The 57,437-nt window shown below is 68.2% G+C and carries 53 protein-coding genes (2 of these 53 only partly in view); 31 read left to right on the top strand and 22 right to left on the bottom strand.

Annotated elements, in window-relative coordinates:
- Together GC106_RS24735 and GC106_RS24740 are read left to right on the top strand one after the other, a co-directional pair.
- Nucleotides 1-458, top strand: partial view of a flotillin family protein gene (locus GC106_RS24735; protein WP_173135248.1) — the final stretch only. Its footprint begins 1,612 nt before the window's first position; only the last 458 of its 2,070 coding nucleotides appear in the window; its start codon lies off the left edge, out of view; it ends in the stop codon at nt 456-458.
- On the top strand, nt 455-5,305 hold the full coding sequence (locus GC106_RS24740) for a DNA repair ATPase (RefSeq protein ID WP_173135251.1): 4,851 nt from the start codon (nt 455-457) through the stop codon (nt 5,303-5,305). Before GC106_RS24735 ends, GC106_RS24740 begins: the two co-directional genes overlap by 4 nt.
- On the opposite strand, the gene GC106_RS24745 is transcribed toward GC106_RS24740, so the two are convergent.
- A complete protein-coding gene (locus GC106_RS24745) occupies nt 5,283-5,861 on the bottom strand; it encodes an HD domain-containing protein (protein WP_173135254.1) in 579 nt (192 codons plus the stop codon). The genes GC106_RS24740 and GC106_RS24745 overlap by 23 nt on opposite strands.
- Nucleotides 5,862-5,868: 7 nt before the next feature.
- Nucleotides 5,869-6,561, bottom strand: a complete 693-nt coding sequence (locus tag GC106_RS24750; RefSeq protein ID WP_173135257.1) for a TetR/AcrR family transcriptional regulator — start codon at nt 6,559-6,561, stop codon at nt 5,869-5,871.
- A 76-nt stretch (nt 6,562-6,637) separates the two neighbouring features.
- Between GC106_RS24750 and GC106_RS24755 the strand changes: the two genes are divergently transcribed.
- Entirely contained in the window at nt 6,638-7,612 is a 975-nt protein-coding gene (locus GC106_RS24755) for a zinc-binding dehydrogenase (protein WP_173135260.1), read from the top strand.
- 218 nt (nt 7,613-7,830) lie between these two features.
- On the opposite strand, the gene GC106_RS24760 is transcribed toward GC106_RS24755, so the two are convergent.
- Entirely contained in the window at nt 7,831-8,349 is a 519-nt protein-coding gene (locus GC106_RS24760; protein ID WP_217280906.1) for a hypothetical protein, read from the bottom strand.
- A 285-nt stretch (nt 8,350-8,634) separates the two neighbouring features.
- On the opposite strand from GC106_RS24760, the gene GC106_RS24765 reads away from it, so the two are divergent.
- Genes GC106_RS24765 through GC106_RS24775 form a run of 3 tightly spaced genes read left to right on the top strand, consistent with a single transcriptional unit; the run spans nt 8,635 to nt 11,688 of the window.
- A complete protein-coding gene (locus GC106_RS24765; protein ID WP_173135266.1) occupies nt 8,635-9,165 on the top strand; it encodes a PadR family transcriptional regulator in 531 nt (176 codons plus the stop codon).
- A complete protein-coding gene (locus tag GC106_RS24770) occupies nt 9,162-9,890 on the top strand; it encodes an ABC transporter ATP-binding protein (protein WP_173135269.1) in 729 nt (242 codons plus the stop codon). Before GC106_RS24765 ends, GC106_RS24770 begins: the two co-directional genes overlap by 4 nt.
- A gap of 1 nt (nt 9,891) precedes the next feature.
- Nucleotides 9,892-11,688 carry an ABC transporter permease gene (locus tag GC106_RS24775; RefSeq protein WP_173135272.1) on the top strand — a complete coding sequence of 599 codons (1,797 nt, stop codon included), beginning with the start codon at nt 9,892-9,894 and terminating at the stop codon, nt 11,686-11,688.
- Between the two features lie 723 nt (nt 11,689-12,411).
- Here the strand turns inward: GC106_RS24775 and GC106_RS24780 are convergent.
- The 5 genes from GC106_RS24780 to GC106_RS24800 form a co-directional block, all read right to left on the bottom strand.
- A complete protein-coding gene (locus tag GC106_RS24780; RefSeq protein WP_312872820.1) occupies nt 12,412-12,795 on the bottom strand; it encodes a DUF3037 domain-containing protein in 384 nt (127 codons plus the stop codon).
- Complete coding sequence (locus GC106_RS24785; protein WP_312872821.1) at nt 12,779-13,540, bottom strand: HipA family kinase; 762 nt, start codon at nt 13,538-13,540, stop codon at nt 12,779-12,781. The genes GC106_RS24780 and GC106_RS24785 overlap by 17 nt, the downstream gene beginning before the upstream one ends.
- 118 nt (nt 13,541-13,658) lie before the next feature.
- Complete coding sequence (locus GC106_RS24790; protein WP_173135281.1) at nt 13,659-15,191, bottom strand: carboxylesterase/lipase family protein; 1,533 nt, start codon at nt 15,189-15,191, stop codon at nt 13,659-13,661.
- A gap of 81 nt (nt 15,192-15,272) precedes the next feature.
- A complete protein-coding gene (locus tag GC106_RS24795; protein WP_312872822.1) occupies nt 15,273-16,199 on the bottom strand; it encodes an RNA polymerase subunit sigma-70 in 927 nt (308 codons plus the stop codon).
- A complete protein-coding gene (locus GC106_RS24800) occupies nt 16,196-16,603 on the bottom strand; it encodes a VOC family protein (RefSeq protein WP_173135283.1) in 408 nt (135 codons plus the stop codon). The genes GC106_RS24795 and GC106_RS24800 overlap by 4 nt, the downstream gene beginning before the upstream one ends.
- Before the next feature lie 102 nt (nt 16,604-16,705).
- Between GC106_RS24800 and dinB the strand changes: the two genes are divergently transcribed.
- The 3 genes from dinB (at nt 16,706) to GC106_RS24815 (ending at nt 20,549) form a co-directional block, all read left to right on the top strand.
- Complete coding sequence (dinB, locus tag GC106_RS24805) at nt 16,706-17,896, top strand: DNA polymerase IV (RefSeq protein WP_173135286.1); 1,191 nt, start codon at nt 16,706-16,708, stop codon at nt 17,894-17,896.
- Nucleotides 17,897-17,947: 51 nt separating this feature from the next.
- A complete protein-coding gene (locus GC106_RS24810) occupies nt 17,948-18,886 on the top strand; it encodes a sigma-70 family RNA polymerase sigma factor (protein ID WP_173135289.1) in 939 nt (312 codons plus the stop codon).
- A 91-nt stretch (nt 18,887-18,977) separates the two neighbouring features.
- Nucleotides 18,978-20,549 carry an alpha/beta fold hydrolase gene (locus tag GC106_RS24815; RefSeq protein ID WP_173135291.1) on the top strand — a complete coding sequence of 524 codons (1,572 nt, stop codon included), beginning with the start codon at nt 18,978-18,980 and terminating at the stop codon, nt 20,547-20,549.
- A 221-nt stretch (nt 20,550-20,770) separates the two neighbouring features.
- Here GC106_RS24815 and GC106_RS24820 read toward each other — a convergent pair whose 3' ends face one another.
- Nucleotides 20,771-21,166 carry a hypothetical protein gene (locus GC106_RS24820; RefSeq protein ID WP_173135294.1) on the bottom strand — a complete coding sequence of 132 codons (396 nt, stop codon included), beginning with the start codon at nt 21,164-21,166 and terminating at the stop codon, nt 20,771-20,773.
- Between the two features lie 60 nt (nt 21,167-21,226).
- The gene (locus GC106_RS24825; RefSeq protein ID WP_173135295.1) at nt 21,227-21,685 is read right to left on the bottom strand and encodes a nuclear transport factor 2 family protein; all 459 of its coding nucleotides are present in this window, start codon (nt 21,683-21,685) and stop codon (nt 21,227-21,229) included.
- A 95-nt stretch (nt 21,686-21,780) separates the two neighbouring features.
- Here GC106_RS24825 and GC106_RS24830 point away from each other — a divergent pair, with 95 nt between their 5' ends.
- The 8 genes from GC106_RS24830 (at nt 21,781) to GC106_RS24865 (ending at nt 28,758) form a co-directional block, all read left to right on the top strand.
- The gene (locus tag GC106_RS24830; RefSeq protein ID WP_173135298.1) at nt 21,781-22,296 is read left to right on the top strand and encodes a TetR/AcrR family transcriptional regulator; all 516 of its coding nucleotides are present in this window, start codon (nt 21,781-21,783) and stop codon (nt 22,294-22,296) included.
- Between the two features lie 9 nt (nt 22,297-22,305).
- Entirely contained in the window at nt 22,306-23,235 is a 930-nt protein-coding gene (gene ligD, locus GC106_RS24835; RefSeq protein WP_173135301.1) for a non-homologous end-joining DNA ligase, read from the top strand.
- A gap of 188 nt (nt 23,236-23,423) precedes the next feature.
- Nucleotides 23,424-24,443, top strand: coding sequence for a Gfo/Idh/MocA family protein (locus GC106_RS24840; RefSeq protein ID WP_173135304.1), 1,020 nt, complete (start codon nt 23,424-23,426; stop codon nt 24,441-24,443).
- Nucleotides 24,443-25,405 (top strand): NAD-dependent epimerase/dehydratase family protein, encoded by a 963-nt coding sequence (locus tag GC106_RS24845; RefSeq protein ID WP_173135307.1) that lies wholly within the window; start codon nt 24,443-24,445, stop codon nt 25,403-25,405. The genes GC106_RS24840 and GC106_RS24845 overlap by 1 nt, the downstream gene beginning before the upstream one ends.
- Nucleotides 25,402-26,520, top strand: coding sequence for a DegT/DnrJ/EryC1/StrS family aminotransferase (locus GC106_RS24850; protein WP_173135309.1), 1,119 nt, complete (start codon nt 25,402-25,404; stop codon nt 26,518-26,520). Before GC106_RS24845 ends, GC106_RS24850 begins: the two co-directional genes overlap by 4 nt.
- On the top strand, nt 26,517-27,140 hold the full coding sequence (locus GC106_RS24855) for an acetyltransferase (protein ID WP_173135311.1): 624 nt from the start codon (nt 26,517-26,519) through the stop codon (nt 27,138-27,140). The genes GC106_RS24850 and GC106_RS24855 overlap by 4 nt, the downstream gene beginning before the upstream one ends.
- Entirely contained in the window at nt 27,137-28,207 is a 1,071-nt protein-coding gene (locus GC106_RS24860; protein WP_173135314.1) for a DegT/DnrJ/EryC1/StrS family aminotransferase, read from the top strand. The genes GC106_RS24855 and GC106_RS24860 overlap by 4 nt, the downstream gene beginning before the upstream one ends.
- The gene (locus tag GC106_RS24865; RefSeq protein WP_173135317.1) at nt 28,204-28,758 is read left to right on the top strand and encodes an acyltransferase; all 555 of its coding nucleotides are present in this window, start codon (nt 28,204-28,206) and stop codon (nt 28,756-28,758) included. Before GC106_RS24860 ends, GC106_RS24865 begins: the two co-directional genes overlap by 4 nt.
- On the opposite strand, the gene GC106_RS24870 is transcribed toward GC106_RS24865, so the two are convergent.
- The gene (locus tag GC106_RS24870; protein WP_173135320.1) at nt 28,749-29,336 is read right to left on the bottom strand and encodes a hypothetical protein; all 588 of its coding nucleotides are present in this window, start codon (nt 29,334-29,336) and stop codon (nt 28,749-28,751) included. The genes GC106_RS24865 and GC106_RS24870 overlap by 10 nt on opposite strands.
- 64 nt (nt 29,337-29,400) lie before the next feature.
- On the bottom strand, nt 29,401-31,122 hold the full coding sequence (locus tag GC106_RS24875; RefSeq protein ID WP_173135323.1) for a discoidin domain-containing protein: 1,722 nt from the start codon (nt 31,120-31,122) through the stop codon (nt 29,401-29,403).
- Between the two features lie 609 nt (nt 31,123-31,731).
- Here GC106_RS24875 and GC106_RS24880 point away from each other — a divergent pair.
- From GC106_RS24880 to GC106_RS24890, 3 genes are read left to right on the top strand one after another with little or no spacing between them, the layout of a single operon-like run.
- A complete protein-coding gene (locus tag GC106_RS24880) occupies nt 31,732-32,601 on the top strand; it encodes a DUF1996 domain-containing protein (protein ID WP_173135325.1) in 870 nt (289 codons plus the stop codon).
- On the top strand, nt 32,598-33,155 hold the full coding sequence (locus GC106_RS24885) for a DUF305 domain-containing protein (protein WP_173135328.1): 558 nt from the start codon (nt 32,598-32,600) through the stop codon (nt 33,153-33,155). The genes GC106_RS24880 and GC106_RS24885 overlap by 4 nt, the downstream gene beginning before the upstream one ends.
- 7 nt (nt 33,156-33,162) lie before the next feature.
- Complete coding sequence (locus GC106_RS24890) at nt 33,163-34,170, top strand: LacI family DNA-binding transcriptional regulator (RefSeq protein WP_312872823.1); 1,008 nt, start codon at nt 33,163-33,165, stop codon at nt 34,168-34,170.
- Nucleotides 34,171-34,317: 147 nt separating this feature from the next.
- Here the strand turns inward: GC106_RS24890 and GC106_RS24895 are convergent, their stop codons facing one another.
- A complete protein-coding gene (locus GC106_RS24895) occupies nt 34,318-34,683 on the bottom strand; it encodes a hypothetical protein (RefSeq protein WP_173135334.1) in 366 nt (121 codons plus the stop codon).
- A 138-nt stretch (nt 34,684-34,821) separates the two neighbouring features.
- On the opposite strand from GC106_RS24895, the gene GC106_RS24900 reads away from it, so the two are divergent.
- From GC106_RS24900 to GC106_RS24910, 3 genes are all read left to right on the top strand, one after another.
- Nucleotides 34,822-35,301, top strand: a complete 480-nt coding sequence (locus GC106_RS24900; protein WP_173135337.1) for a cupin domain-containing protein — start codon at nt 34,822-34,824, stop codon at nt 35,299-35,301.
- A gap of 70 nt (nt 35,302-35,371) precedes the next feature.
- Nucleotides 35,372-36,022, top strand: coding sequence for a Crp/Fnr family transcriptional regulator (locus tag GC106_RS24905; protein ID WP_173135340.1), 651 nt, complete (start codon nt 35,372-35,374; stop codon nt 36,020-36,022).
- A 356-nt stretch (nt 36,023-36,378) separates the two neighbouring features.
- Entirely contained in the window at nt 36,379-37,065 is a 687-nt protein-coding gene (locus tag GC106_RS24910) for an RNA polymerase sigma factor (protein ID WP_173135343.1), read from the top strand.
- Here GC106_RS24910 and GC106_RS24915 read toward each other — a convergent pair.
- Complete coding sequence (locus GC106_RS24915) at nt 37,004-37,993, bottom strand: hypothetical protein (protein WP_246366663.1); 990 nt, start codon at nt 37,991-37,993, stop codon at nt 37,004-37,006. The genes GC106_RS24910 and GC106_RS24915 overlap by 62 nt on opposite strands.
- Before the next feature lie 507 nt (nt 37,994-38,500).
- Nucleotides 38,501-38,962 carry a DoxX family protein gene (locus GC106_RS24920; protein WP_173135346.1) on the bottom strand — a complete coding sequence of 154 codons (462 nt, stop codon included), beginning with the start codon at nt 38,960-38,962 and terminating at the stop codon, nt 38,501-38,503.
- Nucleotides 38,963-39,146: 184 nt separating this feature from the next.
- Here GC106_RS24920 and GC106_RS24925 point away from each other — a divergent pair, with 184 nt between their 5' ends.
- Together GC106_RS24925 and GC106_RS24930 are read left to right on the top strand one after the other, a co-directional pair.
- Nucleotides 39,147-40,157, top strand: coding sequence for a hypothetical protein (locus tag GC106_RS24925; RefSeq protein ID WP_173135349.1), 1,011 nt, complete (start codon nt 39,147-39,149; stop codon nt 40,155-40,157).
- 79 nt (nt 40,158-40,236) lie between these two features.
- On the top strand, nt 40,237-41,193 hold the full coding sequence (locus tag GC106_RS24930; RefSeq protein WP_173135352.1) for a sigma-70 family RNA polymerase sigma factor: 957 nt from the start codon (nt 40,237-40,239) through the stop codon (nt 41,191-41,193).
- Nucleotides 41,194-41,221: 28 nt separating this feature from the next.
- Here the strand turns inward: GC106_RS24930 and GC106_RS24935 are convergent, their stop codons facing one another.
- Both GC106_RS24935 and GC106_RS24940 read right to left on the bottom strand, forming a co-directional pair.
- A complete protein-coding gene (locus GC106_RS24935) occupies nt 41,222-44,143 on the bottom strand; it encodes a helix-turn-helix transcriptional regulator (protein ID WP_173135355.1) in 2,922 nt (973 codons plus the stop codon).
- Nucleotides 44,144-44,535: 392 nt separating this feature from the next.
- The gene (locus GC106_RS24940) at nt 44,536-45,642 is read right to left on the bottom strand and encodes a glycosyltransferase (protein ID WP_173135358.1); all 1,107 of its coding nucleotides are present in this window, start codon (nt 45,640-45,642) and stop codon (nt 44,536-44,538) included.
- Between the two features lie 138 nt (nt 45,643-45,780).
- Between GC106_RS24940 and GC106_RS24945 the strand changes: the two genes are divergently transcribed.
- Complete coding sequence (locus GC106_RS24945) at nt 45,781-48,024, top strand: PQQ-dependent sugar dehydrogenase (protein ID WP_246366664.1); 2,244 nt, start codon at nt 45,781-45,783, stop codon at nt 48,022-48,024.
- A 32-nt stretch (nt 48,025-48,056) separates the two neighbouring features.
- Here GC106_RS24945 and GC106_RS24950 read toward each other — a convergent pair whose 3' ends face one another.
- On the bottom strand, nt 48,057-48,941 hold the full coding sequence (locus GC106_RS24950) for a TIGR03854 family LLM class F420-dependent oxidoreductase (protein ID WP_173135364.1): 885 nt from the start codon (nt 48,939-48,941) through the stop codon (nt 48,057-48,059).
- Nucleotides 48,942-48,984: 43 nt separating this feature from the next.
- Here GC106_RS24950 and GC106_RS24955 point away from each other — a divergent pair, with 43 nt between their 5' ends.
- Nucleotides 48,985-49,479, top strand: a complete 495-nt coding sequence (locus GC106_RS24955) for a hypothetical protein (protein ID WP_173135366.1) — start codon at nt 48,985-48,987, stop codon at nt 49,477-49,479.
- A gap of 51 nt (nt 49,480-49,530) precedes the next feature.
- Entirely contained in the window at nt 49,531-50,706 is a 1,176-nt protein-coding gene (locus GC106_RS24960) for an MAB_1171c family putative transporter (RefSeq protein ID WP_312872824.1), read from the top strand.
- Here the strand turns inward: GC106_RS24960 and GC106_RS24965 are convergent.
- Nucleotides 50,663-51,079 carry a helix-turn-helix domain-containing protein gene (locus tag GC106_RS24965; RefSeq protein ID WP_173135371.1) on the bottom strand — a complete coding sequence of 139 codons (417 nt, stop codon included), beginning with the start codon at nt 51,077-51,079 and terminating at the stop codon, nt 50,663-50,665. The two genes, GC106_RS24960 and GC106_RS24965, sit on opposite strands and share 44 nt — an antisense overlap.
- A gap of 950 nt (nt 51,080-52,029) precedes the next feature.
- Here GC106_RS24965 and GC106_RS24970 point away from each other — a divergent pair.
- Together GC106_RS24970 and GC106_RS24975 are read left to right on the top strand one after the other, a co-directional pair.
- Complete coding sequence (locus GC106_RS24970) at nt 52,030-52,956, top strand: helix-turn-helix transcriptional regulator (protein WP_173135374.1); 927 nt, start codon at nt 52,030-52,032, stop codon at nt 52,954-52,956.
- Nucleotides 52,957-53,097: 141 nt separating this feature from the next.
- The gene (locus tag GC106_RS24975; RefSeq protein WP_173135377.1) at nt 53,098-53,865 is read left to right on the top strand and encodes an SGNH/GDSL hydrolase family protein; all 768 of its coding nucleotides are present in this window, start codon (nt 53,098-53,100) and stop codon (nt 53,863-53,865) included.
- Here the strand turns inward: GC106_RS24975 and GC106_RS24980 are convergent.
- The 3 genes from GC106_RS24980 to GC106_RS24990 all read right to left on the bottom strand — a co-directional run bounded on the left by GC106_RS24980 (nt 53,819) and on the right by GC106_RS24990 (nt 57,039).
- Nucleotides 53,819-54,994 carry an MAB_1171c family putative transporter gene (locus tag GC106_RS24980; RefSeq protein ID WP_173135380.1) on the bottom strand — a complete coding sequence of 392 codons (1,176 nt, stop codon included), beginning with the start codon at nt 54,992-54,994 and terminating at the stop codon, nt 53,819-53,821. The two genes, GC106_RS24975 and GC106_RS24980, sit on opposite strands and share 47 nt — an antisense overlap.
- Nucleotides 54,987-55,508 (bottom strand): hypothetical protein, encoded by a 522-nt coding sequence (locus tag GC106_RS24985; RefSeq protein WP_173135383.1) that lies wholly within the window; start codon nt 55,506-55,508, stop codon nt 54,987-54,989. The genes GC106_RS24980 and GC106_RS24985 overlap by 8 nt, the downstream gene beginning before the upstream one ends.
- A gap of 61 nt (nt 55,509-55,569) precedes the next feature.
- Nucleotides 55,570-57,039, bottom strand: a complete 1,470-nt coding sequence (locus GC106_RS24990) for an MFS transporter (RefSeq protein WP_312872825.1) — start codon at nt 57,037-57,039, stop codon at nt 55,570-55,572.
- A gap of 88 nt (nt 57,040-57,127) precedes the next feature.
- Between GC106_RS24990 and GC106_RS24995 the strand changes: the two genes are divergently transcribed.
- Nucleotides 57,128-57,437, top strand: the 5' portion of a protein-coding gene (locus tag GC106_RS24995; protein WP_173135386.1) for a MarR family winged helix-turn-helix transcriptional regulator. It continues 95 nt past the right edge of the window; the window shows 310 of its 405 coding nt (coding positions 1-310); it begins with the start codon at nt 57,128-57,130; its stop codon lies beyond the right edge, outside the window.

A 57,437-nucleotide genomic window follows, 5' to 3' on the forward strand; every position in this document is an offset into this window, starting at 1 on the left:
AGCACGAGGAGTACCGGTTGCGGCTGGAGATGGAGAAGGACATCCGGCTGGCCGGCCTGGACGCGCAGCGCAAGGTGGCCGAGTCGCAGGCGTCGGTCATCGCGGCGGGCCTGGAGAAGGCCGACATCGACATCGTCGGCGGCGAGTCGATGTTCTTCGACCGCCTGGTCGGCGCGGTGTCGATGGGCAAGAGCATCGACGGGTTCGTCGAGCACTCGGCGACCGCGCGGACGCTGGCCAGGCCGTGGCTCAACGGCGAGCAGAGCTTCACCGAGGACATCGGCCGGATCCTCGGCGGCATCAGCACCGCCGACGTGCAGAACCTGACCGTGTCGGCGTTACTGCTCAAGCTGATCGGTTCCGGCGGCAAGGAAGCGGCCAAGCTGCAGGAGCTGCTGGACACCGCGAACCGGCTCGGTATCGGTGAGCACTCGGTGGCGGGCCTGCTGCCCCGATGACCACGACCGCCGCTCCTGTCTCGCTGGACGAGGGCACGTACGAGCTGTTGCGAGCGCGGCTGGCGGGCCACGCCGCCGCGCTCACGGCCCGTGCCGAAGAGCTGAACACCAAGCGCCTCGAGGTGTTCGGCAGCACCGAGTTGCGGCTGATCGGCACCGAACGGATCCGGACCGAGAACAACTGCGTGCCGCGGGACGTCGTACCCGTCAACGGCTCGATGTTGTTCGGGTACAACGTGTTCATCGGGCTGCGACCGGAGACCGAGGTCGACGACGTCTTCTCGCTGCACTCGTTCGTCCGGGACGGCGACGCGTTCCGGTTCGACGACGCCGCCGTGCCGGGCCTGATCGACGACCCGCGGTTCGTGCACGACTTCGCCGAGTTGTACCGGTACTACAAGGAAACCCGGCTGCTGCAGCTGCGCCGCGTGGAAGGCAGGCTGCTCGCGGTCTTCCAGACGGGCGCGTCGGCGTCCGACATCAGGGTGATGCGCTGGAAGATCACCACGGACGGCACTGTGTCCTATGAGGACAACCGTGGTGAACGTGACCACGTCTTCCCGCCGTCGCACGACTTCGAGTGGGTCGAGACGACCCGGGAGGACCACGTCCTCGGCAGGCACCCGCACATCTCGATCCAGAACGAGGTGTTCATCGAGTCGGTCGGCGGCGACCTGACCATCAAGCTGGAGAACAACACCGAGACCGGCGAGGGCGTCTACGCCGAGCCGGTGACCGAACCGCTGCAGAGCCTGGCCGACGCCGACGTGCACTACGCCCGCGTCGGCGCGTTGATCCTGCTGAAAATCCGGCCGTACAAGGAAACCGACTGGCGTCACCTGGTCTTCAACACCCAGACCAAGGGCGTCGCGCGGCTGGACGGCATCGGGCAGGCGTGCCAGCGGTTGCCCGAGGACCAGGGCGTCATCTTCCCCGGTGGCTACTACCTGGCCACAGGTGCCGCGAAGACGTTCGACACGGACGTGGCGGGCCTGGAGTTCGAGCGGACGATCCGGTCGACCAACGGCGAGGACGTGCTCTACGTCTTCCACGCCCGCGCAGCCGGCCGGTACCTGTTGTTGCCGTACAACGTGATCCGCAAGGAAGTCGGGACGCCGATCCCGTGCCACGGGTGGTCGTTGTTCGACGACGGCACGCTCGTGGTGTTCCGTGCCGTTTCCGACGAACCGACCCGCGTGCATCCCATGCAGGTGTGGCAGACGCCGTACCTGTCCGACACGTACGCGGCCGCGCAGGAAACCGGCGAAGGCCCGCTGGGCCGAGTCGGCAACGCCGAACTGGTCAGGGGAATCTCGGACTGCCTGTCCGTTTCCCGGATGGTGGGCGAGATGGCACCGTCCACTGAGGTCTTCGAGGCGTTGATCGCGGCCTGTGACCGGGCGTTCGACCACTATCACTGGCTCGGCGAGCAGGACCTGTGCGACCTGCGCACACCGCTCGCCGACGTGCGCGCCACCGCCGAGCAGGTGCTCGACGAGTTCGAAGGCGTGCAGGCACTGACCAACCAGGCCGCGACCGCGCTGGCGGAGTCCGATCGGGACATCGCCTCGCTCGTGCGCAAGGTTCGTGGTGAGGCGCCGAAGACCGCGGACGCCTGGGTGTCGCAGCTGGCCGACCTGCGCAAGGCGCAAGGCCACCTGATCACGTTGAAAGAGATGCGGTACATCGACCTCGCCCGCATCGGCTCGTTGAACGACCTGCTGACAACCGAGCTCGACACCGCGGCGCAGCGCGCGGTCGCGTTCCTCAGCGGGGAGAACGCGTTCGCCGGGTACCACGAGCAGGTCGAGCGCCTGGTCGCGGAGGGCGCGGCGATCAAGACCGTGGCCGAGGCCGCGCCGGTCCAGCGACGTCTCACCGACCAGGCCGAAGGGCTCGAACTGCTCACCCAGGTGGTCAGCTCGCTCGACATCGCCGATGCCACGGTCCGTACCGGAATCCTGTCGCGCGTCGGTGAGGTCCTCGGCGGGATCAACCGCGCACGCGCCACTGTGGACGGACGGCGCCGGGAACTCGCGGCCAGCGAGGGCCGTGCCGAGTTCGCGGCCGAATTCGCGTTGGTGGGGCAGGCGATCACCGGTGCGCTGGCGGTCGCGGACACGCCACAGAAGTGCGACGAGGGACTCGGCCGGCTGATGCTCCAGCTGGAGAACCTGGAGTCGCGGTTCGGCGAGTTCGACGACTTCATGGCCGAGTTAGGCGCCAAACGCACCGACGTCTACGAGGCGTTTTCCGCGCGCAAGCAGGCTTTGCTGGACGAACGGGCCCGGCGCGCGGACCGTCTGGTGGAGTCCGCGAGCCGGATTCTGGGCAGTGTGCGGCGCCGGGCAGGTCAGCTGGAGACGCTGGACGACGTCAACACGTACTTCGCGGGCGACCCGATGGTGGCCAAGCTCCGCGCGGTCGCCGACGACCTGCGAGCCCTGGGCGACCAGGTCCGTGCGGAGGAACTGGACGGCCGGATCAAGGCCGCGCGCCAGGAAGCGGGCCGGTCGCTGCGGGACCGGCTGGACCTCTACGCCGACGGCGGCGAGACGATCAAGCTGGGCAGGCACGTGTTCGCGGTGAACACGCAGGCCATGGACCTGACTCTGGTGCCGAGCGACGACCGCCTGGCGATCGGGATCACCGGAACGGACTTCCGTGACCCGGTCGTCGACCCCGAGTTCGAGACCACCAGGCCGTTCTGGAACCAGCTGCTGGTGTCCGAGACGCCCGAGGTCTACCGCGGCGAATACCTCGCCACCGTCGCGCTTCCGTCCGCACCTCTGGACGAAAGCGCTGTGCTGGAGCATGTGCGCGAGGTCGCCGAGACCCGTTACGACGAAGGCTACGAGCGCGGCGTGCACGACCACGACGCCGCCAAGATCCTTGAAGCGATCCTGCGGCTGCGTGCCGGCGCGGGAGTGCTGCGGTACACGCCGCAGGCACGTGCGGCCGCGACGATCTTCTGGGCGTTCGGGCCGGACGAGGCCGCGAAGACGGTGTGGTCCCGCCGGGCCGGGTCGCTGGCTCGCGCCCGGACCGCGTTCGGCCACACGTCCGCGATCGACGAGCTCACCGCCGAACTGACCGGGGAGATCACCGCCTTCCTTGCCGCGCAGGGGCTCGAAGGTGACCCGTTGGCGGGGGAGTACCTGTTCGAAGAGCTGGCCAGGGCGCCCTTCGGCTTCGCCACCAGCGCGGGCGCACGCTCGTTGGCCGACAGGTTCCGCCGTGCTCTGGGCACAGCCAAGGAGTTCGACGACGACCTGCGGGCGATCGACGGCGTGGCCGAGCGGCACCAGTTGATCTCCGCCTGGCTGACGGCGTACTTGGCCAGCGTCGGGGAAACCAGTGCCGACCTGCCCGAGGCGATCGCCCTTGAGCTGTGCCGTGATGTGCCGCGGCACGACTCCTCGGCCGCGCTAGAGGCGACCGTCGAAGGCCTGCTGGGCACACATCCGAGGATCGTGGACCGGAAACTGACCTTCCGCCTGGACGAACTGCTCGCCCGGACCCGCCGGTTCCACACCGAACGGGTCCCGGCTTTCCGCGCGTACCAGAAGAAGCGTGCCGACCTTGTCACGGCTTCGCGGCAGGCGCTGCGGTTCGACGAGTTCCAGCCGAAGGTGATGAGCGCGTTCGTGCGCAACGGCCTGCTCGACGAGGTCTACCTGCCGCTGATCGGTGACAACCTGGCCAAACAACTCGGCACCGCGGGCGATTCGAAGCGCACCGACCAGATGGGACTGTTGCTGCTCATCTCCCCGCCCGGGTACGGCAAGACGACGTTGATGGAGTACGTCGCCAACCGGCTCGGCCTGGTGTTCGTGAAGGTCAACGGGCCCGCCCTCGGCCACTCCGTGACCTCCGTCGACCCGGCCGAAGCGCCGAACGCGACCGCACGCCAGGAGATCGAGAAGATTTCGTTCGCGCTGGAGATGGGCAGCAATGTGCTGCTGTACCTGGACGACATCCAGCACACGTCGCCGGAGTTGCTGCAGAAGTTCATCTCGCTCTGCGACGCCCAGCGCCGGATGGAGGGCGTCTGGAAAGGCAGGACCAAGACGTACGACCTGCGCGGCAAGCGGTTCGCGGTGTGTATGGCAGGCAACCCGTACACCGAGTCCGGTCAGCGCTTCCGGATTCCGGACATGCTAGCCAACCGGGCGGACGTGTGGAACCTCGGCGACGTGCTGTCCGGCAAGGAAGACCTGTTCGCCCTGAGTTTCATCGAGAACTCGTTGACGTCCAACGCCGTGCTGGCCCCACTGTCCACACGCGAGCGTGCCGACGTGCCGAAGCTGGTGCGGCTGGCCAAGGGCGACCCGGCGATCCGGCCGGACCAGTTGACGCACCCGTACTCGTCGGTCGAGCTCGACCAAGTGCTGTCCGTGCTGCGCAAGCTGTTGACGGTGCAGAAGGTCGTGCTCGCCAACAACCAGGCGTACATCGCGTCAGCCGCCCAGTCGGACGCTTCCCGGACCGAACCGCCGTACCAGCTCCAAGGTTCGTACCGGAACATGAACAAGCTGGCGGAGAAGATCGTCCCGGCGATGAACGACGCGGAGCTGGCGGCCCTGATCGACGATCACTACATGGCCGAGGCGCAGACGTTGACCTCAGGCGCGGAAGCCAACCTGCTCAAACTCGCCGAGCTGCGGGGAACCCTCACGGCGGCCCAGGCTTCGCGGTGGGCCGAGGTGAAGGCGGCCTACGTGCGTGACCTCGCGCTGGGCGGCGACTCGGAAGACCCGATGAGCCGCGCGGTGGGGGCGGTCGGGCTCCTGGCCGACCAGGTGGGCTCGATCGCCTCGGTGCTCAGAGATTCGCGAGGTGACTGAACTCGTTCCGCCACTTCGCGTACCACTCCTCGAACCACGGAAACCCTTGGCTGAGCGGCACGATCGTGCGCACGGTCTCCAGGTAGTACTTCTGTTGCTTCGCTGGCTTGGGATGTGTGTTCAACCGCTGTACGTTGCTGAGCCGGTCGGCGAGCTTGACCGTCAGGGCGTCCTTCGGCGCGTTCTTCAGGTTTTCCAGGTACGCCTCGCGGTCCTCACCCTTGGTCACCCAGTTGACCAGTTCCGCGACCCTGTCCCCGAACTGCGCCCGGACGGTCTCCAGGTCGCAGTCGGTGTCCTCGACGACGTCGTGCAGCACACCCGCCCTCAGCACGTCGATGTCCGTCACGCCCACACCTTCGGCGAGGACGGTCACCACTTCCAGCAGGTGCTCGACGTAGGGTTCGCCCGCGGGCCTGGTCTGATCCCCGTGCCACCGCACGGCGAACTCGACGGCCTCGTCCAGCAGGTGCAGGTCGGGCACGCGCCCGTTCAGCCGCTGCCGCAGCGCCGGCCAGCCGTCCTTGGCCTCGAACGTCTCAAGTGGATGCACCATTCGAACCTTATACCTTGTGTCTTGGGATGACCGACCTTCGACCACCCGTCCGTTTCGCCGGTCGGGCCGCGTCGGTGATCGACAGCGCGGGCACCAACCGCGGCACTGCCGGCAGGGGCGAGGCCACGGGCGAGGCTTGGAACGCCTGGATCGCGAGCGCGGCGAAGCGCCGGGAGGCCGCGACCCGGGCCGCCGGTGACGCGGCGCGGATGCCGCTGTTGGCCATGAGCATGAGGATCAGGTCGTCCAGGACGAAGTCGGGACGCAGACGGCCGGCGGCTTTGGCGCGACGGGCGAGTTCGGCGATCGCGTTCAGCGAGTAGGTCCGGATCGCGGCGAAGTCCATCGCGTGCGGAAACGTCGACGTGAAGGCCGCGGTGAAGCCCCGGTCGCGGGCGTGCAACTCACAGATCCTCTCGACCACGAGCCGGAAGCCGTGCCACGGATCAGGATCGGCCAGCCCTTCGTCGACGATCGACTGGCAGGCCAGCATCTGGTCCGTGAACGCCTCGGTGACCAGCGTCTCCTTGGTCGGGAAATGGCGGTAGAGGGTGGCGGGGCCGACTCCGGCGCGCCGGGCGATCTCCCGCAGCGGCGCGTTCAGACCTTCCGCGGCGAACACCGCGCGAGCCGCGTCGAGGATGCGTGCACGGTTGTCCCGGGCGTCGGAGCGCGGCCGGTGAGGCAAACGATCGGTCACCGCTCTCACTTTAGCCAAACGGACGGGGGCGTCCGTTAACGTCGGCCCGGTTGATCCCGGAACGAGGAGACGGACAGTGAAGGCAGTTGCGGTTCAGGCGTTCGGAAGTCCCGAGGGCCTCGCGGTCGTCGACGTCGTCGACCCGAGTCCCGCCGAGGGACAGGTGCTGATCACCACCGAGGCGATCGGCGTCGGCGGTGTCGACGCCGTGATCCGAAGCGGTGCGCTCGCCGCCTACGGCTTCTCCGAAGGGCACATTCTCGGTGGCGAGATCGCGGGCACCGTGGCCGCGGTGGGCGAGGGCGTCGACCCGTCATGGATCGGTCAGCGCGTGTGGGCGTTCACTGGCGTAGGTGGCGGTTACGCCGAGCAAGCGATCGCCTCGGCCGAGACGCTCATCCCCTTGGCGGCGACCGTGTCGGCTGTCGACGCGGTGACGCTCGGGAGTTCCGGCGCGGTGGCCCACTTCGGCCTTCGCCATGCCCGCTTCGCTCCGGGCGAGTCGGTGCTGGTGCGCGGCGCGGCCGGCGGCATCGGGATCATGGCGGTCCAGCTCGCGGTTCGCGGTGGCGCCGGTGCGGTGGCGGTCACGACCTCCTCACCCGAGCGTGGTGACCGTCTGCGCAAACTCGGCGCCACCCATGTGCTGGACCGCACCGGCGAGGGAGACAAGGACGCGCCCACCGGCTACGACGTCATCATCGACATCGTCGCCGGCACGGCCCTGCCTTCGTTTTTCGCCAAGCTCAACCCGAACGGTCGCATGGTCGCCGTCGGCGCGGTCGCGGGCGAGCCGCCGGCGGACTTCGCGACGGAGATGTTCGCGGCGTTCCAGAAGTCGCTGTCGTTCGCGACTTTCAGCGCCAACACCGTGCCCGTGTCCGACCGGCGCGCCGTGACCGCCGAACTGTTCGCTGCCGCGAGCCGCGGTGAGCTGGAAACCGTCGTGCACGAGGTGCTGCCTCTGGAGCAAGCCGCACTGGCTCACCAGAAAATGGCGGCAGGTGAGGTGTTCGGCAGAATCGTGCTCACGCCATCGGCGACCGGGTGACTCACTGGGCCGGGGCGGGCGTGTCGTCTGTGCCGGCAAGTCGGAGTTGGCCGCGTGGAGGCTGCCGGAACACCAGAAAGCGACGCTGGTCTCGGGCGGAGTGCCGTTGCTCGAAGGCGTTGTTGTTCTGGAGGGAGGCGTAGAGCCCCTGCCACGACCGTTGATCGGGCCGCTTCAGCGCCAAGGCCTGTCGCAGTGCGTCAGCACCGCCCTGGGGTTCAACCGGCACCACCGCTCACGACGCGGGGCATGGCGGAAGAGTTGCGCCGGCGCCGGTAGGCAAGCGCCAAGGCCACGACGAGTGGTCCCCAGGCCAGCCAAGGGATGTAGAGCGCCATCACGGACGGCCCGGGCGTGGGCAGGCCGTTGTCGTCGCCGATCAGTATCACACCGCGTTCGACGAAACCGAACAGCGTGTTGAGCACCCAGTACAGACAGATGACGATCACTAGCACGCCTCCGGCCAGCGCGGGGATCACCGCCGCTCGGACCGGGATGTTCCGCCCACCGACGAGCGGAACCCACCGAGGGATGCGTTCGCCCCAGCGGTGCACAAGGCCCAAGGTGAGCAGCGCGGCACCCATGGAAAGCCCAGTGAGCAGCAGGAGGTACCAACCACCGCTGACAAGACCGACCTCTTGCGTGAACGCTTCTCCGGTCCGCCACACCGCCGACAGAAGTACGCACAACGGCACGGCGTAGGCCGCCCACACCGCCCAACGCGGCACGGTCGCCACTGAGGCTCCATCAGTTGGCGAACTCATCATCCCTGTCCCCGCTTCGATCCGGTGTCCTTGCAGGACGGAAGCTATTGCACGCGACCTGACATCTCTCTCAGTAGCCGACTATCCCGGCTGTGCTGTACCCAGCGGGCAGTGCCAGACCGGCTGAGCCGCTTTCGGCGCCACCGCGCAGAAGACCACTCAGGTAGGCCGTTGGCCGCTCCGCAGCACCCGACGGCGGATTTGACAGCGCATATAGATAACGGTTATCTATATGCGTCTACGCGGAGGGTGTGACGGGTGCAGGACGTGGTGCTGGCCATGTTGGCGAAGGAGCCGGCGCATGGGTACGAGCTGCGCAGCCGGATGCGTGACGCGCTCGGCCCGCTCGGCGACGCCATGAACGCAGGGCAGATCTACGTGACGCTGACCCGGCTGGCGAAGGCGGGAATGGTGACCTCGCAACGTTCCGAGGGCCTGCCGGACCGGCCCGACCGCCGGGTCTACGCGCTGACCCCGGCCGGGCAGGAACGGGTCTCCTCCTGGCTGGCCGAGGTGAGCTGGCCGAAGCCGGACCTGACGGAGTTCCATCTCAAACTGGTGGCCGCCGCGACCGCACGGCTGGCCGACCCCGTGGCACTGGTCGACGCTCAGCGGCGCGAGGTGCTGCGCCGGCTGCGAGACGCCCAGCGGGCCGCGCTGGACAGATCGGTGGACCCGGTTGCCGGGCTGCTGCTGGAGGGCGTCGTGCTGCGGCTGCGGGCCGACCTGGAGTGGCTGGAGGCGTGCGAGCGCATGTGGACCGGCCGAAATCGGAAGGCGGGGGCATGACCGGGTCGACGCTGCTGGCGGCGCGTGGGCTGACCAGGCGGTATGGCCGGGGTAGCGGGCTGGTGCGCGCGGTCGACGAGGTCGACCTGTCGGTACCGGCCGGGCAGACGTTGGCGGTCATGGGCCCAAGTGGCTGTGGCAAGTCCACCCTGCTGCATCTGCTCGGTGGCCTGCAACGACCTACCGGTGGGAAGGTGTGGCTGGCCGGCCGCCGGATCGACATGATGAGCGAACGGGCGCTGGCCCGGCTGCGACGGGACAGCGTCGGGTTCGTCTTCCAGTCCTTCCACCTCATGGACGAGCTGACCGCGGTGGAGAACGTCGAGCTGTCCGCGCTGCTGGCCGGGCAGTCACCCCGCCGGGCCCGGCAGCGCGCCATGCACCTGCTGGACCGGGTCGGGCTCGTCGACCGCGCCGACCACCTGCCCTCGGCACTGTCCGGCGGCCAGCGCCAACGGGTCGCCATCGCCCGCGCGCTGAGCAACCAGCCGCTCGTCGTACTGGCCGACGAACCCACCGGCAACCTGGACAGCGCCGCCACCTTGGAGGTGCTGCGGCTGTTCGACGACCTGCGCACCGCGGGGCAGACCCTCGTGGTGGTCACCCACGACACCCGCATCGCCGCGGTCGCCGACCGGATGATCACCATGCGCGACGGGGTGTTCGTCGACGACAGCCGCCTCGCCAGTGCCGCCACCGGCCCTGTCCACGACGGGCGGCGCTGACGTGGCCGGCCGCCTGTTGCTCGTGTGCCGGGTCCTGGTGCGGGACCTGCGTCGGCGCCCGACCGAAACCGTGCTGTTGTTGATCGCCATCACCGCCGCGACCGGCACGCTGACCCTCGGTCTCGCCCTCAACGAGATCGCCACCCAGCCGTACCAACAGACCCGGACCGCCACCGCAGGGCCAGACGTGGTGGCGGCGCCCCGAGCCACCGGCCCGGACGCCTTGGCCGCTCTCGCACCGCTGACCACAGCGGCCGGAGTCACCGCCCACAGCGGCCCGTATCCGGTCGCCTTCCTGGTGCTGACCGCCCACGGCAAGACCGCGCACGCCGTCGTCGAGGGCCGAGACAACGCACCAGCACCTCTCGACCGGCCCGCGGTAACCGACGGCACCTGGGTACGCCCCGGCGGCGTGGTCCTCGAGCGCGCGTTCGCCGACGCCCTCGGTGTGCACACCGGCGACACCGTCAGTGTCGACGGCCGCGCGCTGCGCGTGCTCGGAACGGCGGTGACCGCCGCCAGGACCACATATCCGTACGCGGGGTGGACCTCCCCGGACAGTGCTCTGACCGAGCGCGGCGGCCTGGTCTGGGTCGACCGCGGCGACATCGCCGCGCTCGCAGGCGAGCAGCCGCTGTCGTACACCCTGAACCTCAAGCTCGCCGACCCGGAGGCCAGCACGGCGTTCGTCGACACGGCGACCACCTCGCCCCGCCGCACTGTCCACGGTGGTGAGCTCACCACCTGGCAGGACATCGCCGAGGCCGACGGCAGGCCGGTCGCACAGGCACAGGCGGTCCTGCTGGTCGGCAGCTGGCTGCTCACCGTCCTCGCGATCGCCGGCGTCACCGGCGTTGTCGCGGTGCGGGTCAGCGGCCAGCGCCGCCGAGTCGGGTTGCTCAAAGCCGTCGGCGCCGGGCCCGCCATGGTCGCCGTCGTCCACCTCGCCGAATACCTCGTGATCGGGCTTGCCGCCGCCGGCACCGGCCTAGCCGCCGGCCTGCTCGCCGCGCCCACGCTGATCCAGCCCAGCGCCGGACTCCTCGGCTCCGTCAACACCCAGCCACCCGCGTTGTACATGGTGGTCGCGGCCACGACGCTCGCCCTCACGATCGCCGTGGCGGCGACCCTGGCACCGGTGGTGCGCGCCGCCGCCACCAGCACCGTCCACGCGCTGGCCGACGCCGCTACGCCGCCGCGCCGCCGTCGGTGGCGCATCTGGTTGTCCCGTCGACTGCCCGCCGCCCTGCTGATCGGGATACGCATCAACGCACGCCGGCCGCGCCGCGCCCGGCTCGTCACGATGAACACCCTGATCACCACGACCGTGCTCGTCGCGATGCTCATGAACCACGCGCAGGACAAGCCGTTCGACCTCGGCTACTCGGAACTTGTCGACCCCCGGGCCGAGCGAACCGACCAGGCCATGCTCGTCCTCACCGTCGTGCTGTGCGTCCTCGCGCTCCTCAACGCCGCCGTCAACACCTGGACCGCCGTCCTCGACGCCCGGCGGCCGCTGGCTGTCGCGCGCACGCTCGGTGCCACGCCCGCGCAGGCCGGCGTAGGCCTGGCGGTGGCGCAACTGCTCCCCGCCGTACCCGGCGTCGCCGCCGGGATACCGGCCGGCCTCGGGCTGTACACGGTCGCCAGCCGCGGTGGCATCCAGTACCCACCCGATTCCTGGCTACTCGCCACGGCACTCGGAGTCCTGCTCGCCATCACCGCACTCACCGCCATCCCTGCGATGGCCATCGCACAGCGCCCTGTCGCGGACACACTCCGGTCCACACCGACCTGACAGCCGATCGGGTGGTTGCGGTTTGGTGGGCGGCTCCGACAGCTCGAAACACGACAAAGAGGACGGACCGCTGTGCTGCGACACCAGCGCGAAAGCCGAAAGCAAGACCGACGCGGCCCGCTGGCAGGCGACGGTGTTGCCCGTCGAACGGCGCCGGACCAGACGGCGCCCAGCGGTCAGCGCGGCTCTGGCCCGCACACCTCAATGAACGCGTTCTTCCGCCGCTGACCGGTAGGTCAGTCCGGCGAACCAGCACTGAGCCGCGTGGCATCGCGAGGCGGCCCCTGCCTCACAACGAGTTCCTGCTTTGACAAGACATCCCCCGCCCTTCCCGGGGGCCGGCCCCGCTTCCATCCTAGTCGGGATAGGGCTTGGTCAAAGGGTTGCCGCGCGGTTGTGGACAACCAGATTTGACGATGGTTCCGCCGGTGCGGCGCGCCCCGGTCAGGTGAGTTTGGTCAGTGCCGCTTCGACTGCTGGGTCGGCGATCCGGAACCGACACCGGCTGGTCCGCCTTGATGTCGAAGGGCCGGGCAGCCGAAACACCACCGCCCCAAACCAGCCGCGCGACGCAGCGGGCAACAGGGACCACGTGCGCCTCCTGGGGCTGGGTCCTCGCGATGACGGGACACAACCTGGCCGGATGAGCTTCGCGCGCTCATCGACAAACTCGGGTCGGTGAGTGCGCGCGAGCTCGTGCTGTCCGATGTGGACGGCTGGGGGTCACTCCGGTAGCAGAACCAGGGTGCGCCACAGGTGGTCCAGTTGCCGTTCGGGGTCGTCCGTGCGGCCGGTGTGCGTGGGCGAGGTCTGCAGCAGGGTGCTGCGCGGCGCGGTGAGCCAGCGGAAGCGCTGGCCGAGTGACGTCTCGCGGACCTGGGCGGTGGTCGAGCCGTCGCAGGCCCCGCACCAGAGTTTGAGGCTGTCGTGCAGCAGGTCGAGGTCGATCCGGGGGTCCAGTGCGCGCAGCCGGTCGTCGTCGACGTGGGTCTTGCAGCGCAGGAAGTCCAGCGCCGAGCAGTAGAGCAGCACGCCGACGTTCATGAACTCGCCGCGTTCCTGCCGGGGCACGGCCCGCAGCAGCGCGTACTCAAACACGTGCGACACGAGCGGCCTCCAGTTCCGGCACCCACTGGTCCGATGTGGCCAAGCGCGACTCGAAGAACGACAAGTACGCAGCCCGCGCGCCGTCCGGGTCGAACACGCCATCAGAGGTGAGCCAGTCGTCGGGCACGAGGGACAGCACCTCCTCGATCATGTCCGTCGGCACGTGCTCGCCGGTGATCGGGCCCGCGGCGGGCAGCATCACGTGGTCGTGCACGTCGAACCGGTATTGCGCGGCGGGCTGCCAGCCTTCGCGGAAACTGTGGTGGAAGTACAGCGCGGCGCCGTGGTCGATGAGCCACACGTTCTTGTGCCACAGCAGCAGGTTCGGATTACGCCAGCTGCGGTCGACGTTCAGGGTCAGCGCGTCCAGCCACACCAGCCGCGCGGCGAGCTCGGGACCGGGATCGCGGACCACCGGATTGAAGTCGAACGACCCGGGCAGGTAGTCGAAGCCGAGGTTCAGGCCGCCGCTGGTGGCCAGCAGCTCCTGCACCTCCTGGTCGGGTTCGGACCGGGAGAGGGCCGGATCGAGGGTGACGAACACCATCTCCGGAACCCGGAAGCCCAGTCTGCGCGCCAGTTCACCGACGATCATCTCGGCGGTCAGTGCCTTCAGCCCATGCCCGGCACCCCGGAACTTCAGCACGTACATGCCAAGGTCGTCGGCCTCGATCAGGCCCGGCAGCGAGCCGCCCTCACGCAGCGGGGTGACATACCGAGTCGCCTCGACGGTACGAAGTTCCACTCCGGAATCATCCACTGTCCGGAATGGTGACCAGGACGCAGCCCTGGTCCGCCACAGCCGAGCGCCGCTGCCGGGGCTGCCGTGTGCCTGGACAGGGCGGCACACGGCAGCCGGGTGATCAGAGGCCTGCCCAGAAGTCGCAGTTGTGCACCTGGTAGCCGTTGGCCTCCTTGATGTCGTTCGGGGCGAGGGACAGGACGTTGCCGTCGCGGTGCTTCCGCCACGTCGGCAGGCCGTGGGTGTTCGGGTTGCCGGTGGCCGCGAAGCGCGTCCAGTAGCGGATCATCTGGTCGGCGAGTTCGCGCTGCTCGGGGTTGAGCTCGAACGGCGGGACGTCGAACAGGTACGCCAGCTCGGACGAGTGGAACGCGCCAGCCGGGATCTCCGGTGGGAAGGCACCTGCGAAGAAGCCGAGCGGCGCGGTGCGGTCGGCGAACTCGTAGGCGTACGTCTTGGTCCACCGGGCGAGCAGGCGGTCGTCGGCCAGCTGGTTGCATGCCCAGACGTCGTCGGTCAGCACGGCGCCGTACGCCAGACCGGGCGACCCGAACTCACTGGACGGGTACTCGGCCGCGATCCGTGGGGCCTGCTCGTCGTAGGCGTCGGTCAGCAGTTCGAGATAACGGGCGTCCGTGATCGGGTGCGGTGGCGAGTACGCCGAGGTCAGTCGGCCCTCGTCGCGGGTGTTGCCCCAGATCACCGGGACGCGGTTGAACTTGCCGGTGCGTAACGCGTCGACCGGGTGCACAGGCAGCACGCGGTTGCCGATCACGATGGGCGTCGGTCCACGGTCGATGGCGGTGAGGGCCGAGGCGGGCAGCGCACGGAGGCACGCGACGTCCGAGCAGCCGAGTTGCCGGGCGAGAGCGACCGCGTCGGCCGCGGCCTTGTCCTTGGCGATGAACGGCGCACTGCCGGGGAAGCCGTGTATCACGCCGTTGTCGCCCCAGGTCGTCGAGCAGCCGCCGCTTTGCGCGATGGCCTTGTCGACCAGGCCGCGTGAGAGCGGAGAGGTGACATGGGCGCACACGTCGAAGGCACCGCCGGATTCACCGAAGACGGTGACGTTGTGCGGGTCACCGCCGAACGCCGCCGCGTTGCGCTTGACCCAGCGCAGCGCCGCCTGCTGGTCCTCGATGCCGTACGCGCCCGAGTCGGGCAGGTCGGGGTGACCGAGGAAGCCGAAGAACCCCAGCCGGAAGTTGATGGTCACCACGACCACATCGCCCTGCACGGCGAGCCGTCGCGCGCCGAAGCCCTCGCCGGAGAGGTAACTGTTGCCGCCGCCGTGCACCCACACCATGACGGGCTTGCGCCCGTGCCGGGACGGGGTGGTGACGTTCAGGTAGAGACAGTCCTCGTTGGTGCTGGGCGAACCCGCACCGGCGGCCTGGGCACAGACCGGGCCGGGTTTGGTCGCGTCACGCGGCGTGGTCCACGGCGTGACAGGCTGAGGCGAGCGCCAACGCAGATCGCCCACGGGCGGCGCCGCGTACGGAATCCCCTGGTACAGCTGGTGGTCTGCCGCTACGGTGCCGCGGACCGGGCCCGCGTCGGTCCACACCAGTCCGTTCTCGCCTGCGTCGGCGACTCCGGCCGTGCTGGCCAGCAATCCTGCCGTCAGCAGGGCCGTGAGCAGTCGTTTTCGCATGGTCGTCCCCTTCGTCGAGTGATGCACTCCCCAGTGCGTCGAACCGGCGGCCCCCAGATCGACACATCGCGAGCGAAAAGTTCAGAGCGTTTCGGGCAGGCCGAAGTGGCCGAACAAGCCCGAGCCGAACGTGGTGATCTCGGCGATCAGGCCCTGCTGCACCCACAGCACGTCGAGCTTGAACGCGCGGAAGACCGTGTCGCCGGGTCTGCGCAGGTAGCTCGCGGCCGTCGGCATCCGGTTGGCCAGCGTGGGCACCAGCTTCCAGTCACCGTCACGGTCCGGCCCGAACGCCCGCTCCAGCAGCGGAGCGATCGTGTCGATCCCGTCGAAGCGCGCGGGCACCGGCGGCATCGTGATCCGGATGTCCTTCGCCGACAACGCGACAGCGGCCTCGGCGTCGAGCCGCTCGTGCGCGTCGATGAACTGGGCGAGCAGGTCTCGCTCCTCCTCGCTCAGGTCCGCTTTGGACCATTCGGTGCGTTCCCTGGACAGGTGCTGCTGCATGGTGAGCCGGGCTCGTTGCAGCGCGCTGTTGGCCGCGGCGACACTCGTGTCGAGTAAAGCCGCGGTCTCCTTGGCCGACCAGTCCAGCACGTCGCGAGCGATGAACGCGGCGCGCTGCCGGGGCGGCAGCGCCTGCATGGCCGCGACGAACATCAGCTCGATGGTCTCCCGGTCCACCGCCACCGCGTCCGGTTCGTCCTCGGCGGGCGCCACCTGGTCGAGTAACACGTCGGGATACGGCTGCAGCCACGGCACCTCGGCGTACGACTCCATGATCGGGACCTGTCTGGAGTTGCGCCGGACGATGTCGAGGCACGTGTTGGTCGCGATCTTGTACAGCCATGCCCGGAAGTGCACGCCGCCGTCGAACTTCTCGAGGTTGCGGAACGCGCGCAGGAACGTCTCCTGCACGGCGTCCTCCGCCTCGTCGAAGGACGCCAGCATCCGGTAGCAGTGGATGTGCAGTTCGCGCCGGTGGCGCTCGAAGTCCGCGGCCGTCACTGGTTCTTCCCGACTTCCTGTACCAGCCAGTTGTTGCCGTCCGGGTCCTTGAACGCGAAGAACGTGGCGAAGTCGGCGCGCTCCGGGTGGTGCCCCGGGGTCTGCCGCCCATCCTGGTACCAGTGGATCTCACCGACGTCCACGCCCCGCTCCTTGGCCTCGGCGTGCGCGACGTCGATGTCGTTCACCACCACCTGCAGGCCCATCATGTGACCCGCCCACTCCTCGTTGCGCATCAACGTGATCGAGCACGCCGACCCCGGCGGGGTCAGCTGCACGACGCGGAAGTCCTCACCCGCGCTGAAGTCCACGTCGAGGGTGAAGCCCGCGTTCTTGACGTAGAACTCCTTGGCCCGGTCCACGTCGGTCACCGGCACCACGACTACTTCGAGCTTCCAGTCCATGTCACTGCCTCCTCAGGCGGGTGTGTCGGTCGATCTACCACATGAAACGACGGTGGCCGGGAAAACTCATCGGTGCCGCGGTGAGTTTGAATATGCGAACATATGTTCGTGACAGCCGCCACGATACTCCACGCCGATCTGGACGCGTTCTACGCCTCGGTCGAGCAGCGGGACGACCCCAGGCTGCGGGGCCGCCCGGTGATCGTCGGCGGTGGTGTCGTGCTCGCGGCCAGCTACGAGGCCAAAAGAAGGGGAGTGGTCACGGCCATGGGCGGCGCACGGGCGTTGCAGCTGTGCCCGGACGCGGTCGTGGTGCCGCCCCGGATGTCGGCGTACTCGCGGGCCAGCAAGGCGGTGTTCGAGGTCTTCCGGAACACCTCGCCGCTGGTCGAGGGCCTGTCGATCGACGAGGCGTTCCTGGACGTCGGCGGCCTGGCCAGGATCGCAGGAAGTCCGGCCGAGATCGCCAGGAAGCTGCGCGCGGACGTCCGCGATCAGGTCGGGCTGCCGATCACGGTCGGCGTGGCGCGGACGAAGTTCCTGGCCAAAGTGGCCAGTGGGGTGGCCAAACCGGACGGGCTGCTGGTCGTCCCGCCCGACCGGGAACTCGCGTTCCTGCATCCGCTGGCGGTGGAAAGACTATGGGGCGTCGGCAAAGTGACCGCCGCGAAGCTGCGCGACCACGGAATCACCACAGTGGGTGACGTCGCCGACCTGCCGCGGTCCATGCTGGTCGCGATGCTCGGCCGGGCGCTCGGCCGTCACCTGCACGCGCTCGCGCACAACTATGACCCGCGTCCAGTGCATGTCGGCCGTCGCCGCCGCTCGATGGGCGCGCAGCGCGCGTCTCGTTCGTTGACAACGCCGGAAGAGATCGACGCAACCATCGTCGCGTTGGTCGACCGCGTCACCCGACGATTACGTGCGGCCAAGCGTGTCGGCCGCACGGTCGTGCTCCGCATGCGCTTCGGCGACTTCACCAGGGCCACGCGGTCTCATACGCTGCCGCAAGCCACATCGTCGACCGAGGAGATCCTGACGGCGCTGCGAGTGCTGGTGACCAAGGCGATGCCTTTGATCGACAGCGCCGGTCTGACACTGATCGGGATCTCGGTCGGCAACCTCGACAACGACGACGCCATCCAGTTGGCGTTGCCGTTCGACGAGGGCGTCCACAGTGCGCTCGACACCGTGCTGGACACCGTGCACGACAAGTTCGGGTCGTCGGCGGTGACGCGTGCGGTGCTGCTCGGCCGTGACCCGGGCATCTCCGTGCCGCTGCTGCCCGAGTGAGACCGATTACTTTCCGGCCCGAGCCGGATCTGTACTCGTGGAGGGAGTGCGATGACGAGTACAGAGGACTTCACGCGGCTGGCCGATCCGTTCCGGCGGGAACTGCTGGTGCACTGCTACCGGATGCTCGGTTCGGTGCACGACGCCGAAGACACCGTTCAGGAGACGTTCCTGCAGGCCTGGCGGGCGTTCGACGGTTTCGAGGGGCGATCGTCGCTGCGCACGTGGCTTTACAGGATCGCCACCAGGGCGTGCCTGAAGGCGTTGGAGAAGGGCAAACGCCGCCCGTTGCCGCACGGACTGGGCACGGCGCCGGGCGATCCCGGCGAGCCGTTGGCCGGGCCACGCCGGGAGATGCTCTGGCTGGAACCGTTCCCGACGCCGGCGGAGACCGTGGACGCGCGGCAGACGACCCGGCTGGCGTTGATCGCGGCCTTGCAGCACCTGCCGCCGCGCCAGCGGGCCGTGCTGATCTTGCGGGACGTGCTGATGTGGCATGCCCACGAAGTGGCTGAACTGCTGGACATCACCGTGGCCGCGACGAACAGCCTGTTGCAGCGGGCGCGGGCACACGTCGGCGATCTGTCGCAGGACGATGTGCTGGAACCGGCGGACCCGGGCGCGATCGCCACGGTCGAGCGGTTGGTGCGGGCTTTCGAGAACGCCGACAATGCCGCGCTTATGCGATTGCTCACCGATGACGCGGTCTGGGAGATGCCGCCCATTCCGTCGTGGTTCACCGGTCGTGCGGCGATTGGGCGATTTCTGGCCAATCTCGGCTGGTGTACCGCTCCGGACAATGTCAAATTCGCTCGGATCAGGGCCAACGACCAACCTGCGCTCGCCTGGTGGCTCAGGGACTATGAAGGCGGCCTCTACCACGCACATTGCATCGAAGTGCTGACCGTGACGGCCGATGGCGTCAAGCATGCGACCTCGTTCATGAATCCGGAACTCTTCCCGTTTTTCGGTCTCCCGATGCACAAATAGGACACGTACTTTCGGTGGTTCACTTCGTTATCCCGGTGGGGCAGAATCCCGGGTCTGAACGCCGAACCGGGGGACGAGAGGGACTGCTGACGTGAAGAGAATCGTGGTGACGGCTGTCATCGCCGGTTTCGCGCTGTCCGGCGCGACGACGGTGGCGACCGCCGCGCCGGAGCCGCCGGGTTTCCAGCCCAAGCCGATCCCGTGGGGCACGTGCGCGAGTGCGGCGCTGCAGAAGGCCGGTGCCGAGTGCGGTCTGCTCGAGGTGCCGCTGGACTACGCCGAACCAGGCGGCACGAAGATCAAGATCGCCGTGTCGCGGATCAAGCACAAGGTCGCCGACGACAAGTTCCAGGGCGTCATGCTGGTCAACCCGGGTGGGCCGGGTGGATCGGGCCTCGGCCTGTCGCGCCTGGGGCAGTTCGTGCCGAACCGGGCAGGCGAGGCCTACGACTGGATCGGCTTCGACCCGCGCGGCGTCGGGTCGAGCGAGCCGCAGGTCTCCTGCGACGGCGACTACTTCGGCTACAACCGGCCGCACTACGTGCCGGACGACAACGAGCTCGAGCAGGCGTGGCTCAGGCGGGCCAAGGGTTACGCGGATGCCTGCAAGGCCAAGAACGGCAAGGTGCTCGAGCACCTCAAGACGACCGACAACGCCAACGACATGGAGAGCATCCGTAAGGCGCTCGGTCAGGAGCAGATCAACTACTACGGCTTCTCGTACGGCACCTATCTCGGCCAGGTGTACAGCTCGCTGTACCCGGAGCGGGTGCGCCGGATGGTCTTCGACGGAACGGTGAACCCGAAGCGGGTCTGGTACGACGCGAACATCGACCAGGACATCGCGTTCGACCGGAACATCAAGGTCTACTTCGACTGGGTGGCGAAGAACGACGCGACCTACCGGCTCGGCAAGACCGGTGCCGAGGTGGAGAAGCTCTACTACAGCAAGGTGAACGAGCTGCGGCGGAAGCCGGCCGACGGCATCATCGGCCCGGACGAGTGGACGGACGCGTTCCTGCAGGCGGGCTACTACGTCTTCGGCTGGGCGGACATCGCGTCGGCGTTCGCCGCGTACGTCCACAATGGAGACATCAAGCCGATCAAGGATCTGTACGACGCCTCGAACGGCCAGGGCCCGGGCACGGACAACGGCTACGCCATCTACCTGTCGACGCAGTGCACCGACGTGCAGTGGCCGACGAACTGGACGAAGTGGCGTGTCGACAACTGGATCACGCACTTCCGCGCGCCGTTCGAGACGTGGGCCAACGCCTGGTTCAACGCGCCGTGCGTGTTCTGGGGCGCCAAGGCGGGCAAGCCGGTGCGCATCGACGGCCGCAAGGTCGCCAGCCTGCTGCTGATCGGCGAGACCCTCGACGCGGCGACGCCGTACGAGGGCAGCCTGGAGGTCCGCAGCCGGTACCCGAACTCGGCACTGATCGAGGGCGTCGGCGGCACCACGCACTCGGGTTCGCTCAACGGCGTGGAGTGCACGGACAACGCCATCGCCGACTACCTGGCGACGGGCAAACTGCCTGAGCGCAAGCCAGGCCGCCGGTCGGACATGCAGTGCGACCCGGTGCCCGCACCGCAACCCGCTGCGGCAACGGCGAAGTCCGCTGGTGTGACAGGCGCGAGCCGCATGCTCGTTCGCAACTGAGTCATGTACGGAAGGAGGGGGCTCGCACACCCCCTCCTTCGCGTGTGTTGCCTGTCCGCACGACTTCTCGAGACATCTTGCTGGGAAAGACTGCGTCCTCGCCGGACGGGCGGACCACCACCTGGCAACTGCCAGAACTGTCGTACCCCAGCGGTAACGTGGAAATCAGGGGCTCCCCTGGATGGCGGGGTTTGTCGGGAAGGGGAGGGGTGTTGCCGGAGCTAGGCGCGGCGTGCCCGTCGTCCGGCGATCCACGCCACGAACCACGGTATGAGGATTCCGAGTGCCGTGATGCCGGTGGAGGCGACGAGAGTCAGTGCGGTGTTCCATGGGTCGATACGTTCGACGACCATCCATCCTGTCCACAGCGCGTAGGGGAAGTTCGTCGCCATGGCGATGATCGCCCACACTTCCGGCCGGTCCCGTCGGGATCTCGCTTGGCGGTAGGCCACGATCAGCACCGGGATGCAGACGATCAACCACACGCTGGCCACGCCGATGCGTTCACTGGAGATCCGTGCGTCGAGGACCCACGCTGTCAACAGTGCCGTCGGCAGTAGTTGAGCTGTGACGAACCACGGGTAGTACCGCCGTACCTCGATCTCCCTCTCGCCCACTGAGCCCCCTTCGGCAAAGGTTCCCCGATTATGCCGGGAATCCTTCGCCGTACGGGCCCTTTATCGCAGTGGGAACGGCACGCCGTGCTCCTCTTGGGGCCGGTTGCCGAAGATACGGCGCTCCGACTCGCTGATCCGCAGGTCGTTGATGCTGGCCTCACGTCGTCGCATCAGGCCTTCCGGGTCGAACTCCCACAGTTCGTTGCCGTACGAGCGGTACCACTGGCCGTCGGCGTCGTGGCATTCGTACTGGAAGCGCACCGCGATCCGGTTCTCGCGGAACCCCCAGAGCTCCTTGCGCAGCGCGTAGTCCAGTTCGCGTCGCCACTTCCGGGTCAGGAACCCCACGATCTCGGCTCGGCCGGTGACGAACTGGTCGCGGTTGCGCCAAACGGAGTCCTCGGTGTACGCGAGCGCGACTCGTTCGGGGTCGCGGGTGTTCCACGCGTCTTCGGCGGCCTGCACCTTGATGCGGGCGGTCTCCTCGTCGAAGGGTGGGAACGGTGGTCGGGGCGCCACGGCTGGTCCTTTCACGGAGTGGAACGAAGCGGTACGGAGAACGGGCGTTCTCTGCTAGCGTAGAGAACGCCCGTTCTCTGCGCCAGGGGGATCTTGTGCAAGAAACAGCCGTGCTGGACGCCGCCGAGGACCTCTTCTACGAGCGAGGCATCCAGGCCGTGGGCATGGACCAGATCCGTAGCACGTCCGGCGTCTCGCTGAAACGTCTCTACCAGCTGTTCCCGTCGAAGGAAGCGCTCGTCGTCGCGTACCTCAAGCGCCGGGACGAGCGGTGGCGCGCCGACCTGCGTGCCTACGTCGACGGGAAGGACGACAAGGTCGGCGCGGTGTTCGAGTGGCTGCACCAGTGGTTCTCCGAGCCGGGCTTCCGGGGGTGCGCGTTCATCAACTCGTTCGGCGAGCTGAGCGCGACGTCCCCCAAGATCACGGCCGTCGCCCGGCACCACAAGGACGAGGTGCGCGCGTACCTCCGCGGCCTGCTCCGGGACGATTCCACGGCCGACCAGGTGCTGCTGCTGGTCGAAGGTGCGATCGTCGTCGCGTCGATCCAGAACGATCCGGCGGCCGCCTGGCGCGCGAAGGCGGCGGCGGAAGTGCTCGTTTCGGGTTAGGTTCACCGCATGGCGTCCGCGATCGAACTCGAGGTCGGTGACCGCACCGTGCGGGTCTCCAACCCGGACCGGGTGTACTTCCCGGCCCGCGGTGAGACCAAACTCGACCTGGTCAACTACTACTTGTCGGTCGGCGACGGCATCGTCCGCGCGCTGCGGGAGCGGCCGTGCATGATGCACCGGTTCCCGTCGGGCGTCTCCGGGGAGAAGGTGCACCAGAAGCGTGTGCCCAACGGTGCCCCGCCATGGCTGGAGACCGTGCGGATTCACTTCCCGCGGTACAACCGGCACGCCTACGAACTGTGCGTGACCGAGCTGGCCAGTGTCATTTGGGCGGTGCAGATGTCCACAGTGGAGTTCCATCCGTGGAACTCGCGCCGCGCCGACACCGAGTCGCCGGACGAGTGGCGGATCGACCTCGACCCGATGCCGGACTGCCCGTTCACCAGGGTCCGCGAGGTCGCCCACGTCGTGCACGAGGTGCTGGACGAACTCGGCATCGCCGGCTACCCGAAGACCTCCGGTGGCAAGGGCCTGCACGTGTACGTCCGGATCGAACCCCGTTGGGGTTTCCAGGAAGTACGCCGTGCCGCGCTGGCGTTCGCCAAGGAGGTCGAACGGCGCGCACCCGACGACGTCACGACCACGTGGTGGCGCAAGGATCGCGACCCGGCCATGTTGTTCGTTGATTACAACCAGAACGCGCGAGACCACACGATCGCGAGCGCGTACTCGGTCCGCGGCAACCCTGAGGCCACAGTGTCCACTCCGATCACGTGGGACGAGATCGACGACGTGGACCCGCGTGACTTCACCATCGCCACCGTGCCCGAGCGGTTCGCCAAGCTCGGCGATCTGCACGCCACGATCGACGACCGGGCCCATTCGCTGGAGCCGCTGCTGGAGTGGGCCGATCGCGATGGCCTGAAAGAGGAGTGACGCACCGGCTACCGCCCGCACCGGTGGTCCCCGCCACGGTGAAGCACCGGTGAGTGGGAGATGAACGGTTCGGCTGCCCGAAAGTACCAACCCGGGTGATCCTGCCCGGACCCTGTAATGCCACGGGGGTCCGATCGCGATTCGGAGGGTAGCTCCCCAGCCGTGCGGGAGAACCCGGAAGGATCTCGATGGTTGGTGTGGCGGTCATCGGAGCGGGCTACTGGGGCCCGAATCTGGTGCGGAACATCCAGGCGACCCCGCAGCTGCACCTCAAAGCGCTGTGTGACCTGAACATCACGCGGGCGCGCGAGGTGCTCGGCCGGTACAGCACGGTGCACGCCACCGGCTCGCTCACCGAAACCCTTGCCGATCCGGAGATCCAGGCCGTGGCCGTGGCGACACCGGCCGCGACGCACCTCGACGTCGCGCTGGCGGCGTTGGAAGCAGGCAAGCACGTGCTGGTGGAGAAGCCGTTGGCCTCGTCGTACGAGGACGGCCTCAAGCTGGTCAACGCCGCCGATGAACGCGGTCTCGTCCTCATGCTGGACCACACCTTCTGCTACACCCCGGTGGTGCGACGATTACGCCGTCTGGTGCACGACGGCGAACTCGGCGACATCCAGTACATCGACTCGGTCCGCATCAACCTGGGTCTCGTGCAGCCCGACATCGACGTACTTTGGGACCTCGCGCCGCACGACCTGTCCATCCTGGACTCGGTGCTCCCGCGGGGCGTCACGCCGGTGGCGGTCGCCGCGCACGGCTCGGACCCGATGCACACGGGCAAGGCCTGTGTCGCGTACATCTCGGTGCAGCTGTCCAACGGCGCGATCGCGCACGCGCACGTGAACTGGTTGTCGCCGACCAAGATCAGGACGATGATCGTCGGCGGATCCAAGCACACCGCGGTCTGGAACGACCTCGACCCCACGCAGCCGCTCGCGGTGTACAACCGCGGCGTCGACTGGTCGGAGAATCCGGAGGCCAAGCGGGTTTCCTACCGCATCGGCGACATGGTCGCGCCCGCGTTGCCGACAGGTGAGGCGCTGCGAGGCGTAATGGCTGAGTTCGCCGCGGCGATCATTGAGAAGCGTGCACCGCTCACCGACGGGCGGTCCGGTCTTCGCGTGCTCGCCCAGCTGGAAGCCGCGTCGGCCAGTTACGCCGCGGGCGGCACGTTCGTGCCGGTGAATGGAGGAACGTTCTGATGCAGCTGACCGACACCAGGATTCTGGTCACCGGCGGCGCGGGCACGATCGGTTCGCACGTGGTGGACCAGGCGCTGGACGCGGGTGCCGGTCAGGTGGTCGTGGTGGACGACCTCAGCCGCGGCACGCTCGCCAACCTGAGGACCGCGCTGGATCGCGCGCCGGACAAGGTCGAACTGGTCGAAGGCGACATTCGTGACGTAGCCCTGATGCACAAGCTCGCCCAGGGCAAGGACGTCGTGTTCCACCTGGCGGCGTTGCGCATCACGCAGTGCGCGGCGGAACCGCGGACCGCGCTGGAAGTACTGGTGGACGGCACTTTCAACGTGATCGAGGCCGCGGTCGCCGCCGGTGTGCCGAAGGTCGTCGCGTCGTCGTCGGCGTCGATCTACGGCCTGGCGGACACGTTCCCCACGACCGAGGACCACCACCCGTACCACAACGACACGTTCTACGGCGCCGCGAAAGCGTTCAACGAAGGCATGCTGCGCAGTTTCAAGGCCATGCACGACCTTGACTACGTGGCGCTGCGGTACTTCAACGTGTACGGCCCGCGAATGGACGCCTGGGGCAAGTACACCGAGGTGCTGATCCGCTGGATGGAACGGATCGAGGCCGGCCGGCCGCCGCTGGTGCTCGGCGACGGCAAGCAGACCATGGACTTCGTGCACGTCGAGGACATCGCACGGGCGAACATCCTTGCGGCGCAGGCGGACGTCACCGACACCGTCTACAACATCGCCACCGGCACCGAGACGTCCTTGCTGGAACTGGCCGAGGCCCTGCGGAAGGTGATGGGCTCGACCACGGACCTGGAGTTCGGCCCAGCACGATCGGTCAACGCCGTGACCCGCCGCCTGGCCGACATCAGTGCGGCGGAACGGGATCTGGGCTGGAAGCCGACGATCGGCCTGGAGGACGGCCTGGCGTCGCTGGTGGCCTGGTGGCGGGCGAACCGATGACCATTCCCGTCATCCGTCCCTGGCTCGGCGAAGAGGAAGCCGAGGCCGCGGCGGAAGCCGTACGGTCCGGGTGGGTCGCGCAGGGCCCGCGGGTGGCCGAGTTCGAGCAGGCGTTCGCCGGGTTCGCGGGCGCGGCCGAAGGGGTCGCGGTCTCGTCCTGCACGACCGGTTTGCACTTGGCGCTACACCTTCTGGGTGCCGGGCCGGGCGACGAGGTCGTAGTGCCGTCGTTCTCGTTCATCGCCACTGCCAATGCGGTTCGATACGTCGGCGCGACACCGGTTTTCGCCGACGTCGACCCGGTGACCGGCAACCTCACCGCGGGCACCGTCGACGCCGTGCTGACACCCCGGACGGTCGCTGTGATCGGCGTGCACCAAGGTGGTGTGCCGTTCGACGTCGACGCGCTGGAAGCCTTGTGCTCCAAGAACTCTCTCGCCTTGGTCCACGATTCGGCGTGTGCCGCCGGATCGACGTACCGCGGCAAGCCGGTCAGCGCGGGCGCCGCGTTGGCGGCGTGGTCGTTCCACCCGCGCAAGCTGCTCACCACCGGTGAAGGCGGCATGCTCACGACGGTCGATACCGGTTGGGCCGCGCGGCTGCGCCGGTTGCGGGAACACGGGATGAGCGTTTCGGCCGCGGACCGGCACGCGTCCTCCGGCGTGACACTGGAGTCCTACGACGAGGTCGGCTTCAACTTCCGGATGACCGACATCCAGGCCGCGATCGGCCTGGTGCAGCTCGGGAAGCTGCCGGACGTGATCGCGCGGCGCCGCGAGCTGGCCGAGCGCTACCACAAACTGCTGGCCGAGATCGAAGGTCTGCGCTGGGTCACCGATCCGGAGTACGGGACCACGAACTACCAGTCGTTCTGGGTCGTGCTGCCGGATTCGTACCCCGGGACGGTCGTGGACGTGCTCGAAGGCCTGTCGAAGCGCGGTGTTTCGGCACGGCGCGGGATCATGGCCGCACACCTGGAGCCCGCCTATTCCCGTGTGGACCTTCCGGTGACCGAGCACCTGACCACGAGATCGGTGATTCTCCCGCTGTTCCACCAGATGACGGAGTCCGAACAGGACACTGTGGTCACCGCGCTCGCCGGGATCGTCCGATGAACCCGTTGATCATCGTCGGCGCGGGTGGCCTGGCCAGGGAGACACTGGCGGCGGCCAGGGACTCCTGGAAGGTGCTCGGGTTCGTCGACGACAACCCGGCGCTGCATGGCAGCGAGGTCGACGGATCTCCTGTCCTCGGGCCGCTGGACGCGATTCAGGACTATCCCGACGCGCAGGTCGTCATCTGCACGGCCAGGACCACCGATCTGGCCAGTCGCAGGCGGATCTCAGAACGGCTCGCGCTGCCGGTCGAACGGTACGCGACAGTCGTGCACCCGACCGCGGGTATCGCCGCGGGAACTGTGATCGGTGCGGGTTCGGTCGTGCTCGCTTTTGTCGTGGTGACGGCACCGCAAGAGATCGGTGAGCACGTGGTGATCATGCCGCACGTCACGATCACCCATGACGACCGCGTTTCCTCGTACGTCACGTTCGCCGCCCGCGTGGCGTTGGCGGGCAATGTATCCGTCGGAGAAGCGTCGTATCTGGGCAGCGGAGCCCTGGTGCGGGAGGGCCTGTCGATCGGCGCCGGTGCGTTGGTGGGGATGGGCGCGGTGGTGCTTGAGAACGTGCCGGACAACGAAGTGTGGGCCGGTGTGCCCGCCAGGAGGATTCGATGATCCCGCCAGTGGACCTGTCCCTGCAGCACGCCGAGATCGCCGACGAGGTTGCCGCGGGCTGGGACGCCGTCGTGAGCAAGACCGCCTTCGTCGGCGGCCCGCAGGTCGCCGAGTTCGAGCGGGACTACGCGACTTTCTCCAGCGTCGCCCACTGCGTCGGTGTCGCCAACGGCACGGACGCCTTGGAACTGGCGCTGCGGGCGGTCGGTGTGGGCCACGGTGACGAGTGCGTCCTGCCGGCTAACTCCTTCATCGCCACGGCCGAGGCCGTGGTCCGCGCGGGTGCGAAACCGGTCTTTGTGGACTGTGACCCGGACAGCTTCCTGATCGACACCAAGGCCGCGCTGGCCGCGATCACCACACGGACCAAGGCTGTGCTGCCGGTGCACCTCTACGGCCAGCTCGCCCCGGTCGAGGACCTGCGCGACCAGGGCATCGCCGTGGTGGAGGACGCGGCGCAGTCGCAGGGCGCGACCCGCAACGGCGTGAACTTCCTCGGTGACATCGCCGCGACCAGCTTCTACCCGGGCAAGAACCTGGGTGCGTACGGCGACGCGGGCGCCGTGACGACCAACAACCGGGAACTGGCCGACCGGGTGCGGCTGCTGAGCCGGCACGGATCAGCCGAGAAGTACGTCCACAGTGTACTGGGCTTCAACAGCCGCCTGGACACGCTGCAAGCCGTGGTGCTGCGAGCCAAGCTGCGCCGCCTGGCCGTGTGGAACGCCCAACGTGCCGCGGCCGCGGACTACTACTCCACCTTGCTCAGCGGCGTAGCCGGTGTGAAGCTGCCGCAGGTGCTGCCGGGCAACTCGCACGTGTGGCACCTGTACGTGATCCGAGTACCGGAACGCGACCGCGTCCACGACGAGCTGCGAGCGAACGGTGTCGGCGTGGCGATCCATTACCCCACACCGATTCACCAGACCGAGCCGTTCGTCACCGGCGAGACCTTCCCGAACGCCGAGCTTCTCGCCGGGGAGATCCTCAGCCTGCCGATCTTCCCCGGCATCACCCGGGCCCAGCAGGAACGGGTCGCCGAAGTCCTGATCGGAGTGTTGGCATGACGTTCGTGCATCCCCAGGGCCTGTGTGAGAGCTCGGACGTCGGCGAGGGAACCCGGGTCTGGGCCTTCGCGCACGTGCTGGCAGGCGCGAAGATCGGCCGTGACTGCAACATCTGCGACGGAGCCTTCGTCGAGAACCAGGTCGTACTCGGCGACAACGTGACTGTGAAGAACAACGTGCTGCTGTTCAACGGTGTCACGTGTGAGGACGACGTGTTCCTTGGCCCGAACGTGGTGTTCACCAACGACATGCGGCCGCGTGCGCACCAGAAGCTCGGCAGCGACCAGCTTCTGCCCACTCGCGTGTGTTCCGGTGCGACGCTTGGTGCCGGAGTCGTCGTGGTGTGCGGCACGACGATCGGTCGCAACGCCTTTGTGGGCGCGGGTTCCGTCGTCACGCGGGACGTTCCGGCGCACGCGTTCGTCGTGGGCAATCCGGGTGTCCAGAAGGGCTGGGTGTGCCGGTGCGCGGCCCGCCTTGACGACGACCTTCGTTGTCCGGAGTGCGGCACACAGCACCGGCAGACGCCAGACGGGCTCGACTACGCCTGACGACGCGACAACAGCCCGAGCAGCACCCGACCGGCCACGGCGAGGACAACACCACAGACCGCACCGATCAGCAACGAGGTCCACTGCAGACCGTTCGCCGGGGGCGCGGGAGGAGCCGCGGCCGTCGTCTGGACCGACGCTTGAGTCACCGGTGTGGCGAGGATTCCGTTGAGCAGCTTCGCCAACGCCTCCTGGTTCGCCGGGCGGTGGACCACGCCGCGCTGATCGAGCGTGACCCTTTCCCATGATATGATGGTCTGCACCCAGATCCCGTCCGGGCGGTCGAGGAACACATGATCCACCCGCCAGACCTGGACGTCGTGAATCAGCCAGGTCACGTTGATCGAGCGCGATCCTGGCCCGCCACGCAGGTCAGGCGCCTGGGGATCGGCCGACGGCTGGTCGCCCAGCAGATGGTTGAGCTGCGTGTAGTCAGCCTGGTTCGTGTAGCGGGCAGCAGCCTCGCCTTCCGACGGCGACGTGATGATGACGCTCGTCGGCCCACCGGCCGACGCGACCGACGGCGCGGCAAGGAACGTCACGGCGATGACGGCTGACAAGGCGAGTAAGCGACGCATGGTGAACCCCTCGACGGAGAAAGACCGGGCAGTGTGCGTACACCGCCCGGCCTGTCGGGGTTCCCTACCGGTAGACGCGCACGTAGTCCACCAGCATGTCCTGCGGCAGGACCGTGCCCGCACCCGGCGGGCCGGGGAAGTCACCGCCGATCGCGCTGTTGAGGATGAGGAAATGGTCGTGGTCGTACACCCACGGTCCACGGGTCAGCTCAAGCTGCGTACGGTCGACCGTGAAGAACGACCGGCCGTCGACGAAGAACGTCATGTGCGTGGAGTCCCATTCCACCGCGAACGTGTGGAACGCGGCGTCCACCCGTTGCCCCAGGTCGAGCCGCTGGCCGTAACCACCGGCGCCGAAGTACGCGGGCGCGTGCAGGGTCGAGTAGACCGCGTTCAGCTCACGGCCGACGTGCTCCATGATGTCGATCTCGCCGCAGTTGGGCCACGGCGTGCGGGTCGAGAAGAAGTTGGACCCGAGCATCCAGAACGCCGGCCACAGACCCTGCGAACTGGACACCTTGATCCGCGCCTCGACCTTGCCGTAGGTGAACTGGAACTTGTTGTACGAGTTGAGCCTGCCGGACGTGTACTGGCACGTCGTGCTGCCGCTGATCGGGTCGGGCGGGCACGCCGAGCCGGGGGTGGCCTGCCTGCGCACCTGGATCCGCAGGTTGCCGGCGCCGTCCATCCGGGCGTTCTCGTTGTTGGTGTAGTACTGCAATTCGTTGTTCACGCCAGGGCCGATCTCCGGCGTCCACTTCGCGGGGTCCGGAACGGCGTTGGCCGGGCCGTTGAACTCGTCGCTCCACGCCAGCCTGGTGAAGTCCGGCGCGGGCGGGAGCGGCGGCGGGGGCGTCGGGCTGCCGCCGGTGCCGTAGACCTGGAACTCCCAGAGCGAGTAGCCGTAACCGTTGGAGCGCTGGGTGCCGTACATCCGGACGTACCGTCCGGTGCCGGAGACGGTGAGGGTTTCCTTGAACCCCTTGCCCGCCGTGGTCGAGTAGATCGAGCGCCACGTGGAGTTGTCGTCCGAGACCTGGATCTGGTAGCTCACCGCGTAGGCCGGATCCCATTGCAGGACAACCTTGGTGATGGTCGCGGTGGCACCGAGGTCGACGGTGATCCAGCCGGGGTCCACCCAGCCGGTCGTGGCGTTCGTCGCCCAGCGCGTCGCCGGGTCGTGGTCGGTGGCCTTGGCCGGCAGGCAGCCCGGGCACATGCCGTCGTCCTGATGGCTCGAAGCCGTCGCAGGCTTGTTGTAGGACAACAGACCGTCGTTCGGTCCCGGCCCGGACCCGGTCGTCCCGAAGACCTGGAACTCCCAGAGCGAGTAGCCCCACTGAGTGGCCCGTGCGGTCAGGTTGAGCCGCACGTAACGGCCGTTGCCGGTGATCGGCAGGGTCTGGACGCCGCCGGAGCTGGTCGTGGTGCTGTAGATCGTGGTCCAGGTGCTGCCGTTGTCCGACACCTGGACGTCGTAGGCCCGGGCGTAAGCGGCTTCCCAGTTCAGCACGACCTGGTCGACGGCGGCCGTGGCACCGAGGTCGACCTGAATGGACTGCGGGTCGGAGAACTGGCTGGACCACCGGGTCCCGGCGTCACCGTCGACCGCGGCGGACGGCGGGAACGCCGCGGACTCCGACGACGAGGCGGTGACCGGCCGGTTCTGCGAGATCAGGGGACCGGCGGCGGATGCCGTGCCGGTGAGCGCCTGCCCGAGGGCGATCGCGGTCACCGCGACCAAACCCAGTGACAACAAGCGTTTTCGAGACGGAACCGTCTGCATGCGTGCTCCTTTGCGCCATGCACGAGGTGAAACGATCCGCGGCAGGGTCGGACGTGACGGGTGCAGGGGAAACTGTGCGAGAGCGCTCTCCCAACTCAAGAGAGTGCCGCCGGGGCGCAGTGGCTGTCAAGCCGAAGCCGGTCTCCACCAGGGCCTGCCCCGGGACTTTGCTGTCTTCTCGCCCGCTGGACACCCCCCACCCTTCCCGGGGGGCGGCCCCGCTCCAGCCTATCGGCCGGGCAAGATCAACAGGGATCGGCTCGCGCGCGCTGGGGACAACTCGGAGCCTGTGGACAACTTCGCCGGGCGGATCTTGTGACCACCGGAAATGTCAGACGTGATCGGTAAGCTGGATCCGGGGGCCGGAGGCCGTGGGACGGCTGGTCGCCGTGTTCGGGAAACGGCGACGCAGGCCTGAGAGAGCGCTCTCTGACCTGGTGTGGACCGGTGGCCGGGATACGCCATCCGGCCGCACGAAGAGTGCTGAGCGGAGCAAATTGCCTTGACCTCTGTATCGTTCCGGTTGACGCCGGGTGTGACGGGCGTCATCCTCAGTTACGCGAGAGCGCTCTCACCCGTCACTCCGACAGGAGAGGGAGTTCATCTTCAATGAGGAAGACAATGAACCAGTGGCGGCTAGGTGTCCGGATCGGACTGGTCGTCGCCGCTGCCGGTGCCCTGCTGACAGGTGCGCTCAGCAGCGTGCCGGACCGTGCGAGCGCGGAACCGGTGCGTGTAGCCGAGTTCCTGGCCGAATGTCCGCTCAGTCACCGGCTGCCGGACGACCCCATCGTGCTGCCGAAGCTCGCGGGCGCGTCGCACTCGCACGACTTCTTCGGCAACCGGTCCACCAACGCCAACTCCGACATCACCAGTCTCAGCGGAGCGAGCGGGAACTGCAATCCGGCACCGGACATCTCGTCCTACTGGGTTCCGACGCTCTACAAAGGACAAACCGCGATCCAGCCGAGCGGTGTCACGTTCTACTACCTCGGTGAGGGCGTGAACCGGCCGCAGGACATCCGGCCGACGCCGTTCGGGCTGAAGATCGTCGCGGGCAACGCGAAGGCCACCGGCGACCACGACAGCATCGCTCGGTGGTCCTGCCTGCACGCGGGACACGTCCCGCCGTCGAAGAACTTCGTGAACTGCCCGTCCGGCACCCAGCTGGAGACCTATTTGGACTTCCCGCAGTGCTGGAACGGCCGGGATCTCGACTCGGCCGACCACAAGAGCCACATGGCGTACCCGGTCGCCGGTGGCTGCCCGTCCACCCATCCCGTGCCGGTGCCGAAGCTGCGGTTCGTCATCCGTTACCCGGTGAACGGCGACCCGAGCACGTTCCGGCTGTCGTCCGGTACGGGACAGACCTACCACGGTGACTTCTTCAACGTCTGGCCGCCGGCCGAGATGGAACGCCGGGTTCGCGACTGCATCAACGTCGTGCTCAAGTGCGACCACAACGGCAACTCCGGATGACTGTGATCATCCGTTGCGTCCTGCTGTGCCTCGTCCTGACGGGCTGCGGCGGGAAAGTGACTGGCCCGGTCCCGGAAACCCCTGCGTCCGGGACCGGCCAGTCCACACCGTTCGGGCCGACGGAGCGCGCGTTCGTGGAACTGGCCATCGCCACCGGCGACCAGGCGGTGAAACTCCTGGACGCCGGGGCGAAGAACGCCGCACAGCCGGAACTGAGGCGGCTGGCGGGCGACGTCGGCGCCGCGCGCCGCGCGGAAGTCGTTGAGCTGCACGGGTTGTTGCGGACAGCCGCGATCGAGTACGTGGACAACCACAAGGGACACGACATGCCCGGGATGCCGACCGATGAGGAAATATCCCTGCTTCAGGCGTCCGGGCCGCAGTTCGACGCCGTGTTCGCCAGACTGCTCCGGGCACACCTCGACGAGTCGGCCACAGTCGTGCGGTCGGCGGCGCAGTCCGTGTCGGATGAACCAACCCGGGCACTGGCCCGGCGGATGGAAGCCGACCGGATCGAGTTCGGCAAACGGCTCGGCGCGGTTGTACCGGTATAAAGAATCGGTGTCACGACACCAGAAGCGCGTCACGCTTGAGGAAGTCGCCCGCGTCGCCGGGGTGTCGAGGGCAACCGTCTCCCGAGTGGTCAACGGTGTCACCAGCGTCGACGAGAACATCCGGCAGACAGTCGAACGAGCCATCTCCACCACCGGCTACCTGCCCAACCTGGCGGCCCGCGCCCTGGTGACCCGGCGCGCGGACGCCATCGCGTTGGTGCTGCCCAGCGAGAACAGGATCGTCGGCGACCCGTTCTTCACGCGGATCGTGCGCGGGGTCTCCACTGTGCTGCGGCCGCTGGGTGTGCACCTCGTGCTGATGATGACCGGCGCGGACACCGGGGAACAGGTGATCGCGGATCTGCGGCAGGGCAGGCTGGACGGCGTGATCCTGGTGCACACGTACCAGGCGGACCCGCTGCCCGGCCTGCTCGTGCGGAACCGCCAGCCGGTGGTGCTGTCGGCTCGGCCGGCGGAGCCGATCCCGATCACGTACGTCGACGTCAACCAGACCGCCGGGGGTGCGCTGGCGGCTGAGCACCTCGTTGCCCGGGGTTGCCGGCGTGTCGCGACGATCACCGGTTCGCTCGACCGGCCGCCCGGTCAGGACCGGCTCGCCGGTTTCCGGGACGCCATGGCCGAGTCGGGGCAGCCCGGCGTGGTGTCCGTGGAAGGCGATTTCACCAGGGAAAGCGGGGCGGCCGCGATGGAGCGGCTGATCACCGAACACCCGGACGTCGACGGCGTCTTCATCGCGTCCGACCTGATGGCCGAGGGCGCTTTGCCGGTGCTGCGCAGGCACGGGCGTGCTGTGCCGGACGACATCGCTGTCGTCGGTTTCGACGACAGCAGCGCCGCGCTCAGCTGCGACCCGCCGTTGACCACGGTCCGCCAGCCTGTGGAGGACATGGCCGCCGAGATGGCACGGCAGTTGCTCAGGCAGGTCGAGCAGGTCGACACGCCGGTCCGGTCGGTGATCTTCGAGCCGAGCCTGGTGGTCCGTCAGTCCGCTTAGCGGATTCCCGTCCCACAAGGTGCTTTCGGCTGCTGATCGGCGCCGCTCTGCCTGATCGCGCCCAGCACCGTGGCATGGTCACATGCACACCGCTCGCCACGGCGCCGAGCATGGCGCCGTGGCGAGTGTCCACGGTGGTTGGGGTGATTACCTGTCCTTGTCGATGATCGTTGTCAGCAACGCGGTTATCTGAGCCTGTCCCACGGCTTGCCTGGTGAACCCTTCACGCATCTCAGTCTCGAGCCCGCCGAACCTGGCGTCGACGCCATCGAACCTCGCATCGATGACGCCGAACCTTCGGCTGTGCTCCCGGAGAATCTGGCCATGCTCTATCTGGGTCTCGCGGACAGCTTCTATCAAGGCTTTCTGGGCCGCTAGCCTGTTGTTGATCGTTTCGACATCCCTGTCCGCACACCGCGCGAGCACTCGCGCGGCGGCGGCGTCGGACCTGGCCAACTGAACTTCCTGCTCGACGGCAGTCAGTCTTGTCTCGAACTCCTTCTCGGATGCCATGCCGCGACTCTATCAGTGATCGGGAACAGTAAACGCTTACCGCGCAAGGATTCACCCAAGCAGGGAACGCGCCGTGACCATGCGTGATCATGCCTGTTCGGGTAGGGTCGGCGCACCAACTGGGGAAGGGAATCCCGAATGTCGTATCCGGAGCCGATCTACCACGGCGACACCGGTGAGAAGACCGCCACCTACCGTCCGAACGGCACCAAGCCGGACTGGACGTACACCAACGGCAACACCGTGCACTACCTCGCGACGGGCGAGTCGACGGGCGGCCTGTTCGGTTTGTACCGCTGGGAGATGGGGCCGGAGCCGAGCGGGCCGGGTGCGCACTTCCACCGGACGATCACCGAGTCGTTCTACGTGCTGACCGGCACCATCAAGATTTACAACGGCACCGACTGGATCGACACCGAGCCCGGTGACTTCGTGCACGTGCCCGCGGGAGGGATTCACGGGTTCCGCAACGAATCCGGCCGGCCCGCGTCCATGCTGCTGCACTTCTCCCCAGGCGCGCCAAGGGAAGGCTACTTCGAGGGCATCCCCGACCTGCGGACGATGAGCGAACGGGAGCAGGTCGACTTCTTCCTCGAACACGACAACCACTGGCTTTAGCGGGCGGGGTGTCACAAAACGCCGTTCCCGTGGAGTACTCGTAACAGGACCGAGTTTCTGCGAGGGAGCAATGAGCTGGCGGCTGAGTGCGGAGGGGCAGCGCAAGCTGATCGCGGCGGGTACCCCGCGTCGCTGGTCGGCCGGGCAGGTGCTGATCCGGGAGTCCGAGATGTCCGATCACGTGGTGCTGCTCACCGGCGGCCGCGTGAAGGTCAGCGTGACCGCGCCGAGCGGCAGGCAGGTGATGATGGCCATCCGTGGTCCCGGTGATCTGCTCGGCGAGGCGTCGGCGATCGACGGTGACGTCCGGTCGGCGACGGTCACCGCGCTGACGCCCGTCGAGGGCGTGTCCCTGACCAACGCGGAGTTCAACCGGTTCATGCTGGCCGCGCCGACGGTCACGGTGGAGCTGCTCAAGATGGTCGTCGGCCGGTTGCGGGAATCGACGCGCCGCCGTCTGGAGAACGGCGCGTACGACGTTCCTGCCCGTACCGCGCGACTGCTTGTCGACTACGCGCGTGACTACGGCGAGCCGGTACGCGGTGGCCTGACGGTGAAGCTACGGCAAAGCGAACTGGCTGAGGCCGCGGGCGCGTCGAGGGAGGCCGTCGCCAAGGCGTTGAAGGTTTTCCGGGACGCGGGTGCCGTGCGCACCAACCGCTGCAGCTTCGACGTGCTGCGGATGGACTTGCTCGACCGTTTCGCCGAAGGGATCGCGTGACCCCTCGCCGGGTTTTCGCGAGGGGCCACGCCAGCCGGCCTAGCGTTGGTCAGTGAAGGTGGAAATGGGGACGGCCGGCTGTGTCGAAAAGCGTCTCGGCGCGATTCACGCCAGGCTGGCCCCTGCTCGGGGCCGAGGGTGCATGGCCGCTCCTTGATCAGTTCGTGCCCGCTGGGGTGGTCGCCCGATGAACCTTGGCACCGGGCCACGGGCGCGTCTGTGAAATCGGCCGCACAACCGTGTCAACTTCTGGGCGGAGTTGACAGGAAACTGTCCAGAAAACGGTCTGCTTTTCGCCCGGTTCGTGGGGCATCCTCTGCGTCAAGAGGGAGCACAATCGCGGACTGGGCACGGGCATGCGAATCGACCAACCGGGGCATCGGGTCCTCCTTCGTGTCATCACGGAGCCGGACCTGCGGTTTCGCGCGACCGTGGACGGCTACGCGCGCCGCTACACCCTGGATCGCGACGATCTTTACCAGGCCGCCAGCGAACGGCTGCTGCGCCAGCGCGGCGTCGTGCCGGATCACGAAGGGCTGCGCGGCTGGCTGGAACGGTGTGTCAACTTCACCGCGCTCGACATGATCAAGGACCGGGCCCGGCAGCCGATGGTGATGAGCGACCTGCCGGAGCCGCCGGACCCGCGGCCGTCACCGGCCACCGACTCGGTCGGCTGGGAGCAGTGGCTGGCCGGGCGGCTGGACCGGGCGCTGACGCGGGACCAGGTGCGTGCGGTGCTGGCCCTGGTCCGCGATCCCGACCTGGGGCTGCGGGAACTGGCCAAGGTGACGAACAAGAGCTACGCGGGCGCGCGGCAGTTGAAGTCCCGCGCGCTGGCCAAGCTGGGCAGGCTGATCGGGCTGACCGCCGCGGAGCGGGCCGCCTACCGGGGCCTGCGCAAGGGCGAGGGGGTGGCTGAGGCGGCCCGTCGGCTGGGCATCGACGCGATACAGGTCGATCGCCTGCGGCGAGCCGCCTCGGTCAAGATCCGCCGGTTCCTGTCGTTCGATGCCAGCGGATCCCGTAAGCAAGGCCGGGCGTGAGCTCGTGGAACGAGGTGTGGATCTCGCCGGCGGCGTCCAGCGGGATCGTCTCCCCACGCGGTTGCGGGTCGTCGACGTCCCGCTGGAAGGCGTTGACCAGCCGCCAGATCCGCTCCGGCGGGCGCCGGACGTCGAACCGCACCCGCAGGTCGAACTCGGCGCAGCGGTGTTTGGGCACGCACACGTAGTGCGGCGCCATGGTCTTGTCCGGCCTGATCCGGTACCGCAGCCCGATCTCGTGCGATTCGTGCCTGCGCAACGGTTTGGGCAGGGTGAGCCGGAAGCCGTAGCGGTCGGTGGACTCCATCGCGCGTGCGGTCAGCCGCCCGCCGTGGAACACGTCGATCTCCAGGTCCTCGTTGCGCGCCGGGCCGTTGCCGTCGAACGGCGCGGTCAGCGTGAGAGCCAGGTCGACGTGGTCGATCCGGTCGTGGTCGGCGACGATCCGGCGGAACTCGAACGCCTCGGGCGTGGGCTGGTCGAGCGCGAGGGTGACGCGCAGTTCCTCGGTGTGCCAGCCGGGCACCGGCTCGGCGGGCCGGAACTCGGTCAGCGGCGCGCCGGACCGGGCGATCTCCGCGAGGCGCTCGATGCCTTCGTCGATCCGGCGGCGGGCGGTGCGTTCGTCGCGGTTGAGCCGGTCGGCCACCAGCCTGACCCGGTCCTTGTACAGCGGCAGCTGGTCGGACTGGTCGAGGGCGAACGCCGCGCGCACCGCGATCCGCAGGTCACCGGGCAGCTCGCCGGACCAGCGCCACAGGCATTCCGCGACTTTGCGGCGCACGTCGACGGCGTGCTCGACGCCGTGTGTCCCGGTGGCCGTGCGCAGTGCGTCGCCGATCCGGGCAGCGATCGGCCCGGCCAGTATCCCGCGGCCTTTGCGCAACGCCTTCAAATCGGCGACGAGCTGTTCATCGCGGATGGTCATCCATCGACGTTAGCCCGCTTAGCGGCCATTGTTCAAGCGTCACCCGAAAGGATCAAAGCAGTTTCCAGATAACGGTGGAAACCGGAAACTCCTTGTCGCTGCCCACCGGAGGAGAAGACGATACGAGTGCGGGTGAATTCATTTCTTTCTCCTCGAAAAGGGGCTGTGATGAGAGTGTACTGCTCGCTTTCGGCGGTGGTCAGGTTCGCATTCTGGACGGTGCTCGCCGGGGTTGTTCTCGGCGTGCTGCTGGTGGGCGGGGGGACGACCGCGCAGCTCGGCGGCGACGTCGAGCGGGTCCAGTACGAGAGGGGGTGTGTCGCTGGTGCAAACGCATTATCTGCGGGCGGGTGAGTGCTGAGCCCCGATGAGTAGGCCGGCTTGGCGGGTCGGTCGGCCGGTCCCGGTCGACCGCCTGATCTCGTCGCGGTGGCCGGGAACGGGGCTTTCGGCTGACATGCCGGAACCCTTGTGGTCGCCCACAAGGGTTGGTGGCTTCCGGGAAGCTCAGCCACGGCGGCGGCGCAGCGCGGACACGGTCAGCGAGCCAGGGCCGACGACGGCGATGAGCAGGAAGATCCAGCTGTACAGCGCGGCCGGCTCGCCCCCGTTCTGCAGCGGCAGCAGCGCGAGCTCCTGGTGCACGACGAAGTAGGCGTACGCCATCGTGCCGGAGGCCAGCAGCGCGGCGGCCCGCGTGAAAACGCCGGCTCCGACGAGGACCGCGGTCACCACTTCGATCACCGTGGCGTAGAAACCAGGCCAGGAACCGAACTCCACGGCGGTTCCCGCGCCGTCGATGCCACCGAAGGCGCCGACGCCCATCAAACCGTGGCACAGGAACAGGAACGAGACGACAACGCGGAACGCCGAGAGCGTGATGCCGGTCAGCTTGTCGTTCCGGGAAACGGTGTGGGCGGCAACGGTGTTGTCGGTGGCGGTCTGGCGGCGCAGGGTCTGCGTGGTCATTGGTCTTTCCTTCCGGATGGCCCGTCTGGGGTGTCTCTCTCTTGCCTGACACCTAGGCGTCGAGCGGCCGGCGCCCGGATCGACATCCGGCCCGGACATCTTTCCAAGATTTTTTGGCGAGGCTCTGACCAGCGCTTGGCCGGTCCGGGATGTGGTCAGGCCGGAACCCCGTAAGCTGCCCCGCATGCTTGGGCAGGCGCTCGACAGCCTTGAACAGTCAGTGCGGCAATGGGACCAGGACGGATACGAGGAGGCCATCCGGTCGGTCTGGGAGCACGCGCAACAGTCGGCTCCGGCCGAGTTGGACGCCGCGCTGCCCCGGATCGCGGGCCTGCTGGGCACGATGGCCGTCGACGCGGTCGGCCGGCTGCCGGTGCTGGGCGGTGCGTTGGTCGAACTGGGCGCGTCGCCTGCGCCGCTCGTCCCGATGGTCGTCACCGGGCTGGTCGACACGTTGCGGCGCGTCGGCACGCTGATAGAGACGTGGCCGAAGGGGGAGGAGCGGCCGGACTTCGACGGCGACGACTACGACGACACGGTGGCTGTCTTGTCGCGCACGCACACGGAGGAGGACGCGCACGCGATCGCTTTCGCGTGGTACTCGGTGGGCACGTGGATCGCGCCCGCGTTGGCCGTGTTGCAGTCCGGGGAGGTGCGGTCGGCACTGCCCAACCGCGATGTGCTGACCGGTCTGGTGGACCGGATCGGCCCGTTGCGTGAGGACCTCGGGTTCCTGGTCGAGCTGCTCGCCGTGCTCGACAAGGAGCCTTTTGTCGTGCTGCACCGCCCGACCGGTCAGGGCTACGAGCTGACGGTCTCGGGCGTGGCGGGCAACTTCCAGTTGCAGACCCTGCTCGCGGCGACGTTGGTCGGCAAGGAGAGCGACGGCCTGATCCCCGGCACGCCGCCGGACCCGGCGTGGGTCGCCGCGGCCACTGACGGCGACCTCAAGCCGCCCGGCGGCATCGAAGGCCAGTTCAACCTGGTCGACCACACCGGCTCGTGGATCTGGGGCGAGGGCAGGCCCGCGGACATCCCGGTGGTCGACGGCCGCCGGGTGGTGCTGCTGGAGCCGCAGCCGTACGCGCGGAGCTGGTCGCCGGGGCGGCTGTTCGACCGGATGCGGCCCACGGTCCAACTGGACCGTATTCTGCCGTCTGCCGAGGTCGCGGCCTGGTTGACCCGGCTCGGCTGAGGCGGCCGGTGAGTTTTTGTCGGTGCCCGGGTCTTTACTGCGCGAGCTACCGTGATCCGACTGGGGGAAGGAGACACCGATGACCGTCGAGACCGAATCCGTCGACTTCCTGCGGCAGGCAGATCCCTACCGGCGGGAACTGCTCGCGCACTGCTACCGGATGCTCGGCTCGGTCCACGACGCTGAGGACCTGGTGCAGGAGACGTACATCCGGGCGTGGAAGTCGTACGACAAGTTCGAGAAACGGTCGTCGTTGCGTACCTGGCTGTACCGGATCGCCACCAACGTGTGCCTGACCGCCCTGGACGGGCGTGAGCGGCGGCCGTTACCGGCGGGCCTGGGCAACCCGGAGAGCGACCCGTCGGGTCCGCTGCACGAGCAGAACGAGGTGCCGTGGCTGGAGCCGTTCCCGGACCGCGACGACCCGGCGTCGATCGTGGCCTCGAAGGAGAGCATCCGGCTGGCGTTGATCGCCGCACTGCAGCACCTGCCGCCCCGGCAGCGTGCCGTGCTGATCCTGCGTGACGTGCTGAAGTGGCGCGCCGCCGAGGTCGCCGACGCGCTCGACACGTCGACCGCGGCCGTCAACAGCGTGTTGCAGCGGGCCCGCGCGCAGCTCGACCAGATCTCGCCGAGCGAGGACAAGGTCAGCGAGCCGGACGAGGCCGGGCAACGCGAGCTGCTGGCCAAGTACGTGGCCGCGTTCGAGGCCAAGAACGTGCCGGAGATCGTCGCGCTGTTCACCAAGGACGCCGTGTTCGACATGCCGCCGTACGCCGCCTGGTACCGCGGGCGGGAGAACATCGCCCGTCACCTGGAGAGCAGGTGCCCGGTCGGCCCGGGGGAGATGCGCCTCGTCCCGGTCTCCGCCAACGGCCAGCCCGGCTTCGGCACCTACTGGCTGCAGGACGGCGTGTACAAGGCGTTCAACCTGGTGGTGCTGACCGTGACCAAGGACGGCATCTCGCACTCGACGTCGTTCTTCGACCATTCGTTGTACGAGAAGTTCGGCTTACCGCTGGTGCTCACCGACTGACCGGGCCGCCGGGTCTGAGCCTCGCCGGTCAGGGCCGTAGGTCACCGATCAGGCCACGCTCGTGCGCGATGGACACGACCTCGGTGCGGTTCGCCGCGCCGAGCTTGGCCATCGCGCGGGACAGGTGCACGCTCGCGGTCTTCTGGCTGATGTAGAGCCGTTCACCGACCTGCCTGTTCGTCAACCCGGACGCGACAAGTTTCAGCACGGCCAGCTCCCGTGGCGTCAGGTCGCTGATCGGCTCAGCGGCGGGTTGCCGACCCGGCAGGGAAATCCGGCTGCGGCGAGCCAGGTCGGTCACGGCCGCCCGCAACGGCCTGGCGCCCAGCCGGTCGGCCACCTCGTACGCGGCCACGAGCAACTCGGCCGCGCGGTCCCGGCTGCCGTCCGCCAGCAACAAGGAGGCCCAGCGCCATCGCGCCACGGCACGCCAGTACTCCACCAGGATCGCCGGGCCGGTGGCCTCTTCCCACAACCGCACATCGTGGTGCCCGCGCAGCCGGCTCAGCTCGGCCTGCACCCGGGCGCGGAAGGCGATGACCTCAGGGTGGGACTCGTCGATGCCACGCCTGCCGGTCGCGCGTATCGGCATGATCGCGCTGACCCGTTCCACCAGTGCTTCGCCCTCGGCGACCGTGGCGGCAGCCGCCGCCTGGTCGGAGCGGCGACGGGCGTCTTCGGCGATGTCGCACAACGCCCAGAGGCTGATGCTCGTGGCCATCATCGCGTCCGTGACCGAACCCCTGGACATCGTTTCCATGTGACTGATCAAGGTGTCGATGTGGTCCACCGCCTGCCGGGGACGGCCTCGCCAGAGGGCGGCCTCGGCCTGACCGAGGTTGACGATCTCGCGGGTGAGCACGTCCTCGGTCTGCGCGGTCAGCGATTCGGCCCGCTCGTCGAGCGCCGCGAAGTCCCCCGACGCGGCGAGCACCCACAACGTCGGCGCGAGGACCCGTGCCCGTGCCACCGTGGGCGCCCCGGCGGTGTCCTGGCCTGCCGCCAGCGCGCCGGCCCAGTCGCCGTTGGCGTAGCGCATCACGACCCGTTCGAGCCGCGCGTCGATGCCGGACAGGTTCCACGGCAGGCCGACCTCGACCGAACGCTCGGCGATGAAGTCCATCATGCGCAGCGCGTTGGTCTTGTCACCGTGGATCCAGAGCGTGACCGCGTTGTTCTTGCGGGCGCGCAGCTCCACGTCGTAGGCGCCGATCGACGCGGCACGCTCGGCCGCGGCCGCTCCCATCCTGATGGACTCGGCCACATCGCCTTCCCATTCGGCGAACACGGCACGCGTGACCAGTGCGTCCACCTCGACCGCGGTGGCGCCGACCTCCCTGGCGTCCCGCAGCGCCTGTTCGGCGAGGGACTTCACCTCCGCCAGGTCGATCTGCCACGACCAGACCCAGGACCGGGCGGCCAGTGCCAGCACCTTCGCCCTGGTCTGGCCGGCCGGCCGGTCCCGGACCAGGTCCCAGGCCTCGTCGACGGTCTTCTGGATCTCCGATCCCCGGTCCTCCAGTGCGATCAGGGCGAACGCGAGCTGGTGCCGGGTCTCCGCCCGCAGTTCGGGGTCGTCGAGCTCGTCGGCCAGGGCCACGGCGGCCCTGCTGTACTCCTCGGCACGTTCGACCTCGCCGGACGCGATCGACGCCCGGGCCGCCGCCCGCACCATCCCCAGCTCCGTCCGTCCGGTCAGCCGCTCGGGGTCCGGGACGGCCCGCCACAGCTCCAGTGCTTGTTCGACGTGCCGGAGCTTCTCGCCGAGCGCGCCCATCTTGCCTGCCTCGTCCGCGGCCTTGACCGATGCGACCAGCGCGCCGGGCAGGTCGTGGCTGCGCAAACTGTGGTACGCGAGCAAAGCGTTCGACGTGACGACCTGGGCGTATCCCGCGTGCAGCCGAACCCGTTCGCCGGGCAGCAGATCGTCGTACACCGCTTCACGCAACAACGCGTGCCGGAACGTGTAGCCGCCGTCGGCGGCGACGAGTACGTTGTGCTGCACCGTTTCCCGCAAGGCTTCCTCAAGCACGTCGTCCGGCAGGCTGGAAACTGTGCGCAGGCTTTCGTGCGTCACCCGTTGGCTGGCCACCGCCGCCGCGCGGACGACCTTGCGTGCGTCGCCGCTCAGCCGCTCGATCCTGGCCAGCAGCAGATCCGCCAGTCCTGCGGGCACTCCGGCGCCGTCGCCGTACGCCGCGGTGAGTTCCTCGCAGAAGAACGCGTTCCCTTCGGACCGCTTGGCGATCTTCTGGACAGTGGCGGACGGCAGCGTGCCGTCGGACAGCGCGTCGACCAGCTTCATCGCGTGCGCCTGGTCGAACGGCCCGAGCTCCATCAGCTCTACAGTGGACAGCCGGGACAGCTCGCCGAGCAACGGCCGCAACGGGTGCCTGCGGTGCAGGTCGTCCAGCCGGTACGTGCCGACGATCAGGATGCGCTGCGTGTACAGCCGGGACACCAGGAAGAGGATGAGGTCGCGGGTGGACGCGTCGGCCCAGTGCAGGTCCTCGATCGCCAGCAGCACAGGGGTTTCCGCGGCGAGGTCGCTGAACAGGCCGTGCACCCCGTCGAAGAGGCGCAACTGCTCCATCGCGGGCTCGTTGGACTCCTCGGCGGGCGCCACCCCGGGCATCAGCCTGCTCAGCACCGCCCGCCGCGCGGCGACAGTCCGCTGGGCGGGTGTTAGCTGGCCGAGTGCCTCGACGAAGGGCAGGTAAGGCAGCCCTGCTTCGTCCACGTCGAGGCACCGGCCTGTGAACACGGTGGTACCGCCAGATCGTGCGGCCGCGACGAACTCGGTGAGCAGCCGCGTTTTCCCAACCCCCGCGTCCCCGCCTATCAGGACCGCGCCCGCCTGGCCTGCCGCGGCCGTGGCCAGGGCGGCCCGCAGCCGCGCCAGCTCGTCCTGCCGGCCGACCAACGCGATCCCAGACCCGATCCGAGGCACACCGCATCGTGGCATAGTCCGCGGTCCGCCTTCCGCCGGTTCACACTGAGCCGAAACTGTCAGACCCCCGGTGTCGAATGAGAAACAGGGGTTCCCCCGGTGACGGCTTTTGCCGCGGTTCGTGGCGGGAGGAACCGCCGCGCCGTCCTGGGGTCCCGGCTCGGTGAGGCGCCTGGTGAGGCGCTCGGTGGGCGCTGGTCGGGGCGCCATCGGCGACTGATCTCACGCGTTTCACGGGTCTCACGCGTCTCACGCGCGAGCCGCTCGCCCTCGGCGGCGGCCCGGTGCCGCGCGTGGTCGTCGGTGATGTACCTCAGCTGGGTCTCGGCCATGTTCCACATGACACCAAGACTCGGCGTAAGACCCCCTCCGGCACATTGGGCAACTGAGCGTCAGACGAGGCTTTCGAGCAGGGCGACCGCGTAAGACGCGTCCGGTTGGGCGGCCAGTTCGTCCCTGAGGCGCACGGCGGCCTGCCGGTAGGACGGGTCGTCGAGCACCTCCGCGGCCGTGGCTCGGATCTCCGCCGGTGTGGTTTTGGTGGCGTGCAGGACCTTGCCGAATCCGAGGTCGGCACAGCGTTGCGCGTTGACGATCTGGTCGGCGCCCAGCGGGATCAGCACCGTGGGCAGGCCGTGCGCGAGGGTGCCGGTCATGCTGCCCGAGCCGCCGTGCGACACCACCAGGCTGCAGTTGGGCAGCACCTCGGCCTGCGGGATGAACCGTTCGATCCGCACGTGGCCGGGCTGAGGGCCGAACTTGGCCGGGTCGATGTACGGGCCGACCGTGACGATCAGCCGCCCGGGCAGCTCACGCAGGCCGTCGAGGACTCGCGCGAACAGGTCGCCGGACTCGGTGTTGAAGATCGTGCCGAGGGTGAAGTAGACCGTCGGCTCAGTCGGCTTGGCCTCGACGATGTCGTGGATCCGGATCGTGTGCGCGGTCTCGGGCAGCGGGAAGTCCGGGTGCCGGAGGCTGGGCGGGAACGGCGACAACACCAGGTGGCGGCTGAGCATGCGGAGGTCCGGGTCGGCGGGCAGGCCGTACGCGGCGCGCACGTCGTTCAGCGCTCCGCCGATGACCGACGCACGGACGAAGGAGCCTGAGGCGTTGCTCAGCACGGACGCGTACGGGATGCCGAGCAGTTCGGCGGCGATCATCGCGCCGAAGTCGACCTCGTCGCACAGGATCAGGTCGGGCCGCCAGCCGAGTTTGAGGATGTCCTCGGCGCGGACCCGCGAGGCCCGGTCGGCGAACCCGTCACGCAGGCCGTTGTCCTCGTGTTCCTGGTTCGGCTCGATCAACGGCCGCAGGATGCCGCCGCCGTCGAAGTCGGGCCGCGCCTCCCACGCGCGGAACCCGGCGTCCTCGACGGCTTTGACCATGGTTCGCTGGCAGACGACTTCCACGGTGTGGCCGGCGGTCACGAGGGCACGGGCGATTGGTTCCATCGGCCCCCAGTGGCCGCGCCCACCGACAAAACTGGACATGATGCGCATCCGTCCAGCCTAGGGCTTGTGTGATGCCGACCCGCTGGGTAGCTTCATGTAAGCGATTTCATAGTAAGCGCTTACCATGCCGACGAAGCTCATGGTGGAGTGATCATGCCCCTGAGGTGTCTGATCGCAGCAGTTCCCTTGATAGCACTGATTGTGGCGCCACCGGCGCTCGCCGAGGACGTCCCGATCACGGACCCGATTCCGGAGAAACCGATTACATCCGGGATCGCGCTGACCCTCGACGAGGTGATCACGCTGCCGCGGTCCGAACCCACGCCGCCGGTGACCGACGCGCGCCTGCGCAGGCACGCGCGGATCAACTACGTCGGCGAGGTGCCGGACGGATCCGGCAGATTATACGTACCAGATCTCAACAGCAAGCTCTACCTCGTCCAGGGTGGCCGGTCGGCCGAGTACCTCGACGTGGGCGCGACCGTCGGGCCGGACTTCTTCAACAACCGTGGTCTGGGCAGTGGTTTCGGGTTCGTGGCGTTCCACCCCGACTTCGCGCGCAACGGCCGGTTCTACACGACGCACACCGAGGCACGCGATGCGTTGACGACCAAACCCGCGGACTACAACCAGGCCGGCACGATCGTGATCCAGAGCGTGGTGACCGAGTGGACGGCGAGCGACCCGTCCGCCGGCACGTTCAGCGGGACACGCAGGGAGATCCTGCGGATCGGCTTTACCGGCTTCACGCACGCGATCCAGCAGATCGACTTCAACCCGACCGCGCTGCCCCACCAGGATGACTACGGCAAGCTGTACCTCGCGGTCGGCGACGGCGGCCGCGGTGTGTCCAGCGACGACCCGCAGAACCTGGCGATCCCGCACGGCAAACTGATCCGGATCGACCCGGACGGCCGCGACAGCCCGAACGGCGAGTACGGAATCCCCGTGCGCAACCCGTTCGTCGGCAGGCCAGGCGCGATCGGTGAGGTCTACGCGTACGGTTTCCGTGACCCACACCGGTTCAGCTGGGACACCGTGACACGCAGGATGTACCTCGGCAGCATCGGCGAGCACGATATCGAGGCGGTCTACGAGGTTCGTGCGGGCGACAACTTCGGCTGGAGCGACCGCGAAGGCCCGTTCGTGTTCAAGCGTTCGGACCGCTGCAACCTCTATCCGTTGCCCGACAACGACGCCCAGTTCGGCTACACGTATCCGGTCGCGGCCTACGACCACGACCCGCCGCCCGGCTTCCCGTGCACTTCGGACAGCGGCCACGCCATCGTCGGCGGCTTTGTCTATCGAGGCAAGGACATCCCGGAGCTGTGGGGCAAGTACGTCTTCGGTGACCTGGTCAACGGCAAGCTGTTCTACACCAACGCGCACGAGATGCGTCGCGGCCAGAAACTCGCGCCCTTGTACCAGTTGTCCGTGACGGACAGCTCCGGACGCCCGATGACCATGCAGGACTTCGCGGGCGACCGGCGCACCGACATCAGGTTCGGCACGAACAAGGCAGGCGACCTGTTCGTCCTGGCGAAGGCGAACGGAAAGATCTGGAAGGTCACCGGCACGAAACCGCTGCCGGACGTGTACCCGTCACTGGCCGGAAACCTGGTCGCGCACTACGACTTCGAGCATCCATCAGGGAACCAGGAAGCGGACCGGGGCCGTTCCGGCACACCGATCGACCTGGTCAACGGCGGCCCGGCGGCCCGCGTCGCGGACGGCGCGTACAAGGGCAGCCGATACTCGTTGCAGACCAAACAGGTCGACCCGGCGACGCCCGGAAACGACGACTGGAAGGCAGGAACGTACTCGCAGACCGGAGTCCCGACCCTGCGGGCCTTCAACGGCGTCCAGCAGGCAACGGTGATGGGCTGGGTCAAGATGACCGGCCGGAATCCCAGCCCGAACTCCAACTCCGCGAACCCGGACGACTTCTACAACGCGATCGGCATCGCCGGGGTGCTGTCCGGCAACTCCGACGGCCACGCGGTCCGCGCACTGCTCGAACTGATCCAAGTGGACGGCGTGCTGAAAGTCGTGGCACTCGGCAGAAGGATCGACGGCGGCGCGTCGCAGACCTTCGCGGCCACAGACGACTGGCAGAAGATCCTCCCGCCCGGCGAATGGGTCTTCCTCACGGCGACGTTCGACTTCAACACCGGAAAGATGGCCCTGTACAAGAACGGCGAAGCCCTGCCGGGCTCCTATGTGGTCACTGGTGACCCGTGGGGCGTCGGCACCGGCCAAGGCCCGTACCGCACGTCGCCGACAGACCCGCGCGGCATCAAGATCGGCGGGAGCTTCCCCCAGAACACCAGGGAGGGAAATCCCTGCGACTGCCGGTTCGACAACTTGATGTTCCTGGACAGAGCCCTGGAACCGTGGGAGATCCAGAAGCAGTACGCCCTGACCTCGTGAGTGTTTGCCGGCGTTAGAACACGGACAAACACTCACGAGGGGAGGTCGCGTTCCAGCGGCATCACCTTGGCGGCGAAGTCGTCGAGGAAGGGCCGGATGTGCGGCATCGGACTGGCGGGCCGGATCACGAACTTGGTCAGGCCCGCCTCGATGTACCGCTCGATCAACTCCTGCGCCTTGTCCCAGCCTTCGGGAATCAGGTCGGCCGGGTCGGCGTCGGGTTGCCGGGCCCGCGCCACCTCGGCGAGCGACGGCGGGATTCCCTCGGTCGCCACCGCGATGCTGATGCCGTAGTGGTCCGCCTCGATCTCGCGGCCCGCGGCCGCCGCCGCGGCTTCGATGGTGTGCCGCGCTTCCAGTGCCTGGGCGGGCGTCAGGAAGCTGCCGAGCCAGCCGTCCGCCAGCCTGCCGGCTCGTTCCAGGCCGGGCCGGGCGGAGCCGCCGAACCAGATGTCCATCCGGCGCGGCCGCGGGCTGATCCGGGCCTCGGTCAGGGAATGGAACCGGCCGTGGAACGTCACTGTGTCCTGCGTCAGCAGTAAACGCAGCACGTGCATGGTCTCGTCGAACAGCGCGCCGCGTTGCCCTGACGGTGCGGGGAAGGCCTGGCGTTCCGGCCTGCGAGCCGGTTGCAGGCCGAAGACCGGCAGCACCCGTTTGGGCGCCAGCGCCGCGAGCGACGCCAGTTGTTTCGCCACGTGCACCGGATTTCGTCCCGGCAACACCGCGACGCCCGTGCCCACCTTCAGGTTCCGGGTGCGCGACAGGGCGTACGCCATGCCGATGAACGGGTCGACGTGTTCGGTGAACACGACTTCGGAGAACCACAGTGAATCCGTCCGCAGCGCCTCCGCGTGGTCGATCGCCTCGACGAAGTCCTCGTGCGGACCGAGCCCTACCCCGATACGGATCTTCATGTGTCCATCATCGCCCGGTAGTCTCCGCAACGGGAGGCACGGAATGGGGCAGCTTCGGCGGCGCTGTGAACAGCGTGTGCGTGCACTGGCCGTTCCGCGGCCGTTCGACCTCGTCACGTTCTGTGCTCACGTGGAAGGGCTGCGTGGCCGCCGTCTCGAGCTCAAGCCGATGCCGGGACTGTCCGCCGCCGCTCCCTGCGGGATGTGGCTGTCGGTTCCGGACGCCGACTACGTCCTTTACGAGCCGAACACCTCCCAGTTGCATTCCGAGCACATAATCCTGCACGAGCTCGCGCACATGCTGTGCGATCACAGGTTGAGCATGGACACTTCCGTGCTGCGCAAGCTGATGCCCAGCATCAGCCCGGCGGTCGTCCGCCGCGTGCTCGGCCGCGTCGACTACGCGACCGAGCAGGAGCAAGAGGCGGAGATGCTCGCGTCGTTGATCCGGGGCACCGCGGGCATGCGAGGAGAACGGGACGCCCTCTCGCGGATCACCGAGGTGTTCGGCCCACACACAGGACCTACGCACACATAGGACCCACGCACACAGGACAGGGAGGCTTCGCCACTGAACGCGATACTTCTGGTGTTGCTCTGGGGGTTGGTGGCCGGGTGGGTGCCATCGTTGCGGCGCGGCGTGAAGCAACAGGTGGTGTGGCTGATATTCCTGTCCGTCGCGCTGATCAAGACGCTGGCCGTCGGCTCCGTCGGCGCGGCCGTCGAGGACGTGCTCGGCACCAACGGGGACGTGGTGGTCCAGCATCTGCTGGCGATCGTGGCCGCCGTCAACCTGTTGCGGTTCATCACCTTGATCGCGGACCGGCCGACGAGGTCGTACCACGTGCTGCTGGGACTTGGCGTGGCGGTGGCGTTGATCGTGCTCTTCACGCTCGCCCGCGACGGCGTTCACAGCTCGGCGGAGGAGCTGCTGGCCGAGTCCGAGACCTCGCCCGCGGTCGTCGCGTACTGGTTGGTGCTGGAGGCGTACCTAGGGACCGCGCTGTGCATGGGATGCCTGCTCTTGTGGCGGGTCAGCCGTACTGTGCCGATGAATCTGCTGCGCGTGGGCTTCTGGCTGATGTGTGCTGGGACCGCTCTCAACGCGCTGTTCGCTGTGTACAAGTCCGCGTACATCATCGCGAACGCGGCGGGTGTGGAGCTGCCGACCGGGCTTGTTGCCGCGATCTCCGACGCGATGCTGCCGACGGCCGGGCTGCTGATCGTCAGCGGTGTGTTGCTGCCGGCCAGTAGCTTCGCCTGGGAGCTACTCGGCCTGCGCCTGTCGATGCGGGCACTGGCGCCGTTGTGGCGCACGATGCGGGAAACGTTCCCGGACGTGATCCTGTACGTCTCCGAGAAGCTGCCGAGCGCGGACGGTGTGCTGGCGACCGCCCGGTTGCGGCTCTACCGCACGCTGATCGAGATCCGCGACGGGATGCTGGAACTGCGCGGGTACGTCCCGCCGGAGACGATCGGCGAGGCGCGGGAGTTCCTCGCCGATCGAGGCGTCCACGGTGATCAGGCGGCTGTGCTCGCCGAGGCGTGCTGGATCGAGGTCGCACTGCGCCGCAGACACGCCGGGATGCGGCCGTGCCCCGGTGAATGGGCGTCGATCCCCGGCGGAGCGGACGAACGCGAGGAGGCCAATTGGCTGTCGAAGGTGAGCAAGGCGCGCCGCACGTCGCGGTACCCGGCCCGGTTCGCCGACTCCCACTGGCTCAGTCCGCCTGTTTCATCCCGTTCTCCAGCTCCCACACCTTGAGGATCATGTTGCTGATCGTCTCGCGGCTGCCCGGCGACAGGTCCGCCGCCCGCAGCGCGATCTCGGTCACCCCGGTGTCGCGCAGTGCCACCAGCAGCTCCAGCTCACTGTCGATCTTCCTGGCCTGCTCGTCGTCGAGGAAGTACGCGACCGGGACACCGAAGAACGTGGCCAGCGCGGTCAGGTGCTGGATGGTCGGGTTGTCCCTGCGGCCGGTGCGCAGCTGCCAGATGTAGGTGTGCGAGATCGATATGCCCTGCTGTTCCCGGATGGCCTCGGCCACCGCGCTGTGGCTGTACTCCCCCTGTCCGGCCGGCCGGATGCGCTGGAACAGCCGGTCGAGCTTCTCCGCGATCGAGAACCGCGTCGTCACCTGGCCTCCTCCACCCCCCAGTGGAACCGTAAACACCAGTTGGTCGTCAAATGGTACATCGCAGCTTGCGTTGACGGCGCCGTAACGCTGGTTTACGCTCCGCTCAGCATCCGGACAACTGGGGAATCGATTTTTAGGGGTGCCATGGTCGATGCGGCCAATCGTCTACTGTGGACGCGACAGCGCCGGTCGTCGCGTGGCGTGTTCGGCTCGTCGCTGTCCGCGCTTCCATTATGGACGTCCAGATGAGCGGTGATCGCGAACAGCGACCGGATATGACGCACTGTCAGTGCTCAATGTTGAGTGCACTGCCACCCGGAGTGGTTCCACATCGCACTGTTCCGCTGGTGCGATAGGCCAGTCGGGGGACAACCGGTCCCGTTGCGTGGTTTCCGTCCCATCGTCCGGCCGAGTCAGCGAAGATTCACCGGACCGTCATCACGGATCGATACGTTGACCAGGCTGGGGCGTCGACGGATCCGACAATCAGGCGGGAGGACTTGTCACGTGCTGGTGACGACCACTCGAAGGTCCTCTGTAGAGGGACTGTTCCGGCTGCTGGGAACGGGTCTGGCCGGGGTGTTCCGGGCCGTCGGGGCAGTGCCGGTCGAGGGGGACGGGGGACCATACGGGGGACTTGCCGTCCGCAATTTGCCGAATTTGCGTCTTTCGCCGCTGTGCTACCGAAAAGGAGGGTGGCGCTGGACCAGCCGGCTGTCGGCGGGCAACGGCGTGGCATCCGGGCGGATTCTTTCCGCCACGCTTGTTCCCGGCCGCCGGGCGGGCCATCCTCGAATCTGGCGACCGGGGCGCCACGCCGCAGGTATCTCACTGTGGCTCGCACGCTCTTGTCCACCAGGGAGGCCAGCTGTGCGTTGATCTCTTGACGCGGACGAAGGGGGAAGGAACTCGGCCGGTGTTCATCGGGTCGAATGAGGGTGAGGGCGAGCATGAAGAGCCACAGGCTTGGTGTGGGCGGCCAGGCTGAGATCGGCTACCGGGCATTGCTGACCCGGTCACGATGGCAGCCGGAACGCCTCGAACACGCGTTGGCATGGTCACCGCGACAGGGGGCGGCCGCGCTGGCGGAACTGCGGGACGAAGGGCTGGTGACGAACTCCGCCGTCGAAGCCGGTGCGGTGCGGGCGGTCCAGCCGTGCCTGGCGCTGCCGGCGTTGGCCGCACGGCGATTGTCCGGCGGGCCGATGCCGAGCGCGGCGGCCGTCGAGACGTTTGTTTCACTGCACGAGCAAACCACCGGCAGGCTGGACGACTCGGCGTCCTTGTCCGATATGGACGAGGTGCTCGCGGTCGTGGAGCGCCTGACGGCCAGGGTCCGTAACGAGGTCGTCGTCCTGGCGCCGGTCTACGACCCGCGGTCGTACGAGTTCGCCGAGCACATCGCCGAAGGGGTGCTCCGCCGGGGGGCGGGGTTGCGAGCGCTGTGGCGATCCGACGTCTCCGCGCAGGAATACGCGGTCTGGCTCGGCAAACGCGGCTACACGCCGCGTGCCACCACGAACGTGCCGGTTCGTGCGATCGTGGTCGACGGGCTGGTCGGCGTGGTGCTCAACGAATCCGGCGCGGGCCGGGTCATCCGCGCCGAGGCCGAGCTGCGGTCGTTGATCGCGTTGGCCGACGGGTTGTGGGCACAGAGCGTCGAGGTGAGCCAGGTGCCGAAAGGCAAACCGACGCGGTCGCGTCACGAGCTCGTGTTGCGGATGCTGGCACAGGGACTGACAGACGACGCGATCGCTCGCCGACTGGGGGTGAGCGTGCGCACCGTCCGGGGGGATGTCGCGTCCGCGATGGTGGAGCTGGAGGCCCGCAGCCGCTTCCAGGCGGGCGTCCGTGCCATGCAGATGGGCTTGCTCTAGCTGGGAGACCCTCGTGAGTGTTTATCCGTGTTCTAACCCTGATAACCACTCACGAGTCCATAGTCGACGCTGTGGCCGGGCCGCCCCGCTGATCAGTGCCTTGGTCATGGGGCCGGCGCGGCGTCGATTAGCCTAAGCGACATGAGCAAGCGCTTAGTCGTCATGGGCGACTCCTTTACCGAGGGGGTAGGTGACGACGATCCCGCCTACCCGAACGGAGTCCGCGGCTGGGCCGACCGGGTGGCCGAGCAACTGGCCGCGCACGACCCCGATCTCCGGTACGCCAACCTGGCGGTGCGCGGCAAGCTGATGGGCCAGGTGCTGGCCGAGCAGCTCGAACCGGCCCTTGACATGCGGCCGGACCTGGTCACGTTGTACGCGGGCGGCAACGACCTGATGCGGCCGTCGGTGGACATCGACGCGCTGATGGACGACTACGACAAGGCCATCGGCCGGCTGATCGAGTCCGGCGCGACCGTGGTCGTCTTCACCGGGGTGGACGGCGTCGAGGACGCCCTGTTCCGCAAGATGCGCGGCCGCGTGGCGATCTACAACGAGCACACCAGGGTGATCGCCGCCCGGCGAGGCGCGCTGGTCGTCGACATGTGGGCGATGCGGCAGCTGCGAGACCGGCGGATGTGGGCACCGGACCGGCTGCACCTCAACGCACTCGGGCACACCGAGGTCGCGATCGCCGTGCTGGACGTCCTCGGCGCCACGCATGAGCTGGTCGGCACCGACCTCGGCCCGCGGGCGACGCTCAGCCCGCGCGAACGCCGTCAGCAGAACCTGCAGTGGAGCAGGGAACACGCGTGGCCGTGGGTGCGGCGACGGCTGCGCGGCGAGTCGTCCGGCGATCACATCATGCCGAAACGCCCTGTTCTGTCGCCGGTTGGCCAGTCCGGCTGAGCTTCCGGTACGCGCGGGCGACGTCCATCAGGAACACCGTGTCGCTCTCCAGGTCACGGCCCCCGGCGACAGTGCCGGCCTGGCTGACGACCTCGTCGTCCCGGGTGGGCGCGCCCACGCGTTTCGCCGCGACGGCCGCGGCCAGCATGCTCGCCTCGACCATGGCGTCCGAGGCGCCACGGCCGGCCTCGGGATCGAGGTACGGCTGCAACGCCAGCCGTCCGTCCCGGATCTCGATCACCCTGCGGTACAGCCGGAGTTCCAAGTCGGTGGGCAGCAGCAGGTCCGTGATCGCCGGCCGCGGCGGGACCAGCGCGATCTGGGGCGTGGCCTGGTAAAGCGCGAACCACAGCGGCCGCAGCCGGTGGTAGGTCCGCAACCGCCCGAACCAGTCGAACACCGCGGTCAGGCCGATCTTCGGCGCCCACGTCGGCAACGTCACGCCGACCAGGACGAGAATCGCGGCCAGCAGCGGCGGTATCCGGTCGAGGAACCCGCCGAGGGCCTGGGGATAGCCGATGTCGAAGCGTGCCGCGGCGAAGAACAGCGCCTTGTGCACGTGGTAGAGCAACGCGCACGTGATGCCGACGGCGATGGTCCGCAGGCTCAGCTTGCCGGTGAACGTGCCCGACAGCCGGGCGTACCGCCAGCACAACGAGATGGTCATGGCGAACGCGGGCATCAGCCCCGCCACGAAGACCAGCCAGTACTCGAGCACCCACGGCTCGGCGGCGTACCGGCCGGCGAACCGGACGTCGTCGACCGGAGTGTCCGCCAGGGTGAACAGCACGGTGATCGTCACCGCGACGGCCGTTGGCCACCACAGGTACCTGAGTGGACGGACGGTCCTGGATTCGTTGAGCCCCAGCATCAAGATCTGCGCCGACCACGCCACCAGCAGCATCGACAGGTGCGAGACGAGCCTGCCGAGGTTCGGCACCCCGGCGATCTCGCCGATCAACCGGTACGGCACGGGCGACATGGCGGTGAGCGAACAGGCCAGGCTCACCAGAATGAACCAGATGGGATAACCGGCTTTGGTCTTGCGGCGCGTGCGGTCCACCAGCTTGGCCGCGACGAACGCCCACGCCAGGATCGCCGGGCTGTAGAACCGGATGACGTCAATCATGGCGCGGTTTGGGCCAGTCGAACACGGCGTTGATGCGGTCGGCGACGTCCGTGGTCTCGCGGTCCGGCGCGGCTTCCCGTTGGGCACGCTGCCGGATCAGCGACGCGAGCAGTTCGGCTTCCTGCTCCTCGACCGCGCCGTACGTGGTGCGGCCCAGAATCCGTTCCACCATCGCGGGATCGAGGTTCGGCATCAGCAGCCGCGTCAGCTCGTTGGCCGACAGCCGCGCGGGATAGTGGTCGCACAGCACGTGGCTGAGCTCGTGCAGGATGATGTGTTCCTGGTGCGGCGGTGTGGTCGTGGCCTCGTAGAAGAGCATGTCGGCCTGGTCGGTGGCCACCCAGAGACCCAGGACCCCGCTGTCGCCGCCGTTCATCGGGTTCAGCGTGATGGGCCGGCCGCGCCGCCGTGCCACTCGTCGACACAGAGTCCGGGCGTCGAACGGTTGCGGCAACGGCAAACTGCTCGCCATCGCCTCGCACCGGCGGCGAATCTCCCGGAAACTCGCGCTCACCCCAGCAGGCTACCGAGAAAGTCCCTCGTGAGTTGCCACCCCACGAGGGACGTCACCGCGGTCAGGCGTTGGCGAATTCCGGTTCGGCGGCGGTCACACGAGCCTTGTTCTCCTTGCGGGCGGCGACGATGCCGGTGAGGGCGACGATCACGCCGACCACGGCGATCCCGGCGACCACGGCGAGGCCGGGGAAGTAGCCGGCGAGCAGCTCGTCCGGGGTGACCTGGGTGGTGTGCGTCTCGTTGGCCGAGATCACGGCGGTCACGATGGCCAGCCCGATCGCGCCGCCGACCTGCAACGACGTGTTCAGCAGGCCGGACGCCAGGCCCTGCTCCTCGTCCTTGACCCCGGCCGTGGCCTGGATGTTCAACGAGGTTATGGACAGCGCGCATGCGACGCCCAGCAGCACCATGCTCGGCAGCACGACGCCGATGACGTTCGGCGAGACGTCCATGCCCAGCATGAACCCGTAGCTGCCGACCAGCGCGACGATGCCGAGCATCAGCAGGCGAGGCGTGCCGAAGCGGTCGACGATCTTGTCCATCTTGGCCGAACTGGCGGCCACGATCACCGCGGCGGGCAGGAACGCCAGCGCGGTCTCGATCGCCGACCAGCCCAGCAGCCGCTGCATGTACTGCATGACGATGAACTGGAAGCCGACGTACGACCCGAAGAAGATCATCGCGCCGAGGTTGGCGCGCACCAGCGATCCGGACCGCAGGATGCCCAGCCGCACCAGCGGGTGGCTGCTGCGCCGCTCGATCAGGACGAACGCCGTGAGCAGCACGACGACCAGCACGAACGAGATGATGGTCACCGGGTTGGCCCAGCCGATCTCCGGAGCCTGGACGATCGCGAACACCAGCAGCAGCATGGCCGCGGTCGAGGTGACCGCGCCGCCGACGTCGTAGCCCTGGCCGTTGCGCTCCGGGCGGCCGTCGTCGGGCACGAACTTCAGCGCGGCGATCAGCACGATCAGGCCGACCGGACCGGGCAGCAGCAGCGGCCAGCGCCAGCCGATCTCGGTGAGCAGCCCGGACATCACCAGGCCGAGGGAGAAACCACTCGCGGCGCAGACCGCGAAGATGCTCAGTGCCCGGTTGCGTGCCGGGCCTTCGTGGAACGTAGTGGTGATGATGGACAAAGCGGCCGGCGCGGTGAAGGCCGCGGCGACGCCCTTGATGAACCGCGCCGCGATCAGCAGCTCGGGGCTGCTGACCAGGCCGGCGGCCAGCGAACCGACGGAGAAGACGGCGAGCGCGACGAGCAGGACCCGTCGCCTGCCCAGCAGGTCCGCGGCCCGTCCGCCGAGCAGCAGCAGGCCGCCGTACCCCAGGATGTACCCGCTGACCACCCACTGCAGGGCAGCGGTGGACATGTTCAGGTCCTCACGGATGGCCGGCAGCGCGACGCCGACCATGGAGACGTCAAGAGCGTCGAGGAACACGACGCCACACAGCACCACGAGCGTGCCCCACAAGCGCGGTCCCCAGCGCACATCCGAGGTGGAAGTAGTCGTTGACTCGATCACGCCGGTCACTATCGCATGCACGCGCATACGATGCAAACGCATTTGATGACTTTGCATTAAATGCAGCTGCAGTGGTAAGGTGCCCGGTATGGCCGCCGACGCTGACCGGCCGCTCGTCTGTGAGTGGCGGGATATGTTGTCCTTGCACGCGCGTACCTGGTGTGCGCTCGAGCGTGAACTCAACGAGCGGCATGGCCTGGGTGCCAGCGAGTTCGAGCTGCTGGACCGCCTGATCGAGACGGACAAGCCCAAGTGCCGGGTCCAGGAGCTGTCCGGTGACATCCATCTGAGCCAGAGCGCGTTGTCGCGCCTGATCGCTCGTCTGGAACGCGACGGCCTGGTGACGCGGGGCATGTGCGCTGAAGACCGCCGCAACATCTTCGTCTCGCCGACCGAAG

It is taken from the genome of Kibdelosporangium persicum, from assembly GCF_013280595.1.
Taxonomy (GTDB): domain Bacteria; phylum Actinomycetota; class Actinomycetes; order Mycobacteriales; family Pseudonocardiaceae; genus Kibdelosporangium; species Kibdelosporangium persicum.

Coding starts and splice junctions, on each gene's coding strand:
- GC106_RS24740 (WP_173135251.1), top strand. CDS start 455: ATGACCACGACCGCCGCTCCTGTCTCGCTGGACGAGGGCACGTACGAG.
- GC106_RS24745 (WP_173135254.1), bottom strand. CDS start 5,861: ATGGTGCATCCACTTGAGACGTTCGAGGCCAAGGACGGCTGGCCGGCG.
- GC106_RS24770 (WP_173135269.1), top strand. CDS start 9,162: ATGACCGGGTCGACGCTGCTGGCGGCGCGTGGGCTGACCAGGCGGTAT.
- GC106_RS24790 (WP_173135281.1), bottom strand. CDS start 15,191: ATGCGAAAACGACTGCTCACGGCCCTGCTGACGGCAGGATTGCTGGCC.
- GC106_RS24800 (WP_173135283.1), bottom strand. CDS start 16,603: ATGGACTGGAAGCTCGAAGTAGTCGTGGTGCCGGTGACCGACGTGGAC.
- dinB (WP_173135286.1), top strand. CDS start 16,706: ATGTTCGTGACAGCCGCCACGATACTCCACGCCGATCTGGACGCGTTC.
- GC106_RS24810 (WP_173135289.1), top strand. CDS start 17,948: ATGACGAGTACAGAGGACTTCACGCGGCTGGCCGATCCGTTCCGGCGG.
- ligD (WP_173135301.1), top strand. CDS start 22,306: ATGGCGTCCGCGATCGAACTCGAGGTCGGTGACCGCACCGTGCGGGTC.
- GC106_RS24840 (WP_173135304.1), top strand. CDS start 23,424: ATGGTTGGTGTGGCGGTCATCGGAGCGGGCTACTGGGGCCCGAATCTG.
- GC106_RS24845 (WP_173135307.1), top strand. CDS start 24,443: ATGCAGCTGACCGACACCAGGATTCTGGTCACCGGCGGCGCGGGCACG.
- GC106_RS24850 (WP_173135309.1), top strand. CDS start 25,402: ATGACCATTCCCGTCATCCGTCCCTGGCTCGGCGAAGAGGAAGCCGAG.
- GC106_RS24855 (WP_173135311.1), top strand. CDS start 26,517: ATGAACCCGTTGATCATCGTCGGCGCGGGTGGCCTGGCCAGGGAGACA.
- GC106_RS24860 (WP_173135314.1), top strand. CDS start 27,137: ATGATCCCGCCAGTGGACCTGTCCCTGCAGCACGCCGAGATCGCCGAC.
- GC106_RS24865 (WP_173135317.1), top strand. CDS start 28,204: ATGACGTTCGTGCATCCCCAGGGCCTGTGTGAGAGCTCGGACGTCGGC.
- GC106_RS24870 (WP_173135320.1), bottom strand. CDS start 29,336: ATGCGTCGCTTACTCGCCTTGTCAGCCGTCATCGCCGTGACGTTCCTT.
- GC106_RS24875 (WP_173135323.1), bottom strand. CDS start 31,122: ATGCAGACGGTTCCGTCTCGAAAACGCTTGTTGTCACTGGGTTTGGTC.
- GC106_RS24880 (WP_173135325.1), top strand. CDS start 31,732: ATGAGGAAGACAATGAACCAGTGGCGGCTAGGTGTCCGGATCGGACTG.
- GC106_RS24885 (WP_173135328.1), top strand. CDS start 32,598: ATGACTGTGATCATCCGTTGCGTCCTGCTGTGCCTCGTCCTGACGGGC.
- GC106_RS24895 (WP_173135334.1), bottom strand. CDS start 34,683: ATGGCATCCGAGAAGGAGTTCGAGACAAGACTGACTGCCGTCGAGCAG.
- GC106_RS24900 (WP_173135337.1), top strand. CDS start 34,822: ATGTCGTATCCGGAGCCGATCTACCACGGCGACACCGGTGAGAAGACC.
- GC106_RS24905 (WP_173135340.1), top strand. CDS start 35,372: ATGAGCTGGCGGCTGAGTGCGGAGGGGCAGCGCAAGCTGATCGCGGCG.
- GC106_RS24910 (WP_173135343.1), top strand. CDS start 36,379: ATGCGAATCGACCAACCGGGGCATCGGGTCCTCCTTCGTGTCATCACG.
- GC106_RS24915 (WP_246366663.1), bottom strand. CDS start 37,993: ATGACCATCCGCGATGAACAGCTCGTCGCCGATTTGAAGGCGTTGCGC.
- GC106_RS24920 (WP_173135346.1), bottom strand. CDS start 38,962: ATGACCACGCAGACCCTGCGCCGCCAGACCGCCACCGACAACACCGTT.
- GC106_RS24925 (WP_173135349.1), top strand. CDS start 39,147: ATGCTTGGGCAGGCGCTCGACAGCCTTGAACAGTCAGTGCGGCAATGG.
- GC106_RS24930 (WP_173135352.1), top strand. CDS start 40,237: ATGACCGTCGAGACCGAATCCGTCGACTTCCTGCGGCAGGCAGATCCC.
- GC106_RS24940 (WP_173135358.1), bottom strand. CDS start 45,642: ATGCGCATCATGTCCAGTTTTGTCGGTGGGCGCGGCCACTGGGGGCCG.
- GC106_RS24950 (WP_173135364.1), bottom strand. CDS start 48,941: ATGAAGATCCGTATCGGGGTAGGGCTCGGTCCGCACGAGGACTTCGTC.
- GC106_RS24955 (WP_173135366.1), top strand. CDS start 48,985: ATGGGGCAGCTTCGGCGGCGCTGTGAACAGCGTGTGCGTGCACTGGCC.
- GC106_RS24970 (WP_173135374.1), top strand. CDS start 52,030: ATGAAGAGCCACAGGCTTGGTGTGGGCGGCCAGGCTGAGATCGGCTAC.
- GC106_RS24975 (WP_173135377.1), top strand. CDS start 53,098: ATGAGCAAGCGCTTAGTCGTCATGGGCGACTCCTTTACCGAGGGGGTA.
- GC106_RS24980 (WP_173135380.1), bottom strand. CDS start 54,994: ATGATTGACGTCATCCGGTTCTACAGCCCGGCGATCCTGGCGTGGGCG.